Annotated in this window: 45 protein-coding genes and 1 pseudogene (2 of these 46 only partly in view); 33 read left to right on the forward strand and 13 right to left on the reverse strand. The window is 68.4% G+C overall.

Annotation, left to right across the window (positions count from 1 at the left end):
- Positions 1–308: the 5' portion of a DUF6892 domain-containing protein gene (locus DEJ24_RS05815; protein ID WP_110903040.1), read on the reverse strand. Its footprint begins 127 nt before the window's first position; 308 of the gene's 435 nt are visible here — the first part of the coding sequence; it begins with the start codon at positions 306–308; the stop codon falls past the left edge of the window.
- A gap of 96 nt (positions 309–404) precedes the next feature.
- Between DEJ24_RS05815 and DEJ24_RS05820 the strand changes: the two genes are divergently transcribed.
- A complete protein-coding gene (locus tag DEJ24_RS05820) occupies positions 405–1,862 on the forward strand; it encodes an APC family permease (RefSeq protein ID WP_111077684.1) in 1,458 nt (485 codons plus the stop codon).
- A 95-nt stretch (positions 1,863–1,957) separates the two neighbouring features.
- Here DEJ24_RS05820 and DEJ24_RS05825 read toward each other — a convergent pair whose 3' ends face one another.
- A complete protein-coding gene (locus DEJ24_RS05825) occupies positions 1,958–2,926 on the reverse strand; it encodes an ADP-ribosylglycohydrolase family protein (RefSeq protein ID WP_111077685.1) in 969 nt (322 codons plus the stop codon).
- Positions 2,927–3,084: 158 nt separating this feature from the next.
- Between DEJ24_RS05825 and DEJ24_RS05830 the strand changes: the two genes are divergently transcribed.
- Positions 3,085–3,705, forward strand: a complete 621-nt coding sequence (locus DEJ24_RS05830; RefSeq protein WP_111077686.1) for a hypothetical protein — start codon at positions 3,085–3,087, stop codon at positions 3,703–3,705.
- 71 nt (positions 3,706–3,776) lie between these two features.
- Here DEJ24_RS05830 and DEJ24_RS05835 read toward each other — a convergent pair whose 3' ends face one another.
- The gene (locus DEJ24_RS05835) at positions 3,777–4,217 is read right to left on the reverse strand and encodes a hypothetical protein (protein ID WP_111077687.1); all 441 of its coding nucleotides are present in this window, start codon (positions 4,215–4,217) and stop codon (positions 3,777–3,779) included.
- A gap of 92 nt (positions 4,218–4,309) precedes the next feature.
- Positions 4,310–4,630 (reverse strand): hypothetical protein, encoded by a 321-nt coding sequence (locus DEJ24_RS17365; RefSeq protein WP_146244566.1) that lies wholly within the window; start codon positions 4,628–4,630, stop codon positions 4,310–4,312.
- A 217-nt stretch (positions 4,631–4,847) separates the two neighbouring features.
- Between DEJ24_RS17365 and DEJ24_RS05845 the strand changes: the two genes are divergently transcribed.
- Positions 4,848–5,183: a hypothetical protein gene (locus tag DEJ24_RS05845; protein ID WP_111077689.1), complete on the forward strand. Its 336-nt coding sequence runs from the start codon at positions 4,848–4,850 to the stop codon at positions 5,181–5,183.
- A gap of 109 nt (positions 5,184–5,292) precedes the next feature.
- On the forward strand, positions 5,293–6,711 hold the full coding sequence (locus DEJ24_RS05850; protein ID WP_111077690.1) for an amino acid permease: 1,419 nt from the start codon (positions 5,293–5,295) through the stop codon (positions 6,709–6,711).
- Between the two features lie 95 nt (positions 6,712–6,806).
- Here the strand turns inward: DEJ24_RS05850 and DEJ24_RS05855 are convergent, their stop codons facing one another.
- Positions 6,807–7,250 carry a BLUF domain-containing protein gene (locus DEJ24_RS05855; protein ID WP_220034464.1) on the reverse strand — a complete coding sequence of 148 codons (444 nt, stop codon included), beginning with the start codon at positions 7,248–7,250 and terminating at the stop codon, positions 6,807–6,809.
- Positions 7,251–7,349: 99 nt separating this feature from the next.
- Complete coding sequence (locus tag DEJ24_RS05860; protein ID WP_111194697.1) at positions 7,350–7,916, reverse strand: hypothetical protein; 567 nt, start codon at positions 7,914–7,916, stop codon at positions 7,350–7,352.
- 97 nt (positions 7,917–8,013) lie between these two features.
- Between DEJ24_RS05860 and DEJ24_RS05865 the strand changes: the two genes are divergently transcribed.
- On the forward strand, positions 8,014–11,322 hold the full coding sequence (locus DEJ24_RS05865) for a DEAD/DEAH box helicase (RefSeq protein ID WP_181436533.1): 3,309 nt from the start codon (positions 8,014–8,016) through the stop codon (positions 11,320–11,322).
- Positions 11,323–11,426: 104 nt separating this feature from the next.
- On the opposite strand, the gene DEJ24_RS05870 is transcribed toward DEJ24_RS05865, so the two are convergent.
- Positions 11,427–12,206: an aldo/keto reductase gene (locus tag DEJ24_RS05870; protein WP_220036700.1), complete on the reverse strand. Its 780-nt coding sequence runs from the start codon at positions 12,204–12,206 to the stop codon at positions 11,427–11,429.
- Positions 12,207–12,307: 101 nt separating this feature from the next.
- On the opposite strand from DEJ24_RS05870, the gene DEJ24_RS05875 reads away from it, so the two are divergent.
- The 4 genes from DEJ24_RS05875 to DEJ24_RS05890 all read left to right on the forward strand — a co-directional run bounded on the left by DEJ24_RS05875 (position 12,308) and on the right by DEJ24_RS05890 (position 15,253).
- Complete coding sequence (locus tag DEJ24_RS05875; RefSeq protein WP_111077693.1) at positions 12,308–13,099, forward strand: HNH endonuclease family protein; 792 nt, start codon at positions 12,308–12,310, stop codon at positions 13,097–13,099.
- 161 nt (positions 13,100–13,260) lie between these two features.
- Positions 13,261–14,070, forward strand: a complete 810-nt coding sequence (locus tag DEJ24_RS05880; RefSeq protein ID WP_111077694.1) for a glucose 1-dehydrogenase — start codon at positions 13,261–13,263, stop codon at positions 14,068–14,070.
- Positions 14,071–14,183: 113 nt separating this feature from the next.
- Positions 14,184–14,612, forward strand: a complete 429-nt coding sequence (locus tag DEJ24_RS05885; protein ID WP_181436534.1) for an SseB family protein — start codon at positions 14,184–14,186, stop codon at positions 14,610–14,612.
- Between the two features lie 2 nt (positions 14,613–14,614).
- Positions 14,615–15,253, forward strand: a complete 639-nt coding sequence (locus DEJ24_RS05890) for a GPP34 family phosphoprotein (RefSeq protein ID WP_111077696.1) — start codon at positions 14,615–14,617, stop codon at positions 15,251–15,253.
- A 39-nt stretch (positions 15,254–15,292) separates the two neighbouring features.
- Here DEJ24_RS05890 and DEJ24_RS05895 read toward each other — a convergent pair whose 3' ends face one another.
- On the reverse strand, positions 15,293–18,787 hold the full coding sequence (locus DEJ24_RS05895; protein ID WP_258374737.1) for a TM0106 family RecB-like putative nuclease: 3,495 nt from the start codon (positions 18,785–18,787) through the stop codon (positions 15,293–15,295).
- Between the two features lie 87 nt (positions 18,788–18,874).
- Between DEJ24_RS05895 and DEJ24_RS05900 the strand changes: the two genes are divergently transcribed.
- Positions 18,875–19,243, forward strand: a complete 369-nt coding sequence (locus DEJ24_RS05900; RefSeq protein ID WP_146245939.1) for a hypothetical protein — start codon at positions 18,875–18,877, stop codon at positions 19,241–19,243.
- A gap of 27 nt (positions 19,244–19,270) precedes the next feature.
- On the opposite strand, the gene DEJ24_RS05905 is transcribed toward DEJ24_RS05900, so the two are convergent.
- A complete protein-coding gene (locus tag DEJ24_RS05905) occupies positions 19,271–19,489 on the reverse strand; it encodes a DUF1653 domain-containing protein (protein WP_181436535.1) in 219 nt (72 codons plus the stop codon).
- A gap of 74 nt (positions 19,490–19,563) precedes the next feature.
- On the opposite strand from DEJ24_RS05905, the gene DEJ24_RS05910 reads away from it, so the two are divergent.
- Genes DEJ24_RS05910 through DEJ24_RS05920 form a run of 3 tightly spaced genes read left to right on the forward strand, consistent with a single transcriptional unit; the run spans position 19,564 to position 21,074 of the window.
- Positions 19,564–20,079 carry a hypothetical protein gene (locus DEJ24_RS05910; RefSeq protein WP_111077699.1) on the forward strand — a complete coding sequence of 172 codons (516 nt, stop codon included), beginning with the start codon at positions 19,564–19,566 and terminating at the stop codon, positions 20,077–20,079.
- 54 nt (positions 20,080–20,133) lie between these two features.
- Positions 20,134–20,598, forward strand: a complete 465-nt coding sequence (locus tag DEJ24_RS05915; protein ID WP_111077700.1) for a co-chaperone YbbN — start codon at positions 20,134–20,136, stop codon at positions 20,596–20,598.
- A complete protein-coding gene (locus DEJ24_RS05920) occupies positions 20,595–21,074 on the forward strand; it encodes a DUF4395 domain-containing protein (RefSeq protein ID WP_111077701.1) in 480 nt (159 codons plus the stop codon). Before DEJ24_RS05915 ends, DEJ24_RS05920 begins: the two co-directional genes overlap by 4 nt.
- 64 nt (positions 21,075–21,138) lie before the next feature.
- Here DEJ24_RS05920 and DEJ24_RS05925 read toward each other — a convergent pair whose 3' ends face one another.
- On the reverse strand, positions 21,139–22,155 hold the full coding sequence (locus tag DEJ24_RS05925) for an ADP-ribosylglycohydrolase family protein (protein WP_111077702.1): 1,017 nt from the start codon (positions 22,153–22,155) through the stop codon (positions 21,139–21,141).
- A gap of 94 nt (positions 22,156–22,249) precedes the next feature.
- Here DEJ24_RS05925 and DEJ24_RS16815 point away from each other — a divergent pair, with 94 nt between their 5' ends.
- The 16 genes and pseudogenes from DEJ24_RS16815 to DEJ24_RS06000 all read left to right on the forward strand — a co-directional run bounded on the left by DEJ24_RS16815 (position 22,250) and on the right by DEJ24_RS06000 (position 47,284).
- A complete protein-coding gene (locus tag DEJ24_RS16815; RefSeq protein WP_258374738.1) occupies positions 22,250–22,894 on the forward strand; it encodes an NUDIX domain-containing protein in 645 nt (214 codons plus the stop codon).
- Positions 22,895–23,106: 212 nt separating this feature from the next.
- Positions 23,107–23,247: a YydF family exported signaling peptide gene (locus tag DEJ24_RS05935; RefSeq protein WP_110905174.1), complete on the forward strand. Its 141-nt coding sequence runs from the start codon at positions 23,107–23,109 to the stop codon at positions 23,245–23,247.
- Positions 23,248–23,309: 62 nt separating this feature from the next.
- Entirely contained in the window at positions 23,310–24,263 is a 954-nt protein-coding gene (locus DEJ24_RS05940) for a YydG family radical SAM peptide epimerase (protein WP_111077703.1), read from the forward strand.
- 211 nt (positions 24,264–24,474) lie between these two features.
- A complete protein-coding gene (locus tag DEJ24_RS05945) occupies positions 24,475–25,014 on the forward strand; it encodes a site-2 protease family protein (RefSeq protein WP_111077704.1) in 540 nt (179 codons plus the stop codon).
- Entirely contained in the window at positions 25,007–25,693 is a 687-nt protein-coding gene (locus DEJ24_RS05950) for an ABC transporter ATP-binding protein (protein WP_111077705.1), read from the forward strand. Before DEJ24_RS05945 ends, DEJ24_RS05950 begins: the two co-directional genes overlap by 8 nt.
- Positions 25,677–26,432, forward strand: a complete 756-nt coding sequence (locus DEJ24_RS05955; protein ID WP_111077706.1) for a hypothetical protein — start codon at positions 25,677–25,679, stop codon at positions 26,430–26,432. Before DEJ24_RS05950 ends, DEJ24_RS05955 begins: the two co-directional genes overlap by 17 nt.
- A 577-nt stretch (positions 26,433–27,009) precedes the next feature.
- A pseudogene (locus tag DEJ24_RS17370) lies at positions 27,010–27,168 on the forward strand (N-acetylmuramic acid 6-phosphate etherase); the annotation flags it as partial.
- A 43-nt stretch (positions 27,169–27,211) separates the two neighbouring features.
- Positions 27,212–27,367: a hypothetical protein gene (locus DEJ24_RS17180; RefSeq protein ID WP_258374739.1), complete on the forward strand. Its 156-nt coding sequence runs from the start codon at positions 27,212–27,214 to the stop codon at positions 27,365–27,367.
- 142 nt (positions 27,368–27,509) lie between these two features.
- Positions 27,510–27,977: a PTS transporter subunit EIIB gene (locus DEJ24_RS16820; protein ID WP_181436536.1), complete on the forward strand. Its 468-nt coding sequence runs from the start codon at positions 27,510–27,512 to the stop codon at positions 27,975–27,977.
- Complete coding sequence (locus DEJ24_RS17375) at positions 27,974–28,189, forward strand: hypothetical protein (RefSeq protein WP_111077708.1); 216 nt, start codon at positions 27,974–27,976, stop codon at positions 28,187–28,189. Before DEJ24_RS16820 ends, DEJ24_RS17375 begins: the two co-directional genes overlap by 4 nt.
- A 464-nt stretch (positions 28,190–28,653) precedes the next feature.
- The gene (locus DEJ24_RS05975) at positions 28,654–29,511 is read left to right on the forward strand and encodes a PASTA domain-containing protein (RefSeq protein WP_181436537.1); all 858 of its coding nucleotides are present in this window, start codon (positions 28,654–28,656) and stop codon (positions 29,509–29,511) included.
- A gap of 402 nt (positions 29,512–29,913) precedes the next feature.
- Entirely contained in the window at positions 29,914–32,802 is a 2,889-nt protein-coding gene (locus tag DEJ24_RS05980; RefSeq protein ID WP_258374740.1) for a DEAD/DEAH box helicase, read from the forward strand.
- 3 nt (positions 32,803–32,805) lie between these two features.
- Entirely contained in the window at positions 32,806–37,464 is a 4,659-nt protein-coding gene (locus DEJ24_RS05985; protein ID WP_258374741.1) for an Eco57I restriction-modification methylase domain-containing protein, read from the forward strand.
- Complete coding sequence (locus DEJ24_RS05990; protein ID WP_111077711.1) at positions 37,461–43,856, forward strand: DEAD/DEAH box helicase; 6,396 nt, start codon at positions 37,461–37,463, stop codon at positions 43,854–43,856. Before DEJ24_RS05985 ends, DEJ24_RS05990 begins: the two co-directional genes overlap by 4 nt.
- A 1-nt stretch (position 43,857) precedes the next feature.
- On the forward strand, positions 43,858–46,089 hold the full coding sequence (locus tag DEJ24_RS05995) for a 3'-5' exonuclease (RefSeq protein ID WP_111077712.1): 2,232 nt from the start codon (positions 43,858–43,860) through the stop codon (positions 46,087–46,089).
- Positions 46,079–47,284 (forward strand): PD-(D/E)XK nuclease family protein, encoded by a 1,206-nt coding sequence (locus DEJ24_RS06000; protein ID WP_258374742.1) that lies wholly within the window; start codon positions 46,079–46,081, stop codon positions 47,282–47,284. Before DEJ24_RS05995 ends, DEJ24_RS06000 begins: the two co-directional genes overlap by 11 nt.
- Here DEJ24_RS06000 and DEJ24_RS06005 read toward each other — a convergent pair whose 3' ends face one another.
- The 3 genes from DEJ24_RS06005 to DEJ24_RS06015 are packed head-to-tail and all read right to left on the reverse strand — an operon-like array spanning position 47,285 to position 52,405.
- Positions 47,285–48,421, reverse strand: a complete 1,137-nt coding sequence (locus tag DEJ24_RS06005; protein ID WP_146245940.1) for an McrC family protein — start codon at positions 48,419–48,421, stop codon at positions 47,285–47,287.
- 25 nt (positions 48,422–48,446) lie between these two features.
- On the reverse strand, positions 48,447–50,579 hold the full coding sequence (locus DEJ24_RS06010; protein ID WP_111077714.1) for an McrB family protein: 2,133 nt from the start codon (positions 50,577–50,579) through the stop codon (positions 48,447–48,449).
- A 23-nt stretch (positions 50,580–50,602) separates the two neighbouring features.
- The gene (locus DEJ24_RS06015; RefSeq protein ID WP_111077715.1) at positions 50,603–52,405 is read right to left on the reverse strand and encodes a hypothetical protein; all 1,803 of its coding nucleotides are present in this window, start codon (positions 52,403–52,405) and stop codon (positions 50,603–50,605) included.
- Between the two features lie 54 nt (positions 52,406–52,459).
- On the opposite strand from DEJ24_RS06015, the gene DEJ24_RS16545 reads away from it, so the two are divergent.
- The 4 genes from DEJ24_RS16545 to DEJ24_RS06030 all read left to right on the forward strand — a co-directional run.
- Positions 52,460–53,038, forward strand: coding sequence for a hypothetical protein (locus DEJ24_RS16545; protein ID WP_146245941.1), 579 nt, complete (start codon positions 52,460–52,462; stop codon positions 53,036–53,038).
- A 235-nt stretch (positions 53,039–53,273) separates the two neighbouring features.
- On the forward strand, positions 53,274–55,355 hold the full coding sequence (locus tag DEJ24_RS06020) for a nuclease-related domain-containing DEAD/DEAH box helicase (protein WP_111077716.1): 2,082 nt from the start codon (positions 53,274–53,276) through the stop codon (positions 55,353–55,355).
- 6 nt (positions 55,356–55,361) lie between these two features.
- Positions 55,362–57,434, forward strand: coding sequence for a hypothetical protein (locus DEJ24_RS06025; protein WP_146245942.1), 2,073 nt, complete (start codon positions 55,362–55,364; stop codon positions 57,432–57,434).
- Between the two features lie 157 nt (positions 57,435–57,591).
- Positions 57,592–57,671, forward strand: partial view of a DUF4011 domain-containing protein gene (locus tag DEJ24_RS06030; RefSeq protein WP_181436538.1) — the beginning only. Its footprint extends 6,478 nt past the window's final position; 80 of the gene's 6,558 nt are visible here — the first part of the coding sequence; the start codon lies at positions 57,592–57,594; its stop codon lies beyond the right edge, outside the window.

A 57,671-nucleotide genomic window follows, 5' to 3' on the forward strand; every position in this document is an offset into this window, starting at 1 on the left:
TAGCGGTCGTCGGAGCCATCCCACCCCGGGTGCAGGTCCTGCAGGATCTCGAGGTCCGAGTCGACGGTCAGTTCGGTGACCAGGTCGAGCTGCGATGGCAGCAGGTCGAGGTCGTCGTAGTACTCACGGGCCCGGTCGTCCTGGCCGTCCACGTCCTCGTCGTCCACCACCGCGTCCTCGTCGTCGTCGTCCCCGTCGTAGGGCTCGATGACGTCCAGGTCGTAGCAGAGCACGTCGAGGACGAGCAGCTTCGCGTTGAAGTCCGCGAACTCGATCGGTTCTTCGGTGGTCGTCGACGCCTCGTCCATGCAGGGCAGCGTATCGACCGACCGCTGACCCTGTCCGCGCCGACCGATTTTGCTGTGGGACTGGACAGGAACGGCTCAGCAGGAACAGGGTGATGCATGGCGACCACGACGAAGACCGAGCGCGACCCGGGGCAGCAGACCGAGCTCCGCCGTGTGATCGGTCCGAAACTCCTGCTCCTGTTCATCGTCGGGGACATCCTCGGCACCGGCGTGTACGCCCTCACCGGGCAGGTCGCGGCCGAGGTCGGCGGGGCCGCGTGGCTGCCGTTCCTCATCGCGTTCTCGGTGGCGTTGCTCACGGCGTTCTCGTACCTCGAGCTCGTGACGAAGTACCCGCAGACGGCGGGTGCGGCGCTCTACGTGCACAGGGCGTTCGGTGTCCACTTCGTCACGTTCATCGTGACGTTCATCGTGATGTGTTCCGGCATCACCTCGGCGTCGACGGCGTCCCGGGCCTTCGCCGCGAACCTCGGCGTCGGATTCGGCCTGGAGCTGCCGAACACAGTCGTGATGCTCATCGCGATGGGCTTCATGCTCGCCGTGATGGCGGTGAACTTCCGCGGCGTCAGCGAGAGCGTGAAGACGAACGTGGTGCTGACCCTCGTCGAGCTCTCGGGTCTGGTTCTCGTGATCCTGGTCGGTTTCACCGCGATCGCCGGCGGCAACGCGGACTTCTCGCGCGTGGTGATGTTCGAGACGCCCGAGGACAAGAGCCTGCTGCTGAGCATCTCGACCGCGACGTCGTTGGCCTTCTTCGCGATGGTCGGTTTCGAGGACTCGGTGAACATGGCCGAGGAGACCAAGGACCCGTCGCGGATCTTCCCCCGCGTCATGCTGACGGGCCTCGGCATCACCGCCGTGATCTACGTCCTGGTGTCGATCTGCGCCGTGGCCGTCGTGCCGATCGGTGAGCTGGCCGGCAACGAGACGCCGCTGGTCACCGTCGTGCAGACCGCCGCACCGGACTTCCCGATCGGTGCCGTCCTGCCGTTCATCTCGATGTTCGCCGTCGCCAACACCGCGCTGATCAACATGATGATGGCGTCCCGGCTGCTGTACGGCATGAGCAAGCAGGGCGTGCTGCCGGCCTTCCTCGGCCGGGTCTCGCCCGCGCGCCGCACCCCGTCGAACGCCATCGTCTTCACGACCCTGATCTCGCTGGCCCTGATCGGCTGGGTGTCGCTCGACCCGGAGTCGCCGATCGTGGTGATCCTCGGCGGGACGACCTCGCTGCTGCTGCTCGCGGTGTTCGCGGTGGTGAACACCTCGGTGCTGGTGCTCCGCCGCGACCGGGTCGGCCACCGGCACTTCAAGGCCGGGGTCGTGATCCCGGTGATCGGCATCGTCGCCTGCCTGTGGCTCGTGCTGCCGTTCTCGTCCGGCCGCGCGTGGGAGCAGTACCAGATCGCCGGTGCGCTGCTGGCGCTCGGCATCGTGCTCTGGCTCGTGACGTGGTTCACCCACGGCCGGAAGACCACCGAGAAGGCGCCGACCGGAGTCGTCACGGAACCGACTGCCGTGCAGCGGGACGCCCGGGAGGACCACGATCGCTGACACCGGCCGCTGACACCCGCCGCTGACCCGCTCCACCGCGACCAGGCATGAGGCCCGGCACCCCACGGGTGCCGGGCCTCTCTGGCTACCGGACGTCAGCTCCGGCGGGCCGGCATCCCGAGGGGACCGGGCGTGCGCTCGACGGCACGGACGGCCAGCGCACGCATCCAGTCGAGTCGCTTGCCCGGCCACCCGTGCACCACGACCGTCCACTGCTCCGGCAGCGCCGACGCCCCGGCGAGCGCCCCGGCCAGTCCGCCGGTGATCGCGGCGACGGTGTCGGTGTCCCCGCCGCCGCGGACCGCACGTTCGAGGGTGTCCACGACGCCGTCGCCGAGGGTGATCGCGGCGACCGCGGCCTGCAGCGACGCGACGACCCATCCGTTGCGGGCGGTGTGGTCCTCGGGTGTCGAGGACTCGGCCTCGGCGATCCGGTCGAGCCACAGGGTCCGGCGCTCCCGCGGCAGCATCGGCACACCGCGTCGGACGTCGAGCCGGCCCCGGCGGATCGCGTGCCGGATCGCCACGGTCCAGAGGACGCAGGCGTCCCCGGCGTCGTCCTCGTGGTGGGTGAGGTCGCTGACCCGTCGGGCGGCGACGGCGAGGGACTTCTTCGCGCCGTCACCGAGGAACCCGAGCACGAGTGGCGTCGTCCGCATCAGCGACCCGTTGCCCGCCGACTGCCCGTTCTGCTCGTGCACGGCGCGGGCGGCGGCCTTCGCGGCGTCCTCGGTGTTGGCCGACATCCGCCCGAGCACCGCCCGGGTCTGCGCACCGACGTCCGGCGCGTCCTGCGCCCAGTCGGACCACGCCGCGAGCAACCGCCCGTGGGTGCGGGGTTCGTTCCACCGGGCGCCGTTCGCGACCGCTTCCAGCACCGGGATCGCCATGCTGGTGTCGTCGGTCCACTCCCCCGGTTCCCACCCGAAGGGGCCGCCGCCGCGCATCTCGACGGGGCGGTCGGCGGCCAGTGCCGGGCCGAACTCGTACGGTGCCCCCAGGGCGTCCCCGCACGCACTCGCCAACACGGCGCCGAGCGCCCGGTCCTGCATCGCTGTGTCCATGGTTCCCTCCGCGCTCCACGCTAGTGCCGCGAACCGGGGGCATGTCGGCACGTGTGTCGTCCAGTCGGAACGCCTAGCCTCGTCGTACCGGACCCCGGTCCGGACCGCTCCGGCCCGTCGAGGCCCCCGCCCCGCTCCACCTGACGAAGGACCGCACCATGCGCCGTGCCGGCATCGCACTCGCGTCGGTGTTCGGCGTCGGTGTGGTCGCCGCGGTGATCGGGGTCATCGTCCTGATCGTCGTCGCGGTGAACTCGTTGAGCGGGCTGGCGTCGTCCTCGGCGACGCCCCGGGCGCTCACCTGCCCGGCCGCGGCTGCGCAGACCGTCGGTGGCGTCGTGGTGCCGGCAGGGCCGGTCGGTGGTTTCTGTCAGGACCGTCTGGTGAACGCCGCGCAGGTGATCCGGGCCGCTCGCGAGCTCGGCATCGGCCCGCACACCCAGGCGGTCGGCGTGATGACCGCGATCGGCGAGTCCGGGCTCGTGAACCTGGACCGTGGCGACGCCGTCGGTCCGGACAGCCGCGGGATCTTCCAGCAGCGGGACAACGGTGCCTGGGGCACGTACGAGCAGCGGATGGACCCGTACACCGCGGCGTCGATGTTCTACGCGAAGCTCGTCAAAGTGCCCGGGTGGAAGACCATGACGCCGACGCAGATGGCACACGCGGTGCAGGTGAACGCCGACCCCGACCACTACGCGAAGTACTGGCCGACGGCGAAGCGCGTGGTCGAGGGTCTGACCGGCGAGACCGTACCGGACACAGCGCCCCAGAACTGACAGGCACAGAACTGACCGGCACAACGCCGACAGGCACAGTGCTGACAGGCGCGGGGCTGCGCCCGGGCCGTTCACGCCGCTGCCGAAGCGACCGGCTCGTCGTCGTCGAGCTCCACCATCGACGCCCCGTCGTCGTGCACCACGACCTGCCCGCGGAGCCGTACATCGTGTTCGTCGAGGGTGCAGGCCATCGCGTCGACCCATTCCCAGTCGACCGGGAACAACCCCGTGGCACCCGGCCGTTCCCAGGCGAGGACGACCTCCGCCGCGCCGACCTGTCGGACGACGTCCTCGACCAGGGCGCCGAAGTCCTCGACCTGGTCGTCGGGTTGGTACGGCAGGTCGGCGACGGGCAGCACGAGCTGCACCGGGATGCCGCGGTCGCTGAGGAACAGCACCCAGCACTGTCGTCGGACAGGGGTCTCGAGGAGTGCGACGACGAGGTCGACCACGTCGTCGTCGGTACGGACTGCGGTTCGCTCGAGTCGCTCGAGCACGTCGGTGTCTGGCATGGCCCCAGCCTCGCCGTCCACCCTGCTCCCGAGGGCGCCGGAGCCGTCCGCTGTGGACAACAGCCGCCGTGCCCGGGGATGTGCAGGACCGATCAGATCCCGATCGAGACCGCCCCGCCGGCCAGCAGCCGTGCCACGACGAAGACCACCACGAGCACCCCGAGACCGAGGAGCGCCACCGGCCAGGTCAGCCGCCGGCGCACCAGCCGGAGCACACACAGCACGAGGGTGACGAGGAACACCAGGGCGACGACCACCGGGCCGAGCGTCACGACCGTGCCGCCGAGCCCTTCGTCGCACCGGTTGCCGGGCGCGTCGCACGACCCGAACGAGAGCGCCATGAACTGGATCCCGCGACTCGCGACGACGGTCGCCACCGCACCGAGCAGCAGCAGGACGACGGTCGCGACCACGTCGGCGACGCGACGGCCGCCGCGCAGCCCGGGACGGGCCTCCCGGCCGCCGACAGGATCCGGACCGGACCGCCCGTCGTCGCCCGCGCGTGTCACGACCGACCCCCGGTCACGGTGCCGGCCAGGACGGAGACGGTGGCCAGGACGCCGAGGAGGGACTGCATGGTCCCCATCGTGCCTCCTCCTGACCGCACGCGTTCGACGGTACGGTCGGGACATGGCCCGCGCACGCGACCACGAACCCCCGGCCGCCCCCGCCACCGCAGCCGTGCTGCTGGGCGGCTTCGCGTTCCTGCAGGGGCTGATCCTGCCCGCAGAGGCCGTCGGTCGCCACCTCGCGATCGGCTTCCTCTTCGGCGGCCTGGGGCTCCTCTCGGCTTGGCGAGCGGTCACCATCGGCCGCGGCCGCCGACACCGTGGTGCCCGCCGGTGGGCGTGGGCCGCAGCCGTCCTCGGCGTGCTCGGCGTCGGCATGCTCGGCTACCAGGGTCTGGTCATCCTGACCGGCGGGGCGCTCCCGCCGCCGTTCTGGTGGCCGTACGCGCAACGCTGACGGTCCGTCACGCGGGCACGTCGGCCGACCGGGAGGCCCGTGCTCCGTCCGGTTCGATGCACCTGGAACGACCGGTACCGTTCCGCCGGAACGGGTGCAGGATGGCCGCATGGCAACGACGCCGAACCCCTCGACCCTGTTCCGACGGAAGCCGATCGACACCATCGACGACGACTCCGGGGGCGAGGGCGGCCTGAAGCGCCACCTCGGCCTCTGGCAGCTCACCGCGATCGGCATCGGCGGCATCATCGGCGCCGGGATCTTCACCCTCGCCGGTACGGTCGCGAACGGTGTCGCCGGACCCGCCGTCCTCATCTCGTTCCTCGTCGCCGGCGTCGCGAGTGCTGCGGCAGCGCTGTCGTACGCGGAGTTCGCCGGGCTCATCCCGAAGGCCGGCAGTGCGTACACGTACGGGTACGCGGTGCTCGGCGAGATCGTCGGCTGGTTCATCGGCTGGGACCTGCTGCTCGAGTACACGGCGATCGTGGCGGTGGTCGCGATCGGCATCTCCGGCTACGTCGGGTTCCTGGTCGGCCAGTTCGGCATCGACCTGCCCGCCTGGATGCTCGGCGCGCCCGGCACCGGCGACGGGCACGTCGTCGACGTCTTCGCGATCGCGCTCTGCCTGCTCACCGCGTTCGTCCTCACCCGGGGCATCCGGAGCGCCGCACGCTTCGAGTTCGTCGCGGTCGGGATCAAGGTCGCGCTCGTCGTCCTGATCGTCGTGCTCGGGGTGTTCCACATCGACAGCGCGAACTACTCGCCGTACTTCCCGTTCGGGTTCGGCGGGGTGATGACCGGCGCCGCGACCGTGTTCTTCGCCGTGTTCGGCTACGACGCGATGTCGACCGCTGCCGAGGAGTCCACCGACGCCCGCAAGCACATGCCGAAGGCGATCCTGCTGTCCCTCGGCATCTCGATGGTGCTCTACGTCCTCGCCACGCTCGTGCTGACCGGGATGCAGGACTACCAGGACATCGACCCGGCGTCCGGGTTCTCGTCGGCGTTCGCGTCGGTCGGGCTCGGCGGCGTCGCGAACGTCATCGCGATCGGTGCCATCGTCGGCATCGTCACCGTCCTGGTGACGTTCATGCTCGGTGCCTCGCGCGTCTGGTTCTCGATGAGCCGCGACGGGCTCATGCCGAAGTGGTTCGCGAAGACGGATCCGAAGCGGCACGTGCCGACCCGGGTCACCTGGATCCTCGGCATCGCGTCGGCCGTGCTGGCCGGGGTGCTGCCGATCGGGGTCGTCGCCGAACTGACCAACATCGGCATCCTGCTGGCGTTCGTCGTGGTCTGCACCGCGGTCATCGTGCTCCGCTACCGGCAGCCGGATCTCGACCGGGAGTTCCGGATGCCCTTCATGCCGATCGTGCCCGCCATCGGCGTGCTGGCGTCACTGTGGCTCGTCTCCTTCCTGCAGTGGGAGACGTGGGTGCGCTTCGCGGTGTGGTTCGCGATCGGGCTCGGCGTGTACTTCGGGTACTCGCGGAAGCACAGCAAGCTCGCCCAGCCCGCGGACCGCTGACCGCAGACCACTGCCCCCCGGACCACAGCGACCAGACCACAGCGACCCGACCATCCAGGGGGTGGTCGGGTCGCTGCGTGTGGCGGTGCGCGGTGTCAGTCGCGTCGGTGCTTGCCGAGCGAGGCCGTCGGCGCCGCCATCGGGTGGTTGCGGAACCAGCGCAGCAGTTCCCGCGCTCGGCTCGCATCGGCGCTGGCGTCGCCGGAGGTCAGGAACTCGTCGAACCCCTCGGGCGGCTCGACCTGCTCGTCGCGGTCGAACGCCATCGTCCACTCCGGGAACCGACGGGTGTGGATCGACTCCTCCACCAGCAGTCGGACCTCGTCATGGCGCGGATCGCCGACGATCCGGCTGTAGGTGGCGATGACGGCGTCGTGCGGACCCTCCAGCAGCTGCATGAACCGACCGGAGCGGTGCACGAGCATGCCGGTGAGACCGTCGGCGGTGTTCCGCTCGCGCGAGTAGTTCAGGACCTCGTCGAGGGCGGGGTCGTCGAACGGCTGGGTGGCCGAGCTCATGTAGACGAGTGACTGCAGCATGATGCTCCCGATGATGTCTCACCAAAGCGGATGCGAACCAGCCCCCGAACGGGCGTGACCTGATCCGGACGACGGCCCGGACAGCGCGGTGACCGCCTGCTACCCGGCCGCCAGCGCCGTGTACGGCACGACCTGGCCGTCCTCGGTGCACACGTGACGCTGCACCCCGGAATCCGTGATCGTCGTGTACTCGGGCGACCACCACGAGGCCGGGCCGTCCGCGACCTTCGGGAACGTGCCGCGTACGACGTCGCCGGTCTCCTCGGGTTCCCCGTCGACCTCGACCTCGTCGGCCTCGGGGTCGTCCGTCGTGCCGTAGTTCCGCAGCACGTCCCGGTCCCAGCTCATGAGCATGCCGGCGTAGGCCTGCCGGTCGTCGTCGTCGACCTGCACGCTGTAGGACGTCCGGTCGTCCGCCGCGTCCCGCGGGACGCCTCGGAACTCGATCGTGTACGAGTCGGCGGTCTCTGTCATCGAGACCGTTCCGCCGTCGGTCCCGAGCAGTTCGCAGGTCGCCTTGCCCGGCGTCCCGGCCGCACGCGTCGGCGTCGGCGTGCCCTCGGCGGTCTCCGTGTCCCCGCCGCCCGCGCAGCCGGTCAGTGCGACCGCGGCGAGCAGCGCCACGACGACCCCGGTCGCGCCCTGCTGGATGCTCTTCCTCGACATGTGTTCCCCCTCGTCTTCTGCGCCCCTCCGGCGCTCGTCCGACCGTACCAATGCCACCCGGACGACGAGCGTCGGCGGGGCCTGGCACGATGTCCCTGTGCCAGCAGCCCCGATGATCGACGCCGTCGACGTCATCCGCTTCGTCGGGCCGCAGACCTTCGGGCGGGCCCGCGACGTCGTGCGCGCCGGCCTGGTCGAGGACGCCACCTGGCACGAGGACGGCACGATCACCGCGACGGTCAGCGGGAGCGCCGACGACCCGTACGACGTGCAGGTCGAGACGACCATCGCCCGCGGCGAGTTCGTCCGTCCGGTCCGCAGTCGCTGCACCTGCCCGCTCGGCGGCGAGTGCAAGCACGTCGCCGCTGCACTCCTCACCATCAACGCCCGTGCCCTCGCCGCGCAGGCCGGCCCCCGCGCGCAGGCGCCCACCCCGCCGACCCCGGACTGGAGGCGCGACCTCGCCCGCCTCGCCGGTGACGACGACGAGACCACCCGCTCCGGCACCGTGCCTGCGAGTGGCGGGATGGGCCTCCAGTTCGAACTCCGCGACGCGGTGCCGGCCCGACTCGCCGGACGTGCCCGTGCTGCGGGCCGGACGATGCCCGTCGCCAGTCGGGCGGTGCGCCTCGGCGTGCGCCCGGTCAGCCGGAGTGCAGCGGGCAACTGGGTGCGCGGGCAGCTCACCTGGGGCGCGCTGCCCTACTCGATGAACCGGCTGGGACTCGAGCCGGACCAGCACGCGTGGTTCATGCAGTTCCAGGCGCTGCACCGGGCGGGTGTGCTCGCAGGACTGCCCGGGGAGAGCGACTGGATCCACCTCGACGACTTCCGCAGTCCGCTCCTCTGGCCGCTGCTGCGACAGGCTGAGCCGCTCGGCATCGCGTTCGTCACCGGCAAGCGGGAGGGCGGGGTCGACCTCGGCCTCGACGCCCGGGTCCTGCTCGACGCTGCCCGGACCGCCGAGGGGCTGCTGATCGGCGCGAGCGCGGTGATCGACGGGCGTCCGCTCGCCGAGGGCACCGCGCGGGTCGTCGGCGACCACGGCGTGTACGCGTTCCGCGAGTCGCCCGAGTTCCGCGTGACGCTCGCCCCGACCGCTGCACCCGTGCCGGAGGACCAACGGCGCATGCTCGTCGAGGCATCACGCATCACCGTCCCCGCGGACGAGGTCGACGAGTTCCTGGCCGACTGGTCGCCGAAGCTCCGCGGGTCCCTCGGACTCGTCAGCTCCGACGGGTCACTCGAGCTGCCGGAACGGACGCCACCGGAACTCGTGCTCACCGTGACGTTCGAGCCGGCCCGGGCGCCGCGAACCGACGACCGCGCACACCTGCAGTGGCGCTGGAGCGTCGACGGCCGGAAGGACCCGGTGTCCCTGCACGGGCCGCTGCCGGAGCTCGGCACCGTGCTCGCGGCGGACGACGAGACGGAGGCGTCCGAGCCTCCCGGGCCCGGCGGCAGACTCGAGTGGTTCCAGGACGGGACCATCGACGGGGCCGACGTCGCCGTGCTCGCCAACGAGCTGCTGCCCGCACTGCCCGCACTCGGCGTCCGCGTCGTCGTGCAGGGCGAGCGTGTCGACTACGAGCGCCTGACCGGGCGGCCGCACATCCGCGTCACGACGATGCCGTCGGACAAGCACGACTGGTTCGACCTCGGCATCTTCGTCAGCGTGAACGGCAAGGAGATCCCGTTCACGCCCCTGCTCCGGGCACTCGCCAAGCGCGACCGGCGGATGAAGCTCGTCGACAACTCGTACCTGTCGCTCGCCGACCCCGCGTTCGACCGGCTCAAGGAGGTCATCGAGGAAGCCCGCGAGCTCGACGAGTGGGAACCCGAGCAGCCGCTCACCGTGACGCCGTACCGGGCCGCGATCTGGTCGGAGTTCGACCAGCTCGCCGACGAGACCGAGCACGACGAGCGGTGGAAGGAGATCGCCGGGCGCCTGCTCGACGCGACCGCGCCGGCCGACGCCGTCGTGCCGGCGACCGTGCACGCCGACCTCCGGCCGTACCAACGCGACGGGTACGCGTGGCTGACGTTCCTGGTCGAACACGGCGTCGGCGGGGTGCTCGCCGACGACATGGGCCTGGGCAAGACGCTGCAGGCGCTCGCGATGATCGCCGACCGGCGGGGCGCCGACCCGGAGGCACCACCCTTCCTCGTCGTCGCGCCCACCTCCGTCGTCGGCAACTGGGCGGACGAAGCGGCGAAGTTCGTCCCGTCGCTGCGGGTCACCACGGTCGCCGGCACCTCGCTGAAGGACCCCGCGCGGGTCGCCCGGACCGCCGCCGCGTCGGACGTCGTCGTCACCTCCTACGCCCTGCTCCGGCTCGACGCACCCGCCTACCTCGACCTCAGCTGGTCGGCGCTGCTCCTCGACGAGGCGCAGTTCGTGAAGAACCCGCAGTCGCAGACCCACCGCGTGGCCGCCGAACTCCGCGCCCCCGTGAAGATCGCGATCACCGGCACGCCGCTCGAGAACGGGCTCGCCGACCTCTGGGCACTGTTCGCCGTCGTCGCCCCCGGGCTGCTGTCGTCATGGACGCGGTTCGGCGACGACTACGTCAAGCCGCTGGCCTCGCCCGAGCTCCGCGGAGCGGCCCGCAAGGAGCTGACCGACCGACTCCGGCGACGCATCCGACCGCTCATGCTCCGGCGGACGAAGGAGAGCGTCGCCGCGGACCTGCCCGAGAAGGTCGAACAGGTCGTCCGGGTCACCCTCGACCCTGCACACCGTGACCTCTACGAGAAGACGCTGAACCGGGAGCGGCTCAAGGTCCTGGACCTCGTCGACGACCTGGACCGCAACCGGATGATCGTCTTCCGCTCGCTGACCCTGCTGCGGATGCTCGCCCTCTCCCCCGCGCTCGTGTCGGACGACCACGGCGACGTGCCCAGCGCGAAGCTCGACCTGCTCCTCGACGAACTCGAGACCCTGGCGGCCGAGGGACGCCGGGCGCTGGTGTTCAGCCAGTTCACCTCGTTCCTCAAGATGGTCTCCGCCGCGCTCGACGAACGCGGGGTCGCGTACGAGTACCTCGACGGCTCCACCCGCCGCCGAGGAGTCGTCATCGACCGCTTCCGGGACGGCACCGCCCCGGCGTTCCTCATCTCGCTGAAGGCCGGCGGGTTCGGGCTCACCCTGACCGAGGCCGACACCGTGTTCGTCCTCGACCCGTGGTGGAACCCGGCCGCCGAGAACCAGGCCGTCGACCGGACGCACCGCATCGGGCAGACCCGGTCCGTGACCGTCGAGCGGCTCATCGCGGAGGACACCATCGAGGAGAAGGTCCTCGCGCTCGCGCAGCGGAAGGCGCAGTTGTTCGCCACGATGATCGACGACGACGCGCTGTTCGCCGAGGGGTTGAGCGCAGAGGACATCAGGTCGCTGCTGGCCTGACGCCCTGACAACGCGAGACGCCGCCGAACCTCCGAGACGCCGCGGACTTCGGCGGCGTCTCAGGGTTTCGGCGGCGTCTCGCGCGGGCGGCCGCGCCGCGCGGGTCAGGCGGCCAGGCCGTCGATCCGGGCGATCTCGTCGGCGCTGAGTTCGAGGGTCGCGCCGGCGGCGTTCGACCGGATGCGATCCGGGTTCGACGACTTCGGGATGACGACGAACTGGTGGGCGACGTGCCAGGCGACGATGACCTGTGCGGCATCGGCGTCGTGGGCCTCGGCGATCTCCACGAGCGTCGGGTCCTGCAGGTTGCTCGCCTTGAACGGGCTGTAGCCCTCGAGCACCACACCACGGTCCCGGAGCCCGTCCGCCACCGTGCGGTCGAACTCGACCGGGCTCCAGCGGATCTGGTTCACGGCCGGCGTCGCACCCGTCGCCTGGATCAGCTCGTCGATCTGCTCGAGCGAGTAGTTGCTCACACCGATCGCCTTCGTCAGCCCCGCTTGCTGCGCCTCGACGAGCTGCTGCCACACGTCGGGACGTGCCTCGCCGTTCGGCGGCCAGTGGATGAGCCACAGGTCCAGGTGGTCGAGGCCGAGCTGGTCCAGGCTCTCCTCGATGGTCTCGCGGACGCGGTCGGCGTTGTCCGGCGGCAGCTTCGTCGTGATGAACAGGTCCTCGCGGGGAAGGCCCGAGTCGGCAATGGCCTTGCCGACGCCGCGCTGGTTGCCGTAGCCGGTGGCGGTGTCGATGTGGCGGTAGCCGGCCTCGAGGGCGGCGGCCACCGCGGCGGGAGCGTCAGGCTCCTCGATCTGCCAGGTGCCGAAGCCGAGGAGCGGCATCGAGCCTCCGGTGACGGGCACGGACGGTTGTGCGTAGTCGGTCATGGCTCCTGCCTACGCGGACTGCGGCGCGTGCGTCCCAGGGTGTCGGCGGCCTCCGCCAGGATCGTCGGGTCCCCCGAGCACCACCAGGAGCACCACCGAACATGACGTCCCGCCGACGCCGCACCCGCGCCACCATCAAGTCCTCGATCGTCACGCTCGTCCTCGCGATGGGCGTGTGGGCGCTGTTCTCGTCAGGAGTGCTCTCCACCGGAGCGGACGCGACGACGAGCGCCGGCAGCACCACCACCGACACGGGCGCCCCCGGCACCACCCCACGTCCCACCGTGACCACATCGGCGCAGACGCCCGCGACGACGGGGCCGAGCCGGACCTCCAGTCTGTCGGCCGATGCTGCCCGCACGATGCTCGCCGCCCTCCCGGTGAAGGGGAAGGCGCCCGCGACCGGCTACGACCGGGAGGCCGACTTCGGCACCCCCTGGCTCGACGTCGACCACAACGGCTGCGACACCCGGAACGACGTCCTGGCGCGGGACCTGACCGACATCGTCCGCCAGGGGCCCTGCAAGGTACTGTCCGGCGACCTCGTCTCGCCCTACACGGGCGGCGAGGTCGCGTTCGTGCGGGGGAACACGACCTCGACCCTCGTGCAGATCGACCACGTCGTCGCGCTCGAGAACGCCTGGCGCACCGGAGCGCAGCAGCTCACCCAGGCCGATCGGCAGGCGCTGGCGAACGACCCCGAGAACCTGTTCGCGGTCGACGGGCACTCGAACTCGCAGAAGCGCTCCGCCGACGCCGCGACCTGGCTGCCCGCGGCCAAGGACTTCCGCTGCGAGTACGTCGAGCACCAGATCACGGTCAAGGCGAAGTACCGGCTCTGGGTCGTGCCGGCCGAGCGGGACGCGATGGAGCGAGTCCTCACCAGCTGCTGAGCCACCGAGCACACCGCTCGCAGTCAGACAACACCTGTAGCGTAACTCTCGTCCGGCGGACGCCGCCGGACCGGACTCGCCGCTCAGCGCCGCGCCGTGACACGCACGCTCCCCGGACCCCGAGCCCTTCATCGTCGAAGACCGCAGGAGGCATCCACCACATGACCGACACCAGCTCCACCAGCACCATCACCCGCTTCGCCGACCGCGTCGTCCTCATCACCGGCGGCGGCTCCGGCCTCGGCCGCGCGACCGCCGTCCGCCTGGCCACCGAGGGCGCGAAGCTCGCGCTCGTCGACGTCTCCGAGCAGGGCCTCGAGGCCACGAAGTCCGCCGTGCTCGACGCCGCTCCCGACGCCGAGGTCCTCACCACCATCGCCGACGTGTCCGACGAGGCCCAGGTCGAGGCGTACGTCGCCGCCACGGTCGAGCGCTTCGGCCGCATCGACGGCTTCTTCAACAACGCCGGCATCGAGGGCAAGCAGAACCTCACCGAGTCGTTCACCGCCGCCGAGTTCGACAAGGTCGTCTCGATCAACCTCCGCGGCGTGTTCCTGGGCCTCGAGAAGGTCCTCGCCGTGATGCGCGAGCAGGGCTCCGGCATGGTCGTCAACACCGCCAGCGTCGGTGGCATCCGCGGCGTCGGCAACCAGTCCGGCTACGCGGCCGCAAAGCACGGCGTCGTCGGCCTGACCCGCAACTCCGCCGTCGAGTACGGCGAGTTCGGCATCCGCATCAACGCGATCGCACCGGGCGCCATCTGGACACCGATGGTCGAGAACTCGATGAAGCAGATCGACCCGGAGAACCCGCGCAAGGCCGCGGAGGAGTTCATCCAGATCAACCCCACCAAGCGCTACGGCGAGGCACCCGAGATCGCCGCGGTCGTCGCCTTCCTGCTCTCGGACGACGCGTCCTACATCAACGCCGCCGTCGTCCCGATCGACGGCGGGCAGTCCGCCAAGTACTGACCCTCGCGGTCCGTGCCACCGGGGCGCGCCTTCCTGACGGGAGGCGCGCCCCACCTGTTCCGCCCGTCCTGCGTGGCAGCATGGCCGGTGACACGACCGTGGAGGGGAACGCGATGAGCGCCAACGGAACGACAGGGTCCAGCTTCGGGCCCGGAGCCGAGAACACCGGACCCGACGCCGCCGGCGACCTGCGGCGACGCATGGGCGAGTCGGCGGAGGGCTTCCTCGGCAGCGCGGCCTGGGTTCCGTGGAAGGCCGCCGGCACCAGCGGTGAGCCCGAGGACGGCAGTGTGGCGCACGTCGTCCTGCGCGACCGTCCGTTCGTGCCGGTCTTCACCGATCCCACCCAGCTGGCCACGAGCCTCCCGGGCCTGGAAGCACGCGCGATGCCGATGGCCGAACTCGTCACCGCGCTGCCCGAGGAGTTCGGGATCGTCGTCGACCCGACCAGCGCCGAAGCGGCGAACTTCCTGCAGGCCGACGTCGTCGCCGGACTGCGCGCGGGCATCGGCAGCGTGCCGACCGAGGCCGACGAGGACTGACGATGTCCGCCTCCCTGACGCTCCCGCAGGCGTACGCGCTGCTGCTCCTGCGCCCGGACGGCAAGCTCGCGACCACGGGCCAGACGTTCGACCCCGGAGCCGCGGGTGCAGTGCTCGGCGACCTGGCGCTCCGCGGAGTGCTGCAGTTCGACGGACGCAAGGTGATCCCGGCGAAGTCCGCTCCCGTCGGCGACCCGGTGATCGACGGGGTGAAGGAACAGATCGACCTCTCGCCGGCGCCGCGACGGCCGTCGTCCTGGGTCTCGCGGAACGCGAACGGTGCGCTCCGGGAGGCCGTGCTCGCCGGGCTCGTCGACCGCGGGCTCGTGACGCGGCAGGAGCACCGGGTCCTCGGGATCTTCCCTTCGGCCCGCTGGCCGGAGCGGGACGGTGGGCCGACGAAGCTCCTGCGCGGGGAGATCGGTGACGTCCTGCACCTCGGCGTCGCGCCCTCGCCGTTCGCGGTCGCGCTCATCGGGCTGCTCAACGCCACGGGGACGCTACGCGGGCAGTTCGGCAAGGTCGACCGACAGCGCGTCAAGGCGCTGACGGACGGGGACTGGGTCGCGGGCGCTGTGAAGTCCGTGGTGCAGAGCCGGCAGACTGCGGCGACGGCCGGGGGCGGTGCTGCGGGAGGCTGAGCGACCATCTCGAGCTGAGGGCTTTGGCGCCCTACCGCGTCACTCCCGCGGCGCCACCAACTCGATGAACCGCGACAACAGCGCCAGCCCCGGGATCGACGGCGGCAGTGCTGTCGTCAACGCCGGCGAGTGCACCAGGTACGCCGCCCACTTCGCCCGCGACAGCGCCACGTTCAGCCGGTTCGGCATGAGCAGGAAGTCGAGCCCGCGTGGGATGTCCGCCGCGGAGGACGCGGCCAGCGAGGTGATCGAGACCACGGCCTCCCGGCCCTGGAACAGGTCGACGGTCCCGACCTGCGTGCCGGTGTGGCCGGCCAGGTCGAGAGCGTCCCGGATGACCGCACCCTGCGCGTTGTAAGGCGCGACCACGATGACGTCCTCGTCGGTCAGCTGGCGCGTGCCGCGGTCGTCGGTCCAGGTGCGCCCGACGACGTCAGCGACGAGGGCGACGACCTGCACTGCTTCCGCCGGCGACGAGGTCGTGTTCCCCGAGTGAACAACCGGCACCGGGTGCACGCCGGGCTCGATCCCGTCGAGGGACCGCCCGGACACCATCGACGCGAGCTGCCCGTCGTAGGACAACCCCGACACCGCCGCGGTCAGGGCCGGTTCCATCCGCCGGGTCTGCGCCAGGAAGTACCCGAACTCCGGCGGCAGCACGTGCTCGCCGTCGGCCAGCCAGCCGAGCGCGGACTCGTCGACCGGCTCGGGGTGCGAGCCCTGCGACACCTGCGGTAGCTGCTGCGGGTCGCCGAGGAGCAGCAGGCGTGTGGCCGCGATGGCGGAGGCGATCGTCGGCGCGAGGGAGAACTGGCCCGCTTCGTCGACGACGAGCAGGTCCAGGGAGTGCCGGGCGATGGTCGACTCGTTCGCGAAGGTCCACGCCGTCCCGCCGACGACTCCCCCGGTGCCGGTGTCGGCGCAGGACTGCAGGAACGCCGCGATCGCCGCGCCGTTCTTCACGGGTGTCCACTCGGCGGCCTCGATCTCATCGGGGTCGGCGCCGCTCTTCGGCTGCTTCACCACCCGGTCTGCGGGGACGCCGGCGGCGATGACCGCGGCGAGGAAGTTCTCGCTCGTCGCGTGCGACTGCCCGACGACGCCGACCCGCCACCCGTGCTCGCGGACGAGCTTCGCGACGACGTTCGACCCGACGTACGTCTTGCCCGTGCCGGGAGGCCCCTGGATCGCCAGGTACGACCGGTCCAGTCCGAGCAGGGTCGCCACCACGGCGCCCACCGTGTCGTCCCCCACGACCGGTACGAGGGGCCCGCGAGGCGGCACCCGACGCAGCAGGTCGAGCGCCGGGTCGGGCAGCATCTCGGGGAGCGCGTCGAGCACCTCGGCGCCCCACTCGGCGATGGCCTCGGGCTGCGGCTTCGCCCGCGGGGGCGACGACGGCGCGAGGGCGACCGGGAACCCGGTGTGCGGCTCGCCACCGCCGACGGGAAGTCGTTCGAGGACGAGCACCTCGGTGGCGTCGCCGTTGTCCCACACCTCCAGGATGGTGGCGCGGTCGGTCGCGCCCTTCGAGCCGGGGCCCGGGGCGGCGATGGACGCCGGAAGTGGGTCGTCGTACACGAGGTGGGGCGAGCCTCCCGCCCGGAGCCTGGAGCCGGGCGCGAGCGTCCCCGACAACCGGATCTCCCGCGACTGTGAGCGGGCGCGCGGCAATGTCGCCCAGTCCCGCTCGACGGAGGCGCGTTCGACGACGAGCACGTCGCGGGTGTCAGCCCACTCGTCGACCGGGTTCCGCAGCCGGTCGAAGTGGTCCTGCCAGAACGTCTTCGCCTCGCGGCGGTGGTAGTCGATGGCGGCCGCGGCGAGCGCCAGCGCGGTCTGGTCCGGTGTGCGGTCGAGGGCGTCGACGTCCGCCGTCTCGGCGGCGAGCGCGACGTACACCGGGTTCGGCTCGCGCTCGACGGGGATGGGCGGCAGGCCCTCCAGCTCGGTCGTCGTCGTGGCGTCGGGCGCGTGCTCAGCGCGCAGGCCCAGCAGCCAGTCGCGGAGGCGCAGCGTCGACCGGCAGTCGTAGGCGTTGTAGTCGGCGACCTGGTCGAGCTGCCGCTGCCCCTCGACCGCGTCGCCGGTCCGGAGTTCGGTGATCGCCTCGACGTAGGCGGTGATGCTGTCGGCCGCGTTCGTCACGTCGCTGAGCCGCAGGTCGTCGCCCATGTACAGCGGCTCGAGCTTCTTGATCGAGTAGCTGCGACTGCCGACGACCAGCGCCTTCCGCACGATCGGGTACAGGTCGACGAGGACGCCGGCACGCAGCAGGTCGTCGACCGCGTCCTCCCCCACCCCGTGCCGGGCTGCGAGGGACAGCAGGTGGGTCCGCTCGTACGCGGCGTAGTGGTAGATGTGCATGTCCGGGTACCGGTCCCGGCGGTCCGCGATGTACGCCAGGAAGTCCACGAGCGCCTGTCGCTCGTCGCGGATGGTGTGCGCCCAGAACGCCCGGAACTCGGCCCGGTCGTCGACCAGTCCGAACAGGTAGTCGAGGCCCCAGTGCACGCCGTCCTCGGTGTGCAGCGGATCGCCCTCGAAGTCGAAGAAGACGTCGCCGGGGTCCGGTGCTGGGATCGCGTCGAGGGCGCGTGGGTCGAGGACGTCGAAGGCGGGCCCTGCTTGTCCGGCTTGTCCGGCTTGTCCGGCTTGTCGCTCCGTCTCGATCTGGAGGCTCGCCTGCCGCACCAGACGATCCAGCGTCGTCTTCGACATGGTCGCCACCGGTGCGGTCCGGACCGCCAGGTCGTCGATCGACCGCACACCCTGCCGGATGAGCTTCGTCCGCTGGTCCAGGCGCATGCCGGCGACGAGGACCAGGTCGCGGTGTCGCTGCACCTCCTGCTGGCAGGCGGAGCACCGCCCACAGCTGGAGTAGCGGGGGTCGCCCCACTGCATCGGCTCGTCGGCGGCCAGCCGGTCGGCGATCACCCGGATCAGCTCCGCCCGCTGCGTGCGGTACACCGGGACGATGTCGGCCAGCTCGTGCGTGGTCGTCGTGCGGTCGCCGAGGACGAGGTGCACCTGCTGCCCGGTCGGGATGCCGTGCGCGCGCATCTGCTCGGCGTAGGCGGCGAGCTGCAGCAGGGCGCTGATCTTGGCGTGGCGGGCGAGCTTGGTGTCGTAGACCTCGTACTCGCCGCGGTCGTTGCGGATGATGAAGTCCGCGAAGCCGATGAAGCCCGTGCCGTCCGCCGACGCGGGGACGTGGAACGTCGGTTGGTACAGGACGTCGGCGCCGTCCCGCATGGCCTGGAGCGCTGCGGCTGCCGCCTCCCGGTACTGCGGCGGGGCCGGGCGGTCGAACTCCACGACGTCGTGGGTTTCCTTGAGGATCTCGAGGTAGTCGAGCTCGTGCTGGTCCCCCAGGCGGGCCGTCCGGTCGAGCATGTCGTCGTGCTCGTCGGGCAGGGGTTCGCCGCGGCCGAGCTTGGCGTCGAGGCGGCGGAGGAACGCCCACTCGCAGGTCGCCCACGTGGTGAGGTCGCTGGGGCTGAGCAGGGCTCGTCCGTCCTCGGTGATCTGCACTGCGCTCCCTGCTGTCGATGTCCGTCCAGGGTAGGGGCGGGCACCGACGTCACTGGCGCGTGCAGCAGCCTCCCGTACGGTTGCCACATGGAACCCGGGGACTCCAGCACCACACTGCTGCGGAAGAACGCCAACCTGCTCATCGACCATGGTGCGAAGGACCAGTCCGTCGCGGCAGAGCTGGGCCTGCTCGTGCCTGGGCGGAAGGGCACGGAGGGGATCGGCGGCAAGCTCGTCCTCACCTCGACCGCGCTGTTCTTCGAGGGGCACGCGGTGAACCGCGTCCGCCCGCAGTTCGGCTTCCCCTTGCGCGAGATCGCTTCACTCAGCGACGTGTCACGAGGCCTGTCGCGGCAGCTCCGGGTCGAACTGCGGAGCGGTGTGCACGGGCGCTTCGTGGTGTGGGGCGTCCCGCGGCTCATCGCGGCGGTCGAGGAGGCCCGCGCCGCGCTCTGAGCCGAGGTTGCCGTCGCGCCGTCACGACTACGAATCCAGGCGCACGAACCTCGGTCCGTCGTACCCGTCACGCGACACATGCGCGGTGAAGTCCGCGAGGCCTCGCACCCAGTGCCCGTGCTCGCCGTACAGCGCCTGGTACACGACGACCGGCTCCTCGGTCTCGACGTCCCGTGCCAGGAGCACAACCTGGTACTCCCCGCCCTTGAAGTGCCGGTACCGCCCAGGGGTCACGTCATCGCTCATCCTCCCGATGGTACGGAGACGACAGCCAACCGTGCGCCGCCGTTCCCGGTACGGTGTCCGTCGAAGGGGGAACGATGAGCGACAGCATCAACCAGTGGGGCGGAAGCGCGACCAAGGCGGAGGTGGCGCCGCAGATCGTCGTGCGCCGGCCGCTGTTCCCCGGGGTGATCTTCCTGGCCCTCGGCGTGATCGGCCTGGTGATCGGGGTTCCGGGGCTCGTCTTCCAGCTCATCGCGGGCTCGGACGACAGCCCCGCGTTCGGCATCTTCATCGTCCTCGGAGCGGGGTCCTTGCTGCTTGGCCTGGCTCTCGCCGCCGGGCGGATCAACGTCTACGACCGGCACTACGACGTGAAGTCCGGCTTCGGGAAGTTCCGACGCCGCGAAGTCGAGGACATCCACACGCTCCGTCTCGGCAAGCAGTCGAACGGCAGTGTGACGTTCATCAGCCTCACCGCCTGGAACGAGCAGCGGAAGAAGCAGTTCATGGTCTTCACGAACTACCGCGGCTACCGCGAGTTCACCGCATGGCTGGACAAGCGCCGCCCCGAGCAGTGGGCGGAGTGCGAGCGGCTGGGCGTTGCGGACTAGTCACACCGCTCAACACCCTTGGTCCAGCGGGCCACGCGACGTAGTGTCCAGACCATGACTGTCGCCCTCTCACTCGCGATCGTCGCCGGCGTCCTCGCCGTCGCGACGGTCCTCGGTCTGCTGCTCGGCAGCCGCACCGGCCGAGCGCGCGTGGTCACATCCCGAGGCAGCGATGCGACGACAGTTGCCGACCTCGCCGACCGGGAGGCGTTCGGCACCGCCGCAACGCTCCTCCAGTTCTCGACGCCCACGTGCGCACGCTGCCCCGCCACCGCGAGGCAACTCGACGCCGTCGCCGCGTCGAAGTCAACGACGGCCGGGGGCCCGGCCCGAGTCCGCCGACTCGAGATCGACCTCGCCGAACGCCCGGAGCTCGCGCGGCGCTTCGACGTGATGCAGACCCCGACCGTGCTCCTCGTGGACGGAACACAGACCGTCCGTGCCCGCTTCGGTGGACCGCCCCGCCAGCCCGAACTCATCGCCGCGCTCGACGCCGTCCTCACCGAGGAGCACCCATGACCACCAGCCCTGCACCCTCCCGAGGGATCGACCCCCGTTCGCCCCGCTTCGGCGCCGCGATCACGACGGTCCTCCTCGCGCTCGACATCGTCCTCACCCTCCACGACAGCACGCGGACGATCGGCATCGTCCTGCTCGCCGTCATCGCCGCGCTCTTCGCCTGGGGAGGCTTCGCCGGCATCGCCCGCCACCCGTACGGCGCGCTGTTCCGCCGCCTGGTGCGCCCGCGACTCGGCCCGCCCGCCGAACTCGAGGCACCCGAGCCCCCGACCTTCGCCCAGCGCGTCGGGCTCGTCGTGACCGGTGTCGCACTCGTCCTGGCACTGATCGGCGTCCCCTACGCCGCTCCGGTCGGCGCTGCCGTCGCCCTGGTCGCCGCGTTCCTCAACGCGGCGTTCGACGTCTGCATCGGGTGCCTGATGTACGTCTGGCTCGTGCGCGTCGGCGTCTTCCGCGGCCGCAGCAGCATCGCGTAGCACCGGGTCCGGCGTCGGAAGCTCCCCCCACGGCAGCTTCCGACGCCGACTCCAGCGCAACCAGTCAGCGCCCGCCGACCGCCCGCTCCGACATCGCCACGAGGTCGTCCGCCCGCAGCTCCGGCCACCCGTGCAGCACGGCTCGCCACTCTTCAGGCAGCGCCGCAGCCCCGTACAGCGCACCTGCGAGGCCACCGGCGATCGCCGCGACCGTGTCCGTGTCGTTGCCCGACCGGACTGCTCGGACGAGGGCGTCCTCGAGCGAGGTCGACGACCGCACCGCCGCGTAGGCCGCGTGCAGCGCCGACACGACCCACCCGTTCGTCGCGGTGAAGGCCACCGGCTCCGCGTGCTCCGCGGCGACGAGTCGTTCCGTCCACGTCCGTCGGGCCGCCGGTGCGAGCAGGTTCAGCCCCCGTAGGACGTCGAGCTCGCCGTGCAACACCGCGTGCCGGATCGCGACGCACCACAACACACACGCGTCCCCCGCGTCCGCTTCGTAGTGGGTCAGGTCGCTGACGGCGCGGGCAGCCGAGGCGAGCCGCTCCTCCTCACCGGCGTCGCCGCGCAGGTACGCGAGGACGAGCGGCACCGTCCGCATCAGCGACCCGTTGCCGGCCGACCGGCCGGTCGACTCGTGAACCCGCCGGGCAGCGAGCCGACTGGCGGCGGCGGTGTGGGCCTCTCCCCACGAGCTCGGCCGCCACGTCGCTCCGCAAGCTCCGCGACGCGTCGGAACCGGCTCGCGTGGGCCCAGTCCGGCCAGGACCTCTCGGGTCTGGATGCCGACGTCGGGTGCGTCCAGCGCCCACTTCGCCCAGGCGGTGACCAAGCTGTCGAGGGTGGCTTCCGCAGCCGGGTCGTCGCCTCGGGCGACGGCCTGGAGGATCGGCACGGCCATGCTCGTGTCGTCCGTCCACTCCCCTGGTTGCCACCCGAGGGAGCCGCCACCCTGCATCAGGATCGGCGTCGGTTCCGGGACGGGCGGCCCGAACTCGTAGCCGGCGCCGAGGGCGTCACCGGCGGCGGAGCCGAGGACGGCGCCGACGGCGCGGTCGAGGATCGTGGTGTGCTCGGTCATGGCGAGACCTCCGGATGCAGGTTAGCGCAGATCCGCGCTAACCCGATCCTGCACCGGCCTGGCGATTAGCGCAAGTACGCGTAAACTCCTGGCTGTGGCTGACACCGAGTATCGCGACCCGAACGGCAAGCGTCTGGCGGACTACCCGCACCCCTCCGTTGCGGTCGACACCGCGGTCATGACCGTCGTCGACGGCGAGCTGTCGGTGCTGCAGGTCCGTGACGCCGTCGACGGTGACTGGCGGCTGCCGGGGACGTTCGTGCACGAGGGCGAACGCCTCGCGGACTCGGTGCTGCGGTCCCTGCGCGAGAAGGCCGGCGTCGAGGGACTCGCGCCACGGCAGCTCCACGTGTTCGACGACCCGGCGCGGGACTCCCGGGGGTGGGTGCTGTCGGTGGCGCACCTCGACGTCGTGCCTGCCGCTGCCCTGACGATCGACTCCGGGCGGGCGCGCCTGGTGCCCGTCGCGGCAGCGGGGACGATGGTGCACGCGCACGACGACATCCTCGAGTACGCGGTGGCACAGCTGCGGGAGGACCACCGTGACCGGCCGGACCCGCACGGGTTGCTCGCGGAGCCGTTCACGATGACGGAGCTGCGGCGGTTGCACGAGGTGGTGCTCGGGGTGGAGTTGCAGCCGGACACCTTCCGGAGGGCGATGGTGGTGCGGCTGGTGGTGGCCGAGGGGAAGCGGGCGGAGGGGCCGGGGAAGCCGGCGGGGTTGTACCGGCGGGGGTGAGAGCGACAGCAGCGTGTCGCTCGTCGCGGTAGCCCTGCTCGCGCACCCGTGCCCCCAGAGGTACTGAGCGAGCCGATCGACGACACCGCGGCAGGGTCACGGGGAGATCGTCGCGCCCGAATGGCGGAAGTGCTGGCCTGATGTTCTGGATTTGAGTATGGTGTTGCACGCCCCGCCCCGTGCCCGTCCCAACGAACTCGAAAGGAGGGAACATGCAGAACAACGAGAGCGCCAACATGCTCCAGAGCTTCACGCTGGACGACAGGGTTGCAGAACTCGACGTCGTGGACGACCTGTGGTACTTCGTCGTCGGAAGCGGCGGCGCCGTGATCGTCGGCAGCGGTAAGGGCTGATCACCAGTCCGGGGATCGGGGCGGGGCCCCACCGTTTCCCGACAGCAACACGAGGACAAACCATGGCTGAGCCACGCTGGAGCGTCGGCATCAACTTTGATTCGAAGTGCAACGCACGATGCGCACACTGCTGCGTCAGCAGTTCTCCGAACGCGACGGCCAACCTCGACGACGACCTTGTCGACAACATCGTCGACGAGCTCCTCCGCGAGCCCAATGTGCGCGAGATCGGCCTCACCGGCGGTGAGCCCCTCATCCGGCGGGCTCGGACGATGTCGATCATCGCCCGGATCACCGCCAGCGGACGAGTGGCCTCGTGCGTGACCAACGGCTTCTGGGGGGTCACACGCCGAGCCGCAGACCGAGTCCTGGCCGAGTTCGAGGATGCCGGACTGCGGGAGCTCACGCTGAGCTACGACGACTTCCACTCGCCCTACGTCAAACCGGAGCGGATCAGGAACATCCTCGATGCCTCGCACGACAGACGTATCAAGGTCGTCCTCAACATGTGCGTGAGTCGGTCAAAGGACTCTCGCGCACTGCTGGCAGAACTCGGTGACAGCGTTCACGGCATCCAGATCACCCAGTTCCCCGTCGTTCCTGCCGGCGAGGCACGGTCGCTACCCGAGTCCGATTTCCACCGCCGGCCGATCACCCGGGGCATGCTGCACTGCCCGGGGAATCAGGTGATCTTCCACAACGACGGCAACGTGTACCCATGCTGTTCGCCGCCGATCTTCGACACGAGGATGACACTCGGCCGGGCAGGTGCGCAGTCGTTCGAGCAAGTGGTCGACACGTTCGAGCGCAATGCCCTGCTCGGGATCATGCAGCGGGAGGGGTTCCAGTGGTTCATCGACGCGATACGGCGGGTCGCACCGGACGCACCCGCCGCCACGGTCACCGAAGTGGTCTCGGCCTGCGAACTGTGCTCGATCGTCTTCAGGGACGAGGAATCGATCGCCCTCATCAGGCCACAGGTCGACGCGTACTGGGCAGCTGTCGATGCGGCCTGATCAGGTCTACGCCGATGATCGATGCGAACTCCGCATCTCTGGCGGACACGCGGTGGTCTTCGATCGCCTGGAGCGTACCTACTACCGCGCCCCCGTCGACTCGTTGCCCGAGTCGATACGGACCGCCGCGCGAATCCGGCGGTCGTCTGCTCCGACTTGGGCTGCGTGGAGCACCGTCGGAACGCTCCCGGCACTCCTCGCAGTCAATGCCATGCTCCTGCCGACGAGCACGACGCCGGCGGACTCGTCAGCAGCGATCGCAGCGGCCGTCTACCTGGTGTTCTCCGTCCTCATCCACGAAGGAGCACACATCCTCGTGCTCCGTGGATTCGGCCGCTCGGTCGATCGTGTCGGGTTCAAACTCAACTACCGGGTCTTCCCGGCGTTCTACGTCCGGATGAACCAGAGCCTGCTCCTGAGCAGACAGGAACAGGTCATCGTCCATGCTGCCGGCATCTTGGCGAACCTCGCCACCAACGCCCTCCTGCTGGTCGGGAACACCTGGGCCGTCCGGTCCTCAGGCATCGAAGTCGCGGCACACCTGGTCTTCATCGCGGTGGCCTGGAACGTCGTACCGGTCTTGAACTCCGACGGTTACCGGGTGCTCCTCGCCCTAGCCGGCGTCGACGCTGCACGCACTCTCCTGGCGAACCCCCCGTGGCTGATCGGCTTCAAGGTCGCGGGCGTCGTCTTCATCGTCTTCGTGGTCATCCGCACCGCCCTCACACTGACAAGGAACCTCATTGCCTGACCTCCTGACGATCCAAGGCTTGACCGTGCGGTTTGGCCGTCGAACCGCCGTCGACGACCTCTCACTGACGATCGAGGACCGGGGCCGCGTGATTGGGCTGTTCGGTCAGAACGGGGCTGGCAAGAGCACACTCATACGGTCGATGTGTGGAGTGATCAACAGGTACCGCGGAGTGATTTCGCTCCACGGCGGCTCCATCGCCTACCTCCCCGACGCACCATTCCTCTACGGACACCTCCGACTCGATCAGTGCGTCGCACTCGCACGCCAGCTGTGGTCGGACTTCGATGCCGACGTCGCTCGGAGGATCTTCGCCGAGCTCGGTCTTCCCGATGACCTCAGGGTCAGCCAGGCATCCAAGGGGATGTCGGAGCAGATCCACCTCGGCCTCGTCCTGAGTCGGCGCTGCCATATGTACGTGTTCGACGAACCGCTCGCCGCTGTCGACCCATGGACACGGGACCGCTTGGTGCAACTGATCGGAGAGCACCGCTTGCCAGGATCCACTGCGCTCATATCGACGCACCTCGTGGCAGGACTGGAAGACCTCTTCGACGAAGCGATCGTCGTGCACGACGGTGCGCTCGTCCTGCACGAAGACGTCCATGCGATCGCTGCACGCGGCGGTCTGGAAGCACGAGTCAAGGAAGTGATCTCCGCTGATGCTCTGGCGCGTTGAGTTCCGCAAGCACCTGCCGGTGTTCGTCGCCGCGTACCTCGCCACGACGGTGACCGGCGTTGCCGCCGTGGTCGCACCCGACATCGTCACCCTGGACGTCATCCGAGCACTGTGCACCTTGTTGTGTTGGAGCGCGACGACTGTCTACTCAGCCGTCGTGGTGTTCGCGTTCCTCGTTCTCGGGCGTGACCAGCTGTTCCAGATCAGCACCAGAAGTCGTTGGCAGCTCGTCGGACTCAAACTGGGCGTCCTCGCGGTGTTGCTCACGGTCCAGCACCTCCTGACGGTCGGTCTGCAGCTGCAGAGCCTCCTCGAACCCGCAGGAGCAGACGCGGCAGGCGTGATCGGGTACGCGACGCTGGCGAAGGTCGTTTCGATCGCGGCGTTCCTGCTCTCGGTGACCTTCCTTGCAACGCTGTCGAAAGTGCTCCGTGGTCGAGGAGTTTCGACTTCGTTCTTCGCCGTCGGCCTGCTCGTCGTCATCGGCGTGCAGGCCGTCTTGCTCTGGCGGATCGGGGCGCCGAACACGCAAGAGTTCTTCATCGGCGTCGGGGGGCAGCTGTTCACGGTCAACCTCTACGCGAACATCCTGCCGCTGACCCTCACTGGTCCGAGCGGTGGCTTCCTGCCGCCGATCTCGGGTTTGTCGGTCGTCTTGAACCTGATCGCCGCGATCGTGTTCGCCGCTGCATGGGCTGTCCTCGCGAAAGTTCGTAGGTTCGACTTCCTGCCGATGTGAAGTCGATGTCGTCACCTCGAGGTCGTGCCGGCTGTCTCCCTGTCGATCGACGAAGAGCGGGCGCGCCTGGTGCCCGTCGCCTCAGCAGGGGCGATGGTGCAAGCGCACGACGACATCCTCGAGTACGCGGTGGTGCAGCTACGGGAGGACCATTCACGAAGACCGAGCTGCGACGGTTGCGCGAAGTGGTGCTCGGGCGGAGTTGCAGCCGGACACGTTCTGGAGGGCGATCGTGGGGCGGCTAGTGGCCGCGGAGGGCAACCGGGCGAAGGGGCCCGGGACGCCGGCAGGGCTGTACCGGGTGGGGTGAGGGGCAGCGCTGCGCGAGCCGTGACCGCGGCACTGCGCCCGTGCCCAGCTAGCAGCCGCGCTCCCGCTTTCGCTCGGCGCCCGCCTTTGCTCCCGGACTCGTTCACCGCGAAACGGGCTCGACTCTCGCTCGTGATGAGGTTCAGTAGCCGACTGCGGCAACGAGCGTCTGGAGACGTTGCAGGCGCTCGCACGGCGCAGTCCTCGGACTACCGGACTACCTGATCCCGACGACGTGGTCGTCGGGATCAGGTAGTCCGGTAGGACGCCCTCTGTGATCGCGGCCACCCTGGAGGCTCGGCGCCGCTCCGCCCTGTCGGTCTCCGTCGCGTGCAACCCCGACTCGGCCGCGGAGCGGGAGGCAGACATCGCCATCGATGTCGTCGTCGGCCCCGAGTTCATCGCCGGCTCGACCGGCCTGAAAGCGGGCTCCGCGCAGAAGCTCGTGTCGATAATGCTCACCGCTCGCGATGGTGCGCAGCCACAAGACGTGCGGCAACCGCACGGTCGACGTGCGCGCGACGAACGCGAAGCTCGTCGCCCGGGCGTTCTCGCTCGTGCAGGACGTCACCGGCGCTGCCTCCGCCGAGGTCCAAGCCGCGCTCGACGCCTCGGACGGCGAATAGTCAAGACCGCCATCGCCGTGATCCTGACCGGCGCCTCCGCTGCCGACGTGCGTTCTCGCCTCGATGCTGCTGCCGGCTCGTTGCGCGCCGTGCTGTAGACCCCGTTTCCCCTTTCGTTTCCCCTCCGGCGAGGAGCACAGCAATGCCCGATGCCCAGCAACTCGCCCAGCAGATCCTCGACGCCGTCGGCGGTTCCGCGAACATCGCCGACGTCGAGAACTGCATGACCCGCCTGCGGGTCGAGGTCGTGTCCGACTTGTCGGTCGCGCTCGAGAACCTCAACGCCACCGACGGCGGGATAGCAGTTGACGGGTCGGCGCGTTCAACGCCATCGACTCGGCGCGACGCGGGCCGCTCGGTGAGGGGCTGCGTCGAGCAGCACCGGACGATGGCGCCGCTGTTCCAGGCGCTCGAACTCGTCGATGCAGGCGTGGAGGATGTGTACGCCGGAGATCCTGCGCTGACCGACCACTCGTGGTCACGGCTGGGCTCGTTCGTCCGCCATGACCTCGTCGTCCTCGATCCGACTGCAGCACCCGTCGTGCACCCGTCGGTCATCGAGGCGCTGCGATCCCCGATCGGAACCGTCCTGATGCTGCCGAACCTATGATCCGGCTGGAGCACTCGCGGGAGCGGTTCGCCGGGCTTCAGCTGCCCGAGATCGCCGGGCAGCCGAGGCCTGCGGGTTCGGAGACCGTTCAGCTGGCGTCGGCGGGGAGGTACTGCGGGGAGGTGGCGATCACGTCGCGGGACCTACCCAGTGACGATCGTGTTGTGGTCCTTGTGCGGTGCCGTGGAAGGTCTCTCGATCCATACCAATAGCCGGAACCTGACGATGCCGATGGTCTAACGTCGGCCCACAGGGCCCGGAGGGCGATGGTGCCGGGAGCATGTCTACCGGTAATCGCTCTGCGCCAGGGCTGGGCTGGTCCTCGCTGCGCGATTCCGCAGATCTTGTGAGACACCCCGTCTTGGGGGCGAGCGTCCACTTTCATGAGTGGACGTCAATCCATAATCTGATTCCAACTGCTCATCTTCTCGAACACGGAGTCGACATGTCCGGGATGTACCCGCCAAACGGCCAACCGTCCATGCCGCCGAACGGGCAGCAGCCATACCCGACCAACGGTCCTCCGCGATACCAGCAGAGCAATCAGCCGCCGTTCCCTCCCGGGCCGCCGTTCCCTCCCAACGGACGGCCGCCACTCACGCCAGATGGCCAACCGCCGTTCATGCAGGGCCCGCCTCCTCAGCCTCGTGGCAACGGTTTTGCAACGGCGGCCCTGGTGCTCGGTATCCTCGCGCTCCTCTTCGCCTTCGCCTCGACGCCAGCGCTGGCGGTCCTTCTTGGGGCACTGTCGCTGACGTTCGGCCTCATTTCGCTACGGAACCGCACCGGTCGAGGAGTCGCGGGCACGATCATGGGTTCGGCCGGCCTCATCATCGCGATCGCGATCGGGATGGTCAACGCAAGCAGCAGCGACGAGCCAGTGGACGCTTCTGAACAAATCGTTGCTGAGCCAGATGCGATAACTGGTGATGGGACTGTCCCCAGCGTCATCGGCAAGACCGTCGACGAGGCTCGCGCAGAGCTCGAGCAGGCGGGCTTCGATGTCGCGTCACCGGGCGCGGGCAGCGACGACGAGGTCTCGAAGCAGAGTCCGACCGCGGGCACGTCGGCCAAAGCCGGGAGCACGGTCACTTTGATGGCGACCAGCTCTGCAGGCAGCTCGGTCACGAACCCCGCGACGGTCGGAACGAAGTTCGGGATGGATTCATGGGGTCGACCTGGCGACGAAGACCCGGAGTATCGGATCTGGTTCGACGGCTACACCGAGAATCAGCCGACAACTGATTCCTGGGACGCTCCGGACACCGGCATGAAGTACGTGACGGTCGTTGTACACGTGGAGGCGCTCCAGGCAGGCGTGCACACCGGCGTCGAAACCTGGGACATCAACCTCACGGACAAGCAGGGCAAGGTCTACGAGGAGACGTACCTGTCCGGTGTGGAGGACATCCCGAGCGTGACGCTCGGCGAGGGCCAGTCGTCCAGCGGCCGCATCGCGTTCGAGGTTCCGAACGACTTCAATGGCGGAGTGCTCTCGTTCGCAGACGCAACGATCTTCGTGCGGACGAACTAGAGCGCCAGCCGTCGTACTTTGACCGGCTGTACGTCTTCCACAGGTCATCGTCCGGTCGGGTTCAAGGGCCGTTCCTTCGCGGCCATCGGAGAATGAGCGCTGAGCAGCATACAAAGCTCGGCGACGACAAAGACGGCTTTCGGCCTATGAGATACTTCACCAACTCGCGCACTGCGACGAGAGCTGCAGGTCATCGCCCTGGCAGAAGACTCCTGGCCAGCCCTCGAGTGGTCAGTGAGGCCCGGCGCGGGCGGTGCTCGAGTCCACGGCCCTTAGGGTGAGAGACGGTGCAGCCAACCAAGCTGGCTGCACAGGGGTGAGAGGGTAGAACGCGTGTCGTTGGTCGACGTAGATTCAACAACTGCCAGCCGAGCATGGCCGAACATCGCCCCAGGCAGCGTGGTGCTCGTCCGCGACGCCGAATGGCTGGTGCTCTCGACGGCACTGACCGGCTCCGGTCTCCTCATCACAGCTCAGGGGCTCTCCGAGCTCGTCCGGGACACCACCGCGACCTTCTACAGCGACCTCGACGACATCAAGCCGCTCGACCCTGCGCAGGCAACCGTCGAGGCGGACAATTCCTCGGGCTACCGCCGCGCAAAGCTTTGGCTCGAGGCGACGCTCCGGAAGACTCCAGTGCCACTGCACGAGGACGCTCTGACGGTGTCGACGCAGATGCTCGCCGACCCGCTCGACTACCAGCGTGCGGCAGTCCGGAAGGCCCTCGACCGCGACAACCTCCGACCACGCCTCCTGATCGCGGACGCAGTCGGGCTCGGCAAGACCATAGAGATCGGGATGATCCTCTCCGAGCTCGTGCGTCGCGGACGCGGAGAACGCATCCTCATCGTGACGCCGAAGCACGTCCTCGAGCAGATGCAGCAGGAGATGTGGACGAAGTTCGCACTCCCCTTCGTCCGGCTCGACTCCCTCGGTATCCAGCGCGTGCGTCAGAAGCTCCCGGCGACCCGCAACCCGTTCAGCATGTACAAGCGGGCGATCATCTCGGTCGACACGCTGAAGCAGAGCCAGTACCGCAGCCACCTCGAGAAGCAGCGCTGGGACGCCGTCGTCATCGACGAAGCGCACAACGTCATGAACAACACGACGTTGAACGGCGAGCTCGCGTCGCGCCTCGCCCCCCAGACGGACGCGCTGATCCTGGCGTCCGCGACGCCGCACAACGGCAAGAAGGACTCGTTCGCACGGCTCGTGCGCTTGCTCGACCCGACCGCGGTGACGCCGGAAGGTGAGCTGATCGAGGACGAAGTGAAGCGACTCATTATCCGCCGGCACCGGCACAGTCCTGCCGTCGCCATGGAAGTCGGTGCCGACTGGGCAGAACGGCAGGAGCCGAACAACGTCCTGGTCCCTGCATCTCCTGCCGAGGCGGCGATCGCCGAGGAGCTCTCCACGGTGTGGCTCCACCCGCAAGGCGGACGGTCCCCGTACTCCGGCGAGAACGCGTCACTCTTCCCCTGGACCCTTGCGAAGGCGTTCCTGTCGTCACCCAGTGCACTCGACGAATCGGTGCGCGAGCGTCTGAAGCGGCTCCGCAAGGGCGACGCCGACGGCGTCGTCCAGCGAGAGATCGACGCGCTGGAGCGACTCGAGCAGCTGACCGTCACCGCGCTGAGCTCAAGCTCCGGGAAGTACGACGCCCTGCTCCAGCACGCGAAGGACATCGGCGTCGGCGCGAAGTCAGAAGAACGCCTCGTGGTGTTCTCCGAGCGGGTCGCGACCCTGCACTGGCTCCGCCAGAAACTCGCGAAGGACCTCAGGCTGTCGGACAAACAGATCCGCGTGATGCACGGCGGGCTGACGGACCAGGAGCAGCAGGAGCTCGTGGACAGCTTCAAGCAGTCCGCCTCCCCCATCCGTGTGTTGATCACCGGCGACGTCGCGAGCGAGGGGGTGAACCTCCACTCCCAGTGCCACGAACTCGTGCACTTCGACATCCCCTGGAGCCTCATCCGCATCGAGCAGCGGAACGGCCGCATCGACCGGTACGGCCAGAAGCACGCGCCCCGCATCACGACTCTGCTGCTCGACGTCGACGACGACGAGTTCTCCGGTGACGTTCGTGTCCTCCGAAACCTGCTCGAACGCGAGACCGAGGCGCACTCGGCGCTCGGCGACGTCGCATCGCTCATGGGCGAGTACAGCGCGGCCGCCGAAGAGTCAGCCATCCGCGACGTGCTCCTCCGCAAGCGCAGCTTCGACGACGCGGTCCCGACCGTCGAGGCGACCCTCGAGGAAGGCGACGACATCACGCGGCTGATGGCCGAACTCGCCGCCGAACAAGCGGGCGAGAGCAGCCAGGACACCGCGCACACAACCGAACACGAACCCGCGCACTTAGGGCAGACCGACAAGGCGGACGTCGGTACTGGCCTGTTCCCGGACCTCGTTTCCTTCCTCGACACAGCGCTGGCCGAACGCTTCACCACGCCAACCGCCGACGTCGACCACGGCGGCGTCGCCTGGTCCCGCACCAATGCCATCGCCCAGATCGAACCCACGGCTGATCTCCGACAGCGGCTCGAAGTCCTGCCGCAGTCGTACCTCCGGGACCGACGGGTCACGGAACGCCTCCTCCTGGCGACGACCCCGATCCAGGGCAAAGCCGAGGTGGCCAACGCGATCAACGACAAGTCGAGCCCCTCGACCTGGCCGCACGCGCACTTCCTCGGCCCGCTGCACCCGGTCCTCGACTGGGCGGCGGACAGCGCACTCTCCCGACTCGGGCGCAACCGCGTGTACGCCGTCCGTGGCGCCGTCGACCACCCCGTCGTCGTCGTCCACGCCACCCTGACGAACCGCGCCGGCCAGGTCGTCGCCGGGTCGTTCCTGACCGTTGACTTCCCTGGCGTCGCGGAGCACTCGTTCCACTTCACCCAGCCGCACGCCGATGCGCGCTCCGCTCTGGCTCACGTCGGGTTCACCTCCGAGGTGAAGACGAACCCAGGAGCGGTCGATGCCGCACCGCTGCAGGACCTGATCCCGACTGCGGTCGAGGCCGCCCGCAGCCAGGCGGTCCAGCAGATGGAGGCCACGGCAGACGACATCCGCCGTCGCGTGCACCAGTGGGCCGCACGGATCGACGACTGGCAGGGCGCCGCCGCGGAACAGGCCCAACTGCGCGGGCTCCGAGAGCACCGAGACCGCGTCGACGACGAATCGAAGCTCGTGGACCGCATGACGCCGAACCAGCACTTCGTCCGTCCTCTCTTGGTCGTCATCCCTGCGGACAGCCCCGCAGCCCCCGAACACCCTGGAAGCGAGCACTGACCCGTGGGAACCCTGACCTCGGAAGCGATCGTCGTCGGCGAAGACTGGATCAGCGAGCACTACCTCACCACTGACGCGAAGTCGCAATCCTTCCAGAGCCGAGTGCTCGAGCGGCGGGCGGCCTGGGATGCCGAGGACACGGCGGGCGGCCCATCGACACGCGCTCGCTTCACGGCGAAGCGCGCTGAACTGATGGACCTCCTTGCGGTCGTGAACCCGGAGGGCACCGACGACGCAGCTGGCGGCCGGGAGGCCCTCAACGCGCTCTCGACGCAGCTGCGGTCCGTCCTCGGGTACGTCCAGGGCGTGTTCCACCTCGACGAGACGGGTCCGGTCCGTCACGTGGCCATCCACGGTCTGGAGGACGCCGCACCGCTGGCGCTGATCGACGCCAAGCCAGTCGCGCAACTGGAGGACTTGCTCGCCAAGGACGGCGACACGCTGCTGTCCGCGTGGACGCCGAACGACGACGACTCGAAGCCGCTGACCTCGGTGGTCCGCGCGCTGTCGGTCGTGTTCGAGGGGACCGCGAAGTTCGCGCTCGTCCTGGCTGGCCGTTGGCTCCTGGTCGCCGAACGCGACCGCTGGTACGAGGGCCGGTACCTCGCTCTCGACCTGCAGCTGGTGTGCGAGCGGAACGACGCCAAGCGTGGCGGCGAGATCGACCGCGTCCTGAGCTGCGTGGAAGCCGCATCACTCGCCCCCGACGGTGACGGTGACGTGTGGTGGACCGCGACGCTCGAAGACGCGGTCAAGCACACCGTCGGTGTCTCCGAGGATCTCCGTGAGGGTGTCCGCGAGTCCATCGAGATCATCGCGAACGACGTCGTGCAGCGCCGTCTGGAGCAGGGTCTCGAGCCCCTGCCGAAGGACCAGGCCCAGCCGCTGGCGAAGCAGTCGCTGCGGTTCCTCTACCGGATACTGTTCCTCCTCTACGCCGAGGCTTCACCGCAGCTCGGCGTCCTGCCGGTGAACGCGCCGGAGTACGAGAACGGCTACAGCCTCGACCGTCTCCGGGAGCTCGCGCTTGTCGTGATCGAGAGCCCGCAGGGCGAGCGTGCGACGCATCTGTACCAGTCACTCGACGTGCTGTTCCGCCTCGTGGATCGCGGCCACGCACCCGAGGCGAGAGATGACGACGGAGCCGAGCCGGGCCTCCAGTTCGAGAGCCTGCGAGCGGACCTGTTCAAGCCGGAGGCGATCGCCCTGATCGGCGAGGTCGGTCTCAGCGACCGGAACCTGCAGCAGGTTCTGCGCCGGCTGCTGCTCAGTAAGGAGACGAAGGGCAGGGACCGGGGTTACATCAGCTACGCCGATCTCGGGATCAACCAGCTCGGTGCGGTCTACGAGGGCCTCATGTCCTACACGGGCTTCTTCGCCGAGGAAGACCTGTTCGAGGTGGCGCCGAATGGCGACCCGTCGAAGGGCTCGTGGGTCGTCCCCGTCGGACGCGAGACCGGTATCGAGTCGCACCACTTCGTGACTCGCGAAGACCCGGACACCGGCCAGCCGAAGCGCGTGCGTCACCCCGCGGGCTCCTTCGTCTACCGCCTCGCCGGCCGTGAGCGCCAGCAGTCGGCGTCGTACTACACGCCGGAGGTGCTGACGCAGTTCACGGTGTCTCAGGCGCTCGAGGAGCTGCTCGACCAGGATGGCCAGCGAACGAACGCGGAGGAGATCCTCTCGCTGACGGTCTGCGAACCCGCACTCGGCTCGGGTGCGTTCGCGATCGAGGCAGTCCGCCAGCTCGCGGAGCAGTACCTGAAGCGTCGCGAGGAGGAGCTCGGCGAGCGCGTCGACCCGGACGACCGGCCGCGACAGTTGCAAAAGATCAAGGCGGCGATCGCGCTCCACCAGGTGTACGGCGTCGACCTCAACGCGACCGCCGTCGAGTTCGCCGAGATCACGCTGTGGCTCGACACCATGTCCGAGGGACTCGAAGCTCCGTGGTTCGGCCTGCACCTCCGCCGCGGCAACTCGCTGATCGGTGCCCGCCGCGCCGTGTACGACCGCTCGTCGATCTCGAGCAAAGCCTGGCTCAAGCAGGTCCCGCGGGACGTCCCGCTCCTCAACGAGGTCGAACTCGGCGAGGGGCAGCTCCGCGCGTCGACCGCTGGTGCCGTGCACCACTTCCTCCTGCCCGCCGAGGGCTGGGGTAGCGCGGTCGATGCCAAGGAGGCGAAGGAACTCGCGCCGGAAGCGCTCGCAGCGTTGAAGACGTGGCGTCGCGGCATCTTGGCGAAGCCGACGACGAAGCAGATCGACCAGCTCGTCGCGCTCGCCTACCGCGTTGAGACGCTGTGGGACCTCGCGAGGCGTCGATTGACCATCGCCGAGCAGGAGATCCGGCGCGACATCAAGCTGTGGGGCCGCGATCGACCGGACTCCGAGCGGCAGCCCGTCGTGTCTCGCGAGGAGATCGAACGGACCCTGAACGATCGGGACGGCGCCTACCAGCGACTCCGTCGGGTGATGGACGCGTGGTGCGCAATGTGGTTCTGGCCGCTCACGGACACCCTCATCGACGGGGCGACGCCGCCGACGCTCGACGAGTGGATCGCGACCCTCCGCGAGCTGCTCGGTGAGCACACCGTCGCGAAGCCGAGGGCTGTTGCGCACGGTCAGGTCACGCTCGGTTCGTCACAGTCCGGCTGGGAGGCACTCAACGACGAGGAGCGCGATGATCTCGACTTCGCGAGCGCCCGCCACGTCGAGGACGTCCTGCGGGACCACCCGTGGCTTGCGGCATCGCAGCGGATCGCCGAACAGCAGGGCTTCTTCCACTGGGAACTCGACTTCGCCAGCGTCTTCGAGCGCGGCGGCTTCGATCTGCAGGTGGGCAACCCGCCGTGGGTGCGACCCCGCTCGGACGTCAACGCGCTCCTCGCGGAGGGCGACCCGTGGTGGCAGCTCGCCGTCAAGCCACCGCGCAGCGAGGTCGCCTCAAGACGCGAAGAGACACTTTGTCTTCCAGGCGTCAGAAACCTGGTAGTGCGGGACGTTTCTGACGTTACTGCTACTGCCGCATTCCTCGGCTCGAGCAACTTATACCCATCTCTGGTGGGGACACAGCCCGATCTCTATCGGGCATTCATGCTCCTTACTTGGCGAATCGGTCATCGTTCAGGTCGGATCGGACTGATTCATTTTGACACTCACTTCACAGACGAAAAAGCTCGAACACTTCGCGAAGCGACCTACAGCCGTTTGAAAAGACATTGGCACTTCATGAATGAGCTACAGCTGTTCGACATTGGACATCAGAAACAGTATAGCGTCAATATCTATGCTAGCCTCAGTGCTGACATCTCCTTCATCAATGCAAGCTGGATCTACCACCCCGCGACCATTGTGCGAAGCCTTTTGCATTCTGGCGAAGGAGTCGAACCAGGCTACAAAGATCCGCAAGGAGCATGGGACGTTCGCCCCCACGCCAACCGCATCATCACGGTAACGCAGGAGACGCTTGCGACGTGGCACGCCTTCCTTGAGGATGAGGTTGTCCCCGTGCGACAATCCCGCATGGTTTACCCGGTAAACAAAGCCACCGCGGCCGTGCTCGATAAACTGTCAGCCTGCGCGCGCTTTGGTGAGCTAAATTTGGAATACAGTCGCGGGTGGGACGAAAGTATCGATAGCAAGAAGGGCTTGATCGAGACAAGTTGGGGCCCAGTCTCCTCCTGGAGCGAAGCGATCTTGCAAGGACCGCATATCTTTGTGGGTAACCCGTTGTACAAATCCCCGAATAGCACAATGCAGAACAATCTGGATTGGTCTGCGACCGACCTCGAAGCGTTGGCGATTGACGCAACGCCGACCACGGCATATAAGCCGTCCGGGGACCGAGCGATTTACGACGGCTCCTACACTCGTTGGGCGGACGGCCTCCACTCCGCAAGAGATTTTTACCGAGTTGCGTGGCGAAGCATGGCAGCGAACACCGGCGAAAGAACGCTAATCTCGAGCGTGATTCCGCCTGGAGCCGCCCATGTGCTGGGTATATACTCCGCTCGCGTCAAGTCAAATGACCTTCACACACTGGCGCTCATGGGAGCAATCAGCGCCTCCCTCGTAGCTGACTTTGCTATACGCGTTGCTCCTCGCTCAAACATCATCAATAGCACGTTCGCTCGGCTACCATTCCCTCGCAATCTACACCCTCTTCTTTCCTATGAACTTCGCTCTAACTATCTGAAGCTGGTAGGCTTATCATCCGCTTTTGAAGCATTTCGGCTCGCCGCACTTGAAATCATTCAAACAAGCTCTACAGTGGGTCCACTGCCCGAGGATTCCGCGCCATGGGAGCCATATCGAAAAGCCATTGACCGTCGTCGGGCCCTCGTCAATATCGACGCAATAGTGGCGTTGTCTGTCGGGCTGAGCGCTGACGAGTTGTGCACGCTCTACAGAACTCAGTTTGCAGTGCTGTATGGCTACGACCGCAACGTGTACTTCTACGACGCGAATGGCCGGCTGGTGCCGAACGAGGTACTCAAGGTGTGGCGGCAGAAGCACGACGCGATCAGCGAGGACGAGCGCACGGCGACGAACGCGTCGGGCAACACCTACACGTACGAACTCCCGTTCCAGACGCTTGATCGCGAGGCTGACATGCGCCAGGCGTACGCCCACTTCGAGAAGCTCCTGAAGGACGAAGAATGAGTGAGCTACTCCCCTCCGTGCAGGCCGGCGAGATCACGAAGGGGCTCGTCGACTTCCTGACGACGACGTTCGCGCTTTCCGAGCCCGAGGCGCAGACGACGCTGCAGCAGTTCCTGCAGGACCCGGAGGACGGGATCTTCCGAGGGCCGTACGTCCGGCTCCGGCTGCCGTTCCGTGCAGCAGATCCCGGATGGGAGGCGGCGCTCGAGTGGACTCCCCCGATTGCTCCGTACGGGCACCAGGCGGAAGCCCTCGCCCGGCTCTCGAGCTTGCAGACGCCCGAGCACGACGGTCCGCAGCCGACGCTCGTCACGACCGGGACCGGGTCGGGGAAGACCGAGGCATTCCTCTATCCGATCCTCGATCACGTCCTGCGCGCGAAGCGGAAGGGCGTCGAGGGGATCAAGGCGCTCATCCTCTACCCGATGAACGCGCTGGCGAACGACCAGGCTCGACGCATCACCGACCTGATCATGACCGACCCGGCGCTCGGCGGCATCCGAGCGGCGCTCTACGTCGGCGAGGAAGGCCCGCAGCGCTCGGCTGTGACGAAGGACGGGCTGATCACCTCGCGTCCCGCCATGCGGGAGCAGGCTCCGGACGTCCTGCTCACCAACTACAAGATGTTGGACCAGCTGCTGTTGCGTCCGTCGGACGCGACCCTCTGGGACCAGAGCGCCACGAGCCTCCAGTACCTGGTCCTGGACGAGTTCCACACGTACGACGGCGCCCAGGGGACGGACGTGGCCATGCTCCTGCGTCGCCTCGGCCTCGCGCTCAAGGGACGCTGGGCCGACGATGGCTTCGACGCTGCGGCGCGGCAGCGTTCGCTCGGCGTCGTGACGCCCGTGGCGACGTCAGCGACGCTCGGCGACGGGAGCGACCCGAGCGCGATGATCGCGTTCGCGAACACGGTGTTCGGCGGCGGGTTCGACGTTTCGAGCGTCGTCACCGAGACGAGACTGTCCGTCGACGAGTGGGCTCGTGAGTCCATCGAGGCGGTCGAGGAGCTGCACCTGGCACCGGTTCCGCTGATCGACGCTCGCACCGCGCAGCTCCAGAAGCAGCTCGGCGGACACCGCCGCAGCCCGGAGGAGATCACGGCCGCGGTGCTCGAGTTGTTCTACGTCGCTATGGAGGACGAGGGCGGTCAGGAGCGCTTCGCAGCTGCGCTTGCTTCGGCAACCGACGACGCGGACCGGCTCGAGCTCGAGTTCGCGCTCATGCTGGCTCATCCCTTCGTCCGGACGCTCGTGACCGCGAGCGAACAGGCGACTTCCCTCACCGAACTCGCGCGGACACTGTTCCCCGACGAACTCGTCGCAGGCGAGCGGCCCGCTGACCGGGACGACGCTCGCCGAACCACAATCGTGATGGTGCTCGCCGCGCTCAGCCACCTCCGCAAGGAGGTCGGACGCCGGTCGGTGTCGGTCGACCTGCACCTCTGGGTGCGCTCCCTCACGCGCGTCGACCGGGCGGCGCAGGCGCTACCCGAGTTCCGCTGGGCTGACGACGGCGAGCTGCGGACGGATGCCGGTGTCGGGCCCGCCGCAGCGGAGATCGCGCCGGCCTTCCCGGCCCTGTACTGCCGGCACTGCGGTCGCAGTGGCTGGGGCGTCGAGCTGGCCCCGACCGGCTGGGACCTGGCGCAGACCGATGCGAACATCCGCCGGGACCACGCCACCAAGCAGTCGAAGAGCCGGTTCCGGGCACTCATCCACGCGCCCCGTGAAGGAGAACTCGCCACCGCCGGCGAGAGCGACGACGGGCTGACCACCGGCCCGTGGTGGTTCCGCGTGGCAGACCGACAGCTCACGAGCGAGCGCCCGAATGCTGACGACGAGGGCGTCGCAGTACCGGTCCTGACGCTGACGGGCAACGACGCGGACGACGAGTCCCGCGACGACGTCTGCCCCAACTGCGGCAAGTCGAACGGCATCCGGTTCCTGGGGTCAGCGATCGCCACGCAGCTGTCCACCGTCGTCACGACCCTGTTCGGCGACCGGCACCTCGACGTCGGTGAGAAGAAGGCGCTGGTTTTCACCGACAGCGTGCAGGACGCTGCGCACCGCGCGGGCTTCATCCAGAGCCGGGCCCGGGTCTTCAACCTGCGGAACGCCGTCCGACAGGCGGTCGCAGAAGAAACGACGCTCGACGACATCCCGGCGGCGATGATGGCCGCCGCGCAGACGCCGAGCCAGCGGTACCGGCTCCTGCCTCCCGACCTCGCCGAGCGGAACGGCTTCCGCGGGTTCTGGGACACGGACAAGTCCGTGTCGGCAGTCGTCAAGAAGCGGGTGCAGCGGAGGCTGGCCTTCGACCTCGCGCTCGAGTTCGGTCTCGAATCGCGGGTCGGGCGCACCCTCGAGGAGACCGGCAGCCTGGCCGCGCACGTCGAGGCAGGGCCGGCAACCCGCCTGGAGGCAGTGGGTCGCGCCGCCGTCGAAGGTCTCGAAGTCGCCTGGTCGCTCGACGACAGCCGTGATGGTCTCCTCGACGGCGCATCGGTGGTCCGCTGGGTGCGCGGCACTCTCGAACGGCTACGTGAGCGCGGCGCGATCGACCACCCCTGGCTGGACAAGTACGTCGAGAACGACGGCAACCGCCACTGGGTCTGGGGCGGCCGGCCGCGACAAGAGGGCATGCCCGCCTTCCCGAAGGGCCGCGAAGCGCCCGCGTTCGCGCGGGTGGGCAAGAAGACGACCGGCGCGCGTGAGTCGGCACTCGACACGGTCACGTCCTCGCAGAGCTGGTACGCACGGTGGACCGCTCGATGCCTGGGAGTCGTGCCGTCGGCGGGCGAGAAGCTCGCGCGTCGGCTCTTCGAGACGCTCGACCGCGAGGGGATCGTGACGTCACGGCCGATCGCGGGTGGGGACACCCGTGCCTACGGACTGGCACCGAGCAGCGTCATCATCGCTCCGGTCGTCGGATCCGGCGTCGGTCAGACGCTCGTCTGCGACACCTGCGAGACCGAGACACCGTCCGCTCCCACCACCGTGGACCAGCTCACTGGCGGGCCGTGCACCATGGCGCGGTGCCCGGGCATGCTCCTGCGCAAGGATGCGAAGCCGGAGAACTTCTACCGAGACCAGTACGACAACGGCCAGATGCGTCGCGTCGTCGCTCGCGAGCACACGAGCCTGCTCGAGGACAAGCTCCGGCTCGACTACGAGACCCAGTTCAAGAACAGCGGTGTGCGGCCCGACGCGCCGAACGTCCTCGTCGCGACGCCGACGCTCGAGATGGGCATCGACATCGGTGACCTGTCGACCGTCTTCCTGGCCGGACTCCCCCGAACAGTGTCGTCCTACCTGCAGCGCGTCGGGCGAGCCGGGCGACTGACCGGGAACGCCCTCATCCTCGCGTTCATCCTCGGACGGGGTGACCAGCTACCGAAAATCGGTGATCCGTCGTCCGTCATCAACGGTGCCGTCCGGCCCCCAGCGACGTACTTGAACGCGATCGAGATCCTGCAGCGCCAGTACACCGCCTTCGTCATCGATCAGCTCGCTGCGGATGGCGCACTCCCGGAGGTCCAGTACGCACCGACGGTCCTCGAGGGTTCGGACCCCGGTTCGTTCCTCGACCTGGTCATCGCCCACGCGGAACAACGCGCGGACGAGCACCTCGCGCGCTTCTCCGGCGCGTTCGACACATTGAGCGAGGACGTTGTCAACGGGCTGTCCGACTGGGCTCGTCCGGTCGGCACAGCCGTTCGGTCGAGCCAGCTCGCGCGGACGTTGCTCGACGCGAGCCTGCACTGGAACCAGGAGCTCGAGCGGATCCGGATCCGGACGAAGGCGATCGAGGAGTCGCTGCCCGAACTCAAGCGCCTGGCCGAACTTACCAAGGAGAGCGAGGACGTGTCCGCCCACAACGCGGCTCGAGCCTCGCTGCGCCTAGCGAAAAAGCAGGCCGGGCAACGACGGACCGAGTTCTGGGTCGCGGCGCTCGAACGGTACGGCGTGCTCCCGAACTACACGCTGCTCGACGACCGCGTGCAACTCGATGTCGGGCTGACCTGGATCGATCCCGAGTCCGGCGAGTTCGCCGAGGAACAGCGGAGCTACGAGCGAGGGCGCAGCCGTGCGATCAGTGAGTTCGCACCAGGCGCGCACTTCTACGCGCAGGGCCTCGACGTGACAATCGATGCGGTCGATCTCGGCACTGAGGGCGAACAGGTCAGGACCATGGCGTTCTGCCCCGATTGCGGCTTCGCGCGCGATCTGGAGGAGGGCGCCGTCGCGACGTGCCCGAGGTGTTCGAGCACCGCCATCGCAGACGTCGACCAACGGCTCCGCGTCGTCGAGATCGAGCACGTCTCCGCCGAGGTCAGACGCGACGAGTCGAGCATCAGCGACTCCAATGAGGAACGCGAGCGCGTCCGCTTCACCGTCCAGCTCGCCGCAGACCTGGACGACGCGGACGTGTCGGCGCAGTGGTACGTCGACGAGGTTGGGTTCGGGTGCAAGTTCGCGCGGTCGATGACGCTGCGTTGGGTGAACCTCGGTCGCACGGGGCTCGGGGCGAGTCGATTCGTCGCCGGATCGGAGCACGCCGCACCGTTGTTCCGCGTCTGCAAGGGCTGCGGGAAGCTCGACCGCGAGGGTGACACGAACAACGCGTGGGAACACCGAGTGTGGTGTCGGTACCGCAAGGACCGAGCTGAGCACACCGACACGATCGCCCTCACGCGGACGCTCACGACACAGGCCATCGTGCTGCGGGTACCGCCTTCGATGACCGTCGGCGACGCCCTGTCGATGCCGAGCTTGTCCGCCGCGATCCAGCTCGGTCTGCGCGAGGTGATCGGCGGCGATCCCGACCACCTCCAGCTCGGGACCATCGTCGAACCCGTCCCCGGCGAGGACGTGAACAACCTCGCGTTGCTCATCCACGACACCGTGCCCGGTGGGACCGGTTACCTCGCCGACCTTGCGGACCCGGCGCGCATTCGGGAGGTGTTCGAGCAGGCCCTCGCAGCCCTGGAGCGGTGCGATTGCGCCAGCGACCCGGTCCGAGCGGCGTGCGACAAGTGTCTGCTGCCGTTCGCCCCCGGGGGCGATGTGGGAAGCGTGTCGCGCACCAGCGCACTCCACAACCTCCAGGTGCTGCTGCAGTACCGCGACGGGAGCGCGTCAGACTGGTCGACGACCGAGGTCGACCCGGGTGTCCAAGACCCAGAGTCACACCTCGAGCAGTGGTTCCGGAAGATGTTCAAGGAGCGGGTGACGGCGCTCGGCGCCAGCCTGAAGGAGATCCCGGGCGAGTGGGGGTCAACGGTCCAAGTCACGCTCCCTGGACAGCACCGGACGTGGTCGTTGCGGCCACAACAGCTCGTCGGCGGCACCCGGCCGGACTTCGTGCTCGAGGCATCGGGGGCTCATGTCCCTCCGATTGCGATCTACACGGACGGTTTCGCATACCACGCATCGCCGGCGAACCTGCGACTTGCGGACGACGCGACGAAGCGCCAGGGCCTGCGTGATCTCGGCTACCGCGTCGTCGCTCTGACGTGGGATGACCTGCGCCGCCTGCGAGACGGTGAACCGGAGCTCGATCTGGACATCTACGACCCGTCGACGTCGTTGAAGTTCGCCGGGCCGTTCCAGCTGACCCCGGCGGACGTCCAGATGCTCGACGAGAACCCGGTCACGACCCTGATGGGATGGATCCAGAGCCCTGAGGATGCTGCAGCACGGACAGAGCGTCTCGCCGATGCGCTCCCGATGCTCGCGATCCCCAGGGGCAAGATGGTCGCCGAGAGCGGGTCGATCGTCGAGCAGGCGATCGCACTCGCGCTCGCCAGCAGCGGGCCGGTCACGGCTGGTCCGACGTCGTGGGCGCTCCGGTCCGCACACCTCGCGATGCTCGCGCGTCGTCCGGTCGGCGTGCAGGGAGCGACACCGCCCGAGGCAGCGCTCGTGCTCGACGACGGCCCGGAAGCGCTGACCGCACCAGGTTTCCGGGAAGCTTGGCAGCGATGGCTCCGACTGTCGAACCTGCTCGGAGCCCGCTTGGTCGAGCCGGTGACCATCACGACGGCCAGCTCCAGCACTGGCATCGCCGTTGCTCCGACGGTGCCGATACGCGAGGAGTCCCGCGCGGATCTCACGACGGAGTGGAAGGAGCTGATCGCGTTGGCCGAGCCGGAAGAGGCGTCGATCCTCCGACAGCTCGCGGAAGTCGGCGGCGTCGTTCCCGTCCTCGGCCACGAGACGAACAGCGGCATCCCCGTCCCGATCGCGTGGCCAGAGGAACGCATCGCGCTCGACGCACTGTTGAGCGAAGCAGACCGGGACGAACTCCTCGGTGACGGATGGTCGCTCGTCTCGCCCTCGGACGACCCTGCTCTCCTCCGAATCCCGCGCAACCGGAAGGACTCCTGACATGCCGTTGCTCGTCATGGCGAACATGCAGCAGAAGCTCGAGAAGGTCGTTCAGTTGAAGCTTTTCGCCTTCATGGCGAAATTGCAGACCGACGACACCCTGCCCGGGTTGCACATCGAGCCGATCGTCAACTCTGCAGACCCGCGCGCCCGGACCGGTCGTGTCGACCAGAAGCTGCGGGCGGTGCTCTACAAGATCGAGGTGCCGTCCGGGCCGACGACCTACGTCTGCGCGGGTGTGTACGAGCACGACGAGGGCACCGAGATCGCGAAGTCGCAGGTGCTTCGGGTCAACCCGGTCAACGGGGTGACAGAGCTGATCGCAGCGCCTGCACCGGCACCCGCTGCCCAGGCGGCCCAGTGGGTTCCTGAGCCGCCGACGTCGCAGAAGCCGTTCCTCGACCAGTTCGGGTACACGGCTGAAGACCTGACGAGCTCGCTCGGCTTCGACCTCGAGACAGCCGAACGACTCCTCGCGTTCGCCGCCGAGGACGAACTCCTGGCCTTCGCGGAGTCGTTGCCGAACCAGTGGCAGCAGAACGCGGCGCTCGGTCTCGCGGTCGGTGACTCGATCGAGGGGGTCAAGACCTCCCTCGGACTTGGTGACACGGAGCCGGACACAGCTGCTCCGGCGACGATGGACCGCCCCGCGGAGGTGACGCACAGCGGCTCTCCGGAGGAGACCGAGGCTTCGGAGCTGCTCGAATCACTCAAGCGCCCCGCGTCGCAGATGCAGTTCACGTTCGTCGATGATGATGAGGAACTTCGCCGGGTCATCGAGGGTGGCGACTTCGGAGCGTGGCGGGTGTTCCTGCACCCCGAACAGCGTGCCTACGCGACGCGCGCCTACAAAGGACCCTTCCGCTTGACCGGAGGTGCCGGCACCGGCAAGACGGTGGTCCTGCTGCACCGAGCTCGAGAACTCGCCGGGGACACGAACGCGCGGATCGTCCTCACGACGTTCACCAGGACCCTCGCCGGGATGCTCGACCGGGACCTCCGACGTCTCGATCCTCAGCTCGCTCGCGCATCGCAGCTCGGCGAGACCGGCATCCTCACCGCGGGGATCGACCAGCTCGCGCACGCCGTCCGGGACGCCGCAGATCCGGCCGGCTGGGAGCAGGCATCGATCGACGCCATCGGGTGGGACGCCGGGCGTTCCACCTCCCTGGTCTCGAACGGCATCGGCTGGGACGAGGCAATTTTCGACGCCAAGCCCGACCTTCCCGGTGAGCTGCGGTCGCCCGCTTTCCTGGAGAGCGAGTACCTCCAAGTCGTCCTACCGAACGGTGTGATCACACGGGCGGACTACTTCGCCGCCCGACGTCCCGGCCGCGGGGTGGCTCTCGACCGGGCGAAGCGCGCTCAGGTGTGGTCCGTGATCGAACAGTTCCGGCGCAATGCGCGAGCCCATCGCCGGCTCTCGTGGGCAGAGCTCTCGTCCGTGGCTGCCGCATACCTCGACGCTTACCCCGAGGAGCGCCCCGCTGACCACGTCCTCGTCGATGAGGCCCAGGACCTGACGCCGAGCCACTGGACGATGCTCCGCGCGCTCGTCGGCGAGCACGGCAACGACCTGTTCGTCGCCGAGGACTCGCACCAGCGCATCTACGGGCAGCGGGTCGTACTGTCGCGTCTCGGCATCAAGATCGTGGGCAGGTCGCGGCGCCTCACCCTCAACTACCGGACGACGCAGCAGAACCTGCGGTACGCGCTCGGCGTGCTCGGAGGCGGCGAGTTCACGGACAGCGAGGGAAGCCCCCAGGACGAGCAGGGCTACCGGTCCGCGCGACTCGGACCCGACGTGCGCGTCCGGGGACATCAGATGCCCGCGGCGCAGTACGACGCGCTGGCGCAACAGCTTGAGGACTGGAGAGCCGAGTCCAGCGACGTGGAGTCGATGGCGGTGCTCGTCCGGACGAAGAGCGCGACCGAGACCGTGGTTCAGCAGCTCGCCACGCGGGAGGTGCCCGCGACGGAGAAGTCCGCACGCGGCAAGGTCCGGGTGATGACGATGCACAGCGCCAAGGGCCTCGAGTTCTCCCGGGTCGTCCTGTTCGACGTTTCCGAGGGTGTCGTCCCGAACAAGCTGGCCCTGCAACATGCAGCGCCCGAAGAGCGAGGCGACGCCGAACTCAGGGAACGATCACTGCTGTACGTAGCCGCCAGCCGTGCTCGCGATGAGCTCGTCGTCAGCTGGCAAGGAGCGCCATCCCCGCTCCTTGCACGCTGAGCACCTCTTCGCCGTGATGAATGAAGCCGCCCTCACGAAGATGGTCACAGCGCTCGTACCGACCATGGCGAGGAGCCTGGCCGAGCAGTTCAACGTGTTTCGAGTGATGCACCACGGCACACACGAGAAGCAGTTGTCGAACGTGTTCGCCTGGCTCCTGAGGGTCGACGCCACGCACCACCTCGGGGACGCGTTTCAACGCATCCTGCTTGCCCGCATCAACTCGGCTCTGTCTCGTGGTGAGCAGCTGCCGCTCGCCGGGTTCCGCGTGCTTCAAGAGGTCGACACGACGACCGCTACCGATCCCGGCAAGGACATCGCCGACATCGTCCTGCTGCGCGACGACACAGCGGTGATGATCGAGAACTTCGAGTCATCCGACGGCCACGGGCACGACTACGAGAGCTACCTTGCCTACGGCAGCGCGAACGGGCGACGGAGCGTCGTCGTGATGCTCTGCGCCCGTCGTGAACGCCAGCGCCTGTCGATGGGCTGGGAGGATGCCGTCGTCATCACCTACGCCGAGGTACTCGATGACCTTCGGGCGCACCTCGATGCTGATCGCAGGTGGCGTGGCGCGAACCCCCGCCAGGACGTGTTCATCAACGAGCTCATCGATCAATTCGTGGAGGGACCGCAGGCGATGACAGTGCAGGAACAGTTGGAGTTCATCAAGACGATGTGCGAGACCGGCGAGTCCGCTCGGTACGGGCGGCGCCCCGTCGCGTCAATCGCGGAGGACTTCGCGGCGCAGATCGCCCTGCACGCTCAGCGGCAGTTCGAGGACAGCCGTAGCACCCTCGGCTCGGTGAAACGCACCTTGCGCCAGCACGCGGTGCGCGTGGTCCGTCCCCGGGTGAACGAGCTCCTCGGTGCTGACACGGTCCACTCCGTGTCGGCGAACTTCCAAGGGCAGTGGGAGTGGTGTTCGACACTCGTGACACCGAGAAGTAAGCCGAACATCTTCCTGGAGTTCGGGCCGACCGCCGTGACGGAGAACGAACGAGCCCCAGAGCCCGTGAGCGAGCCCGACTACTCGAGGGTGTTCGTCACGCGGCAAGCAGGAGCGGGGATCGACCGCATCGTGCAGACGGACGTGACCCTGGAAGAGGTCCTCGCGGGGCTAGCCGACGACGACCAACGCCTGGTCGACGTCGTCGCCACCCTCATCCGTGATCATCCGACCCTGTCCTGATCACCGAGCTTGTACTCTCCGCGCGAACACCGACGACAACTGACGGGTGATGTGAACGACTGACTGATCGAGGTCGAGCGCGTGTTGTCGCACTTCCGGTCCGTTGATGACGGCGACGCGACGCGGCTCGTCCTCGCCCGCCGCGTAAAGGAGGTGACCCCGTGACAACCCGAACCTCCGGCAGTACGCCGCCATCTGGTACAGATCAGCGTTCGGGTACTGCCCGTGCTTCTCCACCTTGTACTTCACGTCGATGCACGCCCGCACCTCGCCATCGACCACCCACACGAGGTCCGGCGCGATCTTCACCGTCCCCTCGACATCGAGCGTCGACTGGTACTGCGACACGAGCACTCCCCCGTACGGCTTGAACGCCTCGCGGAGCGCAGCCGACACGAAGTCCTCGAACACCGACCACATGTCGACGAGGAACCCGGAGGCGACGACCGAACCGGCCCGCTGCTCGATCGACGACCCGGACAGCACGAGCGAGGCCAACGCCAGCGCCGACGAGTACCGCTGGTTCCGCCGATCCGGCCGGACGACCGGTACCGGAGCACCGACCGGGATCAGGGACACCCCGTCGAGCACCCGGACGATCCGCTGCAACGCCCCGAGGGCGTCGGCCGGCACCCCGGGCAGCCGGAGGAGCCGAGTAGCAGCGGTCAGCAGCACCTGGTTCTCCGCGATGTCCTCGACGTAGTCGTCGAACGACACCTCGACCGGCAGCGGCTGCCCACCCCGCCGCGTCAGCTGGTCGCCGATCCGCCACCGCCCACGCACGAGTGGCAGCGCGTCCTCCCGCGTGACGTACCCGCGGAGCGGCCCGCCTGCGAGCGCCCGTGAGGCCTGCCGCACGAACGCGTGGGCGAGTGCCGGCACGAGGTCCTCGTCCTCCTCGAACCCGAAGTCGTCCTCGGTCCAGATCGCGCTCCCGGCACGCGCGTAGCCGAGCATCGCGAACAGGCGTCGGACGGGCGTCTTCGGCTTGAGCCACACGGTGTGCCCCGCGATCCGCACGACGCCCACCTTCCGGACACCGCTGACGCGGTACTCGTCGGCGCCCCGCGTCGGCGCGACCGACGCGATGTTCGCGGCGGCGAGCCCGACGGCCACCGCCCGCGGGAGCCGGTGCACGACCGGCTGGTCCGCCTCCCGCAACTCAATCGTCGACGAAAGCACCTTCGGCCCCGTCCGACACGGAGGGCGTCGCCTGGCGACGCAGCGTCGTCAGGCCGTACCGCGCCTCCAGGTCAACGCCTTCCCCGTAGTGGTGCTCCGCCAGGAGCGGCAGGATTTCGTACCGCCACACGTCCTGCAGGCCGGTCCCGGCCAGGTCTCGCATCAGGAAGGACGGGCCCACCTTCGCATCGTGGTCCTGGATCTGCGCGTTGAGCCGTGACAACAGGTCGGCACGATCATCCTGGAGGCCTTTGGCCTCCACCCAACGCGACAACACGTTCTGCACGGGCTCGCGTTCCGGGTGCAGCTCGATGAACGCGAAGCGGCGCCGCATCGCGGCGTCGAGCATCGCGATCGAGCGATCTGCTGTGTTCATCGTGCCGATGATGAAGATGTTGCTCGGCAGGGTGAACGGCTCGTCACTGTAGAGCAGGGAGATCTCGCTGTCGCGGTACTCAAGCAGGAAGTAGAGCTCGCCGAAGACCTTGGCGATGTTGCCGCGGTTGATCTCGTCGATGACCAGGAAGTAGTTCGCCTCCGGATTGGCGGCTGCGGAGTCTGCGAGCCTTCGGAGTGGGCCCTTCCGGAGGCTGAATGCGAGATTGCCGCTGTCGTCGTTGGCGACGGGGCGGAAGCCCTCGAAGAAGTCCTCGTACGAGTACGTCGGGTGGAACTGCACGATGGTGGTCTCGCCGTCGGTTCCTCCGGTGACGTGCTTCGAGAGGACCTGCGCGAGGAATGTCTTGCCCGTGCCGGGAGGGCCGTAGAGGATGACCTGCTTGCGGCGCTCGATGAGGTCGAGGGTGTCCTGGAGCCAGCGTTCGGGCATGTGGAGGGACGTAGCAAGTATGGGCACGACGGACGGAAAAGGCGACCGCACCGGTGGCTCCGCCTGGACGAGGACTGAGATCGATTCGCCAGGGTCGCTCACCTGCGGTTCGTCCTTCCGAACCGTCGGCTCCACCTGCTGCCAACGGCCGAAGAGCGGTTCCTCGTAGAATTTTGCAGGCCCCTTCGCCTTAGCCTGCAGAGCGATGGCGATCTGTTGGAACTGAGCGTCGGGGTCGTCGTCTGCCTGCCCCTCGACTTCCCCGGCAAAGGCCAGTCGTATCGCCTCCCGAGCGGTGCTGGAGATGACCTCGCCGAACACACCCGGGTGAACGAGGTAGAGCAGCTCGTTGCGCTGAGTCGGGAAGGCCGCACCGGGAATGTTGTCGACGAAGTCCCGCCACGCCCAAGGGTCGTCAAGCGCGTGCTCCCGCGCCTCTCGGTCAAGGGCGATCCACATCGAGGCACAGCGCATGACGATCGACATTGCTCGATAGAGCTGAACCGACATCCCCGTTCCGGGGTTGAAGGACCACGCGCGGAATGCGCTATCGATATCTCCGGGGATCGTGACCGGGTGGTCCATTTGACCCAGGAGGAACTCCACTCGCTGCCGCTTCTTTTTCTCGCCGGGGTTCTGGAGAGGGAGCACTTGCCAGCCGATGAGTTCTGCCATCAGGAGCTTCGCGTCGTCGGACGTCCCGTCGAACTGTCGGCCCAGCCTTTCAAGGAAATCCGCGCCTTCGATGTCCGGCTGCTCGAGGAAGCATCGCTCGAGCTCGGCGACGACGTCGGCACGCCAGATCTCGCGGCCCGGGGCGAACACCGAGTCGAGCGCACGCAGCCCGCGTTCGACGAACACTTGACCCGTCATGCGAACGAGTTCGGCGCGGTCGTCTGGCGGCAGGATCTCGGTCCGGAGACGCATCTCCCGGTCCTCACGGAGTGCGCGTTGAAAAGCGCGCTGCCGGTCGTTCAGCGCGGCACGGAACTGCTCGAAGGGGACGCCGTCGGCCGAGGCGCGACGGCCGTCGTCTGTCACGTGCCACTCACCGCGGACGGGCTTGGACAGGAAGCCCGCGTGCACCAGACCAGCTGAGCCCCAGAAGAAGTCTGACTGTCCCTGGGGCTTGCCGTGCTGGTTCGGCGCAAGCTCTTCGCCTTCGAGCGGAACTCGTGCGCGTGCTGCGTCCCAGACATCGAGCCGGCTCGCTGCGCCTCCTCGTTCATCGAGGTAGCGAAGGGCTGCCCGAAGGCGGTTCGTCCGATTGATGGAACGGCTCATGGTCCTTGTGTCCTTCCGGCCGGTCAGCGAGCTGCCGCTCGCGCCTGCGACGGCGATCCAGGCTCGAGTCCCTGCTCCCGCATGAAGTTGAGCGCTCGCTCGACGATCAGGATCTTCTTCCGGAGCTCGACGAGCACCGGCGACTTCGGATCGGAGTACTCGTCCAGCCGCTCGTGCGAGCGCCTCACCTGCCGCTCCGTCTCGACGAGCAGCTGCCAAACGGCGAGATCTTGATCAAGGTCGAGCTTCTGGCGCAGAATGACCGCTGCGAGCTGCCGCATGACTATCGACTCGACTGCTTCGGAGGATGTACTCGAACTTGCGAGCCCGAACGCGATGCCGCCCCCGCCGGCTGTCACGAGGCTGCCGGCGGTGATGAGGCCGCCGATCATCCCGCCGGGCCCGAATGCTGCGAGAGCGCTCGTCACGGCGGCAGCTCCCGCCAGACCGGCGCCGGCTGCGAGCGCCAACCCTCCGGTCGCGACGACGATCGCCACCGCGCCCACGCCCAGCGCGCCGATCCTGATCCAGTTCGGCCCCTTGCTCCCGGACAGGACCTTCTCGGCTTGGTCAAGGGCGTCGAGGACGTCTCCGCCCAGGACGCTCCCGAGGCCGAGCTCCGCCGTGAGGTCGCGCATCGCTTGTCGCTTCACCACTTCACCGAAACCGACGTCGAAGGGTCTCAGGAAGTTGTCAGAGGCGAGGACGATCAGTTGGACGAGCGCGTCTTCCTTGCTGAGGTACATGCCGGGCTCGGGCGGCATCGCCGTGGCTCCGGGATCGGCCAAGTCGAACCTCAGTCGGCCGATCAACTCGGGCCGTGCCCGCCCCTCGCTGTTGCGACGCTGAAGCATCGCCTCGACTGCGGTCGATTGGACTACTCGCAGCGCTCCGAGGAAACGGTCCTGCAGATCGTCCTTGAGCTGTGTGCTGACGAGGTGCGCGTAACGCAGTGCGAGTAGTACGACACGCTCGTCAGCGTCGAGCGGAGCGTCGACCGCGTTGACCGTCTGCACGAGTTCTGTCGAGAGCGAACCGTGCATCGCGTAGCCGATTGCTTCAGCGACCCGTGGATCGGACAAATACTCGGCTGCGGTGTGGACGCGAGGGCTCGGGGATGTCGTGACACGGAGATCCAAAAGCCACGGCATGACCGAGGAGAGACCGCGGTGCGCCGCCACCGGATCGAGACCGTTCCAGAAGTTGATCCACCAGCCGAGGTTCGTCGGTGGTTCCTGCATCGTCTCTCGCAAGTCCGTTGCGCGCACGGACCCGCTCGCAAGCGGGCTTCCGATGGTGATCATCCCGACGACCGTCAAAGAGACAGGGAGGCGTCGAACGAGGTCGGCTGCGATGACTGACCCGAGACTGTGTCCCACGATGAGCAGCTCGCCCGCGGGCGGAAGCGAGTCGAGAACCCGGTTGAGCACCCGCGCGCGCGCCTGCTCGTCGTTGAGGTAGTTGTGCGCCTGCTTGAAGGGAGGCGTTTCGAAGGCGATGTCGACGATCATGTTGGCCACCGGCCGGAGCGATGTGTCCTCGTGCTGACCGAGTCGGTACTCCATGGCGCTCGTGCGTCGCTCGAAGTCGCGTCGATTGGTCCGCGCTTCGTCCTTACCGGGCTGCTTCACGGTCACTGGGGGCACGTGGTACTTACCATCGCCGTTGTGCAGCGCGTACGCGTACTTCGGCGCGATCCACCGGTCGGGGTCGAGAGCCGGATACCCAAGACGGACCAGTGCTCCCGACAGCGCAACCTGCCAGTCATCTTCGACATCGCCTGTGCCGACACCATGCAGGAACAGGAGAACAGGACGAGCGCTCACGAGTGACCTTCTCAGGGAGTTGACGAACCTTCGACGTGGTCAGGCTAATGCGTTATGAACGCCGGTCGGATCGAATTGGAGATCCGAGACGGGCGCTCGGCGGCGAGCCCGCCCCTGCTACCGTGCCGGCGTGGACTTGAACCGTTCTTCGACGGGCTGAGTGCGATCGCGACGACAGTCGCACTGGCTGCGGCGATGTTCGCAGGCTTCCAGGCTCAGCGCCTGTACCGGATCGAGTCGGGGCGTGATGAGCAGGCACGTCACGCGGAGCGTAAACGGCAGGCAACTCAGGTCAGCGCTTGGGCCGCCGCTCGTATACGGACTGCGGGGCGAGTCGTCTTCGGAGTCGTCATTCGCAACTCTTCCGATGACCCTGTCTACGACCTGCAGGTCCAGTGCCACGGTTTTTCCTCTCCACGAGTTGCGACCTTGCAGTGCGTGCCTCCAGGTGAGTTCTTCGTCGGGAACACCATCGAAGAAGACTCGATGACGGAATGGGACTATCCGAACGCACTTCCGGAAATTCACGACCCAGTACGCCCCTTCACCATCTCAGATGCTCGGGGCGTGAATACGATCACGTTCCGCGACAACACCGGCGCAGGGTGGCGTCGGGCGCCCGAGGCAACCTGACCGAAGTCCGCTGATTCCGTCGCTGGCTTCGGCACGACCGGTACTCACGTTCGCTTGCACCACCCGCGACAGTGGAACACGACCGCTAAGACGACAGGCTGCGCCGCCAGGCGCTACCGCCCCCAGAACAGGTGCTCGCGCTCAACCACGACAACCCCGAGGATGAGTCAGCACCGCCCGTTCCAGGGACCACAGGCGGCGCCCGTCTCGACGCGTCCCCGAGGGGCACAGCACGATGACGATCGCAGGGGAATCGGCAGGCGTCGAAGCACGCCGTCAGCGCGGCAGAGCAAGCGAGCTCCGCCGCCAGGCTGACGAGGCCGAGCAGCGCGCCGGCCGCTTCGAGGTCGCCCACCGAACCGAGGCCGAGACAGCACGCACGCTCGCACCCCTCGCCGGCATCGGCTACCACCTCCTCGCCGACCGCCGCTGGCCCGGCAGTAGCACCGCGAACGTCGACATGGTCGTCGTCGGCAACTCCGGCGTCTGGATCGTCGACACGAAGGCCTGGCGCGAGGTCGCGATCGACAACGACCGCATCAGGCGCGGCCAGGAGGACGTCACGGACGACGTTGCTCGCCTCGCCGACCTCGCGTGGGACACCGAGAAGGTTCTCGCCGACGTCGGCCTCGCTCCCGGTGAGGTGCATGCCGTCGTCGCCCTCGCAGGCAAGAAGGGCATCGAGGCGCGAGTGGCCTCGGTCGACATCGTCGGCACGCACGACCTCATCGGACACATCACCCGCCCGAAGGCTCGGCTCTCCCCCAGGCGCGTCGACGAGGTCCTCGCCGCCGTCATCTCACACTTCCCGGTGATGGACGGCGCGGCCGCAAGTACCCAGCAAGTGATCGTCCCGCAGACCGTCGTCCCTCGCGCACCCGAGCCGCAACCGGAGCCGGTCGATCAGGACGAGCTCGACCGTCAGCTCCTCGACGGCATTCTCGAGGCGCCGATCGAGGAGTGGATGGCCTCGCTCGACCCCGCACAGGCGAAGCTCGTCCGTCGCAGCTTCAACGGCCCGGCCCGTATCCGCGGGGCAGCCGGCACGGGCAAGACCGTGGTCGGACTGCACCGGGCTGCCTACCTGGCCCGTTCGACGGGTGGCCGCATCCTCTTCACCACTTACATACGAACGCTGCCGGCAGTGCTCGAGTCGCTCCTCGAGCGCTTGGCGCCGGAGATGGTCGGCCGCGTCGACTTCGTCAACGTGCACGCATTCGCCACCCGCCTCCTCAAGGAACGCGGGATCGCGTTCCGCACGCCCGGACGGGAGGCCCAACTCGCGTTCGCCGATGCATGGAACGCAATCAGCGCCTCCAGCCCGTTGAAGGCGACGCGCTTCACGCGTCGCTACTGGGAGGAGGAGATCAGCCACGTCATCAAGGGACGCGGGCTGACCCACTTCGACGAGTACGCGGACCTCGCCCGCGTCGGGCGGAAGCACCGGTTGACCGTTGACGACCGGCAGGCCGTGTGGGACCTGTACGAGGCGTACTCAGCCGGTCTCCGCGAGCGCGGCGGCTGCGACTGGCAAGACGTGATCCTGCTCGCCCGTGACGCACTGCGGGAGGTCCCGCTCGACCGGTACGACGCGGTGGTCGTCGACGAAGCGCAGGACCTGTCCTGCGCGATGGTCTCGCTCCTCCACTCGCTCGTCGGCGACCGCTCCGACGGGCTCACCCTCATCGGCGATGGGCAGCAGACCATCTACCCGGGCGGCTACACACTCGGAGAGGTCGGCATCAGCCTCGCCGGACGCGGTGTCGTGCTCGACGTGAACCACCGCAACACGGCGGAGATCCTCGAGTTCGCCAAGCAGATGGTGGCCGACGACCAGTTCGTCGACATCGAGGGCGTCGACGGCGCTGGCGACTCGGTCTCCGCTGTGACGCGCTCCGGACCGCAGCCGGGCATCAACCGCTTCCGCAGCCGGATCGAACACGACGACGCGCTGCTCGCCCGGGTGGAGGAGGTCCTCCGTCTCGTAGGCACGGGACGCGGTGACGTCGGCATCCTGACAGCGACCAACCCGCAGGCCGACAAGGTGATGGCGCTGCTCGCCGATGCCGGGGTGCCGACCGTCTCGCTGAAGAACTACGCCGGCAAGAGCTCCGACATGATCCGCGTCGGCACGATCAAGCGGGCGAAGGGCCTGGAGTTCAAGCAGGTGCTCCTGCCGCACGTGCCGGCAAAGCTGCTCGCAGATCCGCCGCTTACGGAGTCCGAGTCGGCGAAGGAACGGCGGGCGCTCGACCGCCGGGAGCTGTACGTCGGGATGACGCGGGCGCGGGACGGGCTCTGGGTCGGGGTGCGGTGAGGTGGGTTGACCGGGAAGGTCTTGAAGATGAATGAGACGCGTGGACTGATGACTTCCTCGGACCGTTCGGCGGTTCTCGAGGCACAGCGCGCCGCCCAGCAGCAGTCGGTCGGCTACCGAGCTGTGCTCCGATTGCCTGTAGGTACCGACGCAGTCCAGCTGGCGGAGCAGGAGGTGCGCGCTTGGCTTCTGACCAAGACCCGTCCCCGCCGATCAGCAACGCTCGACACTGCTGGTTGGGAAGGGTCGGGTGACTTCGTACTCGGGCCGCAGGCCGTTCTCTCAGTGACCGACCGCTCTGACGAGCGCGGACAAGTACGCCGGCAGTTGATCCGGCTCGTCGAGCGCAATAACGGCTCCTGGATCGTCTCCGTCTACGCGCTGACAAGCGGGACCGGCCGGAGCTCCACATCAGCGCTCGTGATCGAGACCGGTCGGGTGAGCGAGAAAGCCGAGGACTCGGTCCTGACGGTCGCCCCACCGCGGATCGTCGGGCAGATCCTCGACCGCGTCGAAGTGCGTGACGGCTCGGCTCGGCTGACCAACACGCCGCAGGTCGTCCGGCAGGATGAAGTCGGGGACCTCATCGACGTCCTGACCGACGAAGCCCGCTCGACATCGGTGATCGTCGCTTCATCGCTGGGGGCTGACACAGACAGTGCCTGGGCGAAGACCGTCGAGAGCCTCACGCAGTACAGCGTCGGCGTCGCGTCCGTCTACGTGATGACGCACGACGCCGTCGCCGAGTTCAATTCGCTGATGCCGGCATCCCATGCTGTGCAGCTTGGGCGCATCAGGACCTTCGCGCCTTCCGTCGACCTGGAAGCGGCCTTCGATTCGGTGCGACACAGGGTCTTGGGGCCCTCGACCTTCGCGCGGGCAATACGGCGAGGCAGAGCAGACGTTGCACTCCGAGCGACGCACGCGTCCGGCATACGGCGACGGCTCCTCGAACTCGAGCTGCCGAAGGACGTCCGGCGCACGATGCGCCTGTTGCTCGAAGAAGAAGCCCGACGAGCGCGAGGCACCCTGATCGACGAAGTCGTCTCGGAGGAACTGGGCGCCCTCGGGGTCGTTCCGACGGCCGCTGAAGGTCGGCGCTCAGACGCCCGCGACGACAGCGACGGGGAGCACGGCGAGGCAGCGCCCGCCCTCTCCGAACCCGTACCAGCGCGAACGGGCGCTCTGCGCATCCCGATGGACTGGGCACCGGACGAACGCCCTGCCGTTTCATTGACACTCCTGCGCCGCGCCGGTGCATTTGTCCTTCGCTGGCTCAAGGTCACGGACCCGCGTGAGGAGCACTTCGACGAGCTCGACAAGCTCATCGGGGCAGCGGCGCTCGAGAAGGACACGTACGAACGTCTCTTCGCTGAGGCTGGCGACCGCGAGTCGGATCTCAGCGACAGGATCAAAGACCTCAACTCCCGTATCGCAGACCTCGAGGTGGAGGCAGCGATCGAGGCAGATGAGGCCCGGAAGGCAGCGCGTGAACGGGACTGGCTCCGTCGGAACCTCGATGCAGATCAACGTGCCCGCTTCGCACCTGTCGGGGACGAGGCACTGTGGGAGGCTCCCGTTGACGTCCGCGAGCTCGTTGCAAGACTCACTCCGGGAACCGACGCTCATCACGCTCGTGATCGAGTCGTCTTCACCGGTGACGAGGACATCGCGGCCGAAGTCGACGACCGTGACGGAACGGGGCGGTACGCAGCTGCCCTGTGGTCGTACGTGCGCGTGCTGTACGACTACGTCGACGCGAAGAAAAACGGCTATGCCGGCAATGTCCACATGTACCTGCACGACGACGCCCAGGCGGGCACCAAGTGTTCGCCGGAGCGCCATGCCGCAACGGAGAGCACGACGGTGATCAACAACAAGAAGATGCACACCGAGCGCGTGCGGCCGGTCCCGTTGTCCGTGGACGCGTCCGGCGCGGTACCGATGCTGGCGCACTTCAAGCCGACGCATCGCGATCGATTCGCGCCGCGGATGCACTACTTCGACGACTCGGATCGCTCGGGCATGATCTACATCGGGTACATCGGTCGCCACCTCACGACGCCGAACGCGCATTGAACGCTGAGGGCATGACGGGGCCGGGACCAGCCCTCGGTGCACGGAACGCACCGGTGTCCGCGCCTGACGACGGCTCATGCCACGATGTCGCAGTCGGACGACCGCCCGTGGCACTACCGCGACGGCGTCCACGAACGAGAACTGGGGAGAACCGCTGATGAACAACGCGGACCACGTCGCTGCCGGACTGCGGACGCTCGGGACGGGACTGCGTCCGATCGTCGCGTCGACCTTGGA

It is taken from the genome of Curtobacterium sp. MCPF17_001 (assembly GCF_003234615.1).
Lineage (GTDB): Bacteria > Actinomycetota > Actinomycetes > Actinomycetales > Microbacteriaceae > Curtobacterium.

Excerpts from the sequence above, each read along its gene's own strand:
- DEJ24_RS05820 (WP_111077684.1), top strand. The coding sequence starts at position 405 with ATGGCGACCACGACGAAGACCGAGCGCGACCCGGGGCAGCAGACCGAG.
- DEJ24_RS05825 (WP_111077685.1), bottom strand. The coding sequence starts at position 2,926 with ATGGACACAGCGATGCAGGACCGGGCGCTCGGCGCCGTGTTGGCGAGT.
- DEJ24_RS05830 (WP_111077686.1), top strand. The coding sequence starts at position 3,085 with ATGCGCCGTGCCGGCATCGCACTCGCGTCGGTGTTCGGCGTCGGTGTG.
- DEJ24_RS05835 (WP_111077687.1), bottom strand. The coding sequence starts at position 4,217 with ATGCCAGACACCGACGTGCTCGAGCGACTCGAGCGAACCGCAGTCCGT.
- DEJ24_RS05845 (WP_111077689.1), top strand. The coding sequence starts at position 4,848 with ATGGCCCGCGCACGCGACCACGAACCCCCGGCCGCCCCCGCCACCGCA.
- DEJ24_RS05850 (WP_111077690.1), top strand. The coding sequence starts at position 5,293 with ATGGCAACGACGCCGAACCCCTCGACCCTGTTCCGACGGAAGCCGATC.
- DEJ24_RS05855 (WP_220034464.1), bottom strand. The coding sequence starts at position 7,250 with ATGCTGCAGTCACTCGTCTACATGAGCTCGGCCACCCAGCCGTTCGAC.
- DEJ24_RS05860 (WP_111194697.1), bottom strand. The coding sequence starts at position 7,916 with ATGTCGAGGAAGAGCATCCAGCAGGGCGCGACCGGGGTCGTCGTGGCG.
- DEJ24_RS05870 (WP_220036700.1), bottom strand. The coding sequence starts at position 12,206 with ATGACCGACTACGCACAACCGTCCGTGCCCGTCACCGGAGGCTCGATG.
- DEJ24_RS05875 (WP_111077693.1), top strand. The coding sequence starts at position 12,308 with ATGACGTCCCGCCGACGCCGCACCCGCGCCACCATCAAGTCCTCGATC.
- DEJ24_RS05880 (WP_111077694.1), top strand. The coding sequence starts at position 13,261 with ATGACCGACACCAGCTCCACCAGCACCATCACCCGCTTCGCCGACCGC.
- DEJ24_RS05885 (WP_181436534.1), top strand. The coding sequence starts at position 14,184 with ATGAGCGCCAACGGAACGACAGGGTCCAGCTTCGGGCCCGGAGCCGAG.
- DEJ24_RS05890 (WP_111077696.1), top strand. The coding sequence starts at position 14,615 with ATGTCCGCCTCCCTGACGCTCCCGCAGGCGTACGCGCTGCTGCTCCTG.
- DEJ24_RS05900 (WP_146245939.1), top strand. The coding sequence starts at position 18,875 with ATGGAACCCGGGGACTCCAGCACCACACTGCTGCGGAAGAACGCCAAC.
- DEJ24_RS05905 (WP_181436535.1), bottom strand. The coding sequence starts at position 19,489 with ATGAGCGATGACGTGACCCCTGGGCGGTACCGGCACTTCAAGGGCGGG.
- DEJ24_RS05910 (WP_111077699.1), top strand. The coding sequence starts at position 19,564 with ATGAGCGACAGCATCAACCAGTGGGGCGGAAGCGCGACCAAGGCGGAG.
- DEJ24_RS05915 (WP_111077700.1), top strand. The coding sequence starts at position 20,134 with ATGACTGTCGCCCTCTCACTCGCGATCGTCGCCGGCGTCCTCGCCGTC.
- DEJ24_RS05920 (WP_111077701.1), top strand. The coding sequence starts at position 20,595 with ATGACCACCAGCCCTGCACCCTCCCGAGGGATCGACCCCCGTTCGCCC.
- DEJ24_RS05925 (WP_111077702.1), bottom strand. The coding sequence starts at position 22,155 with ATGACCGAGCACACCACGATCCTCGACCGCGCCGTCGGCGCCGTCCTC.
- DEJ24_RS05935 (WP_110905174.1), top strand. The coding sequence starts at position 23,107 with ATGCAGAACAACGAGAGCGCCAACATGCTCCAGAGCTTCACGCTGGAC.
- DEJ24_RS05940 (WP_111077703.1), top strand. The coding sequence starts at position 23,310 with ATGGCTGAGCCACGCTGGAGCGTCGGCATCAACTTTGATTCGAAGTGC.
- DEJ24_RS05945 (WP_111077704.1), top strand. The coding sequence starts at position 24,475 with ATGCTCCTGCCGACGAGCACGACGCCGGCGGACTCGTCAGCAGCGATC.
- DEJ24_RS05955 (WP_111077706.1), top strand. The coding sequence starts at position 25,677 with ATGCTCTGGCGCGTTGAGTTCCGCAAGCACCTGCCGGTGTTCGTCGCC.
- DEJ24_RS17180 (WP_258374739.1), top strand. The coding sequence starts at position 27,212 with ATGGTGCGCAGCCACAAGACGTGCGGCAACCGCACGGTCGACGTGCGC.
- DEJ24_RS16820 (WP_181436536.1), top strand. The coding sequence starts at position 27,510 with ATGCCCGATGCCCAGCAACTCGCCCAGCAGATCCTCGACGCCGTCGGC.
- DEJ24_RS17375 (WP_111077708.1), top strand. The coding sequence starts at position 27,974 with ATGATCCGGCTGGAGCACTCGCGGGAGCGGTTCGCCGGGCTTCAGCTG.
- DEJ24_RS05990 (WP_111077711.1), top strand. The coding sequence starts at position 37,461 with ATGAGTGAGCTACTCCCCTCCGTGCAGGCCGGCGAGATCACGAAGGGG.
- DEJ24_RS05995 (WP_111077712.1), top strand. The coding sequence starts at position 43,858 with ATGCCGTTGCTCGTCATGGCGAACATGCAGCAGAAGCTCGAGAAGGTC.
- DEJ24_RS06010 (WP_111077714.1), bottom strand. The coding sequence starts at position 50,579 with ATGAGCCGTTCCATCAATCGGACGAACCGCCTTCGGGCAGCCCTTCGC.
- DEJ24_RS16545 (WP_146245941.1), top strand. The coding sequence starts at position 52,460 with ATGAACGCCGGTCGGATCGAATTGGAGATCCGAGACGGGCGCTCGGCG.
- DEJ24_RS06020 (WP_111077716.1), top strand. The coding sequence starts at position 53,274 with ATGACGATCGCAGGGGAATCGGCAGGCGTCGAAGCACGCCGTCAGCGC.